Below are 55268 nucleotides of genomic sequence, written 5' to 3' on the forward strand. Positions count from 1 at the left end.
TCTGTGCAATCCGTGGGAGAAATTTTAACCGCAAAAGAGGCAAAAGATATTCATACCGTTGAATAAAGTTAAATATCTGATGCTGACAAAGCGCACAAAAGTTTTTAAAAATCAAAGATGTTTAATCTGATGTGTTCTAAAAATATTTTCAAGCCATTCAAATCTTCTCTGTGGCTTCTGTGTCAAAATAAACGCTGCCATCTGTGAAAATCTGCGCAATCCGTGGGAGGAATTTTAACCACAAAAGGCACAAAAGACACTGATGCTGCTAAAAAAGCTGAATGCGATGCTATAAAAAAGCGCACAGAAGTTTTAAAAATCTTTGATTTTTAATCTGATGTGTTTTAAAAATATTTTCAAGCCATTCAAATCTTCTTTGTGACTTATGTGTTAAAATAAACGTTGCGATCTGTGAAAATCCGTGCAATCTGTGGTAGAAATTTTAACCACAAAAGTCACAAAAGATACTGATGCTGCTAAAAAAGTTGAACGCGATGCTGTAAAAAGCGCACAAAAGTTTTTAAAAATCTTTGATTTTTAATCTGATGTGTTCTAAAATGTTTTCAAGCTATTTAAATCTTCTCTGTGACTAATGTGTTAAGAACTTGGCTCATCATCCATCCGCTTAAAAATATGTTTGAGACTTTTGCGGTTCCATAAAAAAGTTGAAGCAGATCTAAGAAGAAAGCAGTACATTCGTAAACGATTAACAAAATAACAAACAAGTAAATAAAAATAGTATGAAATCCATCCTAAAATCGGCGACCGTGCTTGTGGCGGCCATGACGATCTCTGTAAATGCCTTCGCGCAGGAAACCAAAAAACCGGCCAGCCCACCGATGACGGCCACCGGAAAAATCAAAGATGCCAACATTACCATCGCTTACAGCAGCCCATCCGTAAAAGGGCGTACCATCTGGGGCGGCCTGGAAGCGTATGACAAAGTATGGAGAGCCGGAGCCAACGAAGCCACCACGTTCGAAACGGATAAAGATATTACCGTTCAGGGCAAAAAACTGCCGGCCGGGAAATACAGCTTCTTCCTGATCCCTAAAGCCAGCGGAACCTGGACCGCCATCTTCAACAAAGAAGCCAAGCAATGGGGCGCCTACAAATACGAGCAGTCCAAAGACGCGCTACGGGTAGACGTAAAAACAAAAGCGTTACCAACCACCCAGGAAGCCTTAGTCTACAAAATCAACAAAAACGGTTTCACCATGGATTGGGATAAAATCTCCGTTCCTGTGGAAATTAAGTAAGTTTGAATTTGAAAAGTTAAATCCCGGTTGTAGCCGGGATTTTTTGTGTTTTTATTTAGTTATTGACAAGAATGCTTATCCTGAGAGTTTACATCACGTTCAGTCATTTCATGAAACCGTTACTGAACTAGTATGAGGAAGTTTTGAAGATTTACTGCTGAATCTGATGGCCTAATTTTTATGTAATACAAAAAAAAACTTTAATTTTTAATAATTAAAATTTTATATATGTCTTTAAGATTTATTCTTCAGATAAATGATTAATAAGATGTATGGATTTTCTATTTAAATTTATAAATTTTACTATTTTCATCAATTTTTTTTATAAATTTCATTGCTTTTGATTGAGAAAGTTTATGATCATTAATAAGTGAACAGTACAGGTTTGCAAACTCATTATATATATTTGTTGCGAAGATACCTGTATCATCGGAACCTAGAACAATTGGTGGTATACTGTAGCCTTGCTCATTCCAATTTATCCAATTTAAAAGATGGTATGTTGAATAATTTTTATGAAAACCTATTCTGACATTACTTGTAGGAAGTGTTTCAATAACTATTTCATGTATTGTCATAAATTTTAGAATTTCAAGCTGTAAAATTTCAAGTTGATTATAATCAAACATTTCAAATGGGTCTATTGAAATAACTTTGTCATAGTTCTTACGAATTGACATATTATGATATTTTTGGTATAACTCAATGATTTTATCATTAGTAATACTGTTATAACCTTTTATTATTTTTCTATTCAAGAACCAATTATTTTCTATATCATCAAAAATTCCTTGTGCTTGTAAGTAATTTTTTTCATTAAAACAGTGTAAAGGGCAACATTCACGCATTAACCAAGCTTGTTCAAGAATTAGTATAGGATAATATTCATTATAAATATTAAAGCTTAAATTATTTACTTCGTTTATTATTTGTGGAATTAATCTTTGTAGTTGTACTGCATTTGATTTTACAATCAAATGATAAGCAAAAATTAAATTATCAAGATGTATCCCTTGCTTTATTAAAATACTTTTACCAATTATCTCCGACCATAATTTAATAGAAATCCCAGCAGCCGTAGCATGACCAATACGGTCAGTTTTAGTGAGGTTACAAAAAATAATTGCTTCATAAATAGACCGTAAACCATCTAAAATATGATAAAAATCTTCTCCTGCGTGGTATGTGAAGTGTTTTATACCTTTTCGACGTAGTGCTCTATATGTTGGAGCAAAAACTTCTGGAGGAGCATCGAACTCGCTTGAAGCAGCATCAATTCCAATCAGTTTACTTTTATACTTAGGGTAATTTTTTAATAAAGAAGATATATTTCGTCCTTTCTTTGCAACTTCTAATCTTAATGCTTTGTGTCGTATATAAGGATTAGGTTTTGCATCTATTTTTTTTATAAAATGTGCTATTAGTTTTAACTGAGGTAAATGATTTTCTGATAAACTTAAATTCAATGTTTTTATCATCTTGTTCCAGCCTTTATATATTGCTTCAATTTGCGTGATTAATTCTAATTGTGTAACCTTCGGTGAAAATCTTCCCTCTAAAAAAGATAAAAATTTACTTTCGTTTCCGTGCATTTGCAGATATCTTCTACTATAGCTTTTTTCACTTTGTTCTCTTAAACCATTTAAAGTATTCTTTTGAAATTGCTCAAAACCATTTTGGTGAGTTTGTTGGACTAACAGACGATTTGTTAATCCTAATATTAATAGATAGTAGTGTAATAATTTTGTTATAACTTCATTAGGACTCTTCATTATTTTTTCTAAAATCAAAACATACATATAAGATTCTACTGACATCAAATAAGGTGTATCCCAATCTGATGAAATTTGATCTAGAAATGGATGCCTATATCCTGCAACTTGATTTGATAGTAACTTATTAATATTATTAGTGCGAAAATTTTTATCATTTTTAAGACTATCAGGATTAAATATATATTCGTATAATATGTGTCGAATTTTTTGAGCATCTTTTAACAAATTGATATAAATAAGAGGTTCAAGTAATGATGATTCTTGTTCAATTTGTTCTTTAACTTTACTATTGCTAAAACTTTTTTTCAGATCTCTGTATATTAGAGTTGGATGTGACAAATAATCTTGCCAAATCTGATCTGTTTCTAAAGATCCATTTAAGTGCATGTGTAAATCATGAAAACCTTTATTGTCATTAAGTAAATGCTCCAGTTGTGTGATTTTTGCACTAGGTATAGATGTATATTTTGTGTTTGGGAATATTAAATCTTTGAAAAAAAATAAATCTTTATTTTCTACTTTAATATATTCATTGTACATAATTAAAGACTGAAGAAATAAAGGAGGTATGTATGTTAAAAGTTCCTGCCATGAATTCTGCATTTCTTCTTTTACATATACTCTTTTGTCTTTTACCTCTAAGTGATTTTCTGAAAGCTGTTTAACGCCAATTAGAAAAATGTCACTAAAGTTAAAAACATTTTCAAAAGCTTTTTCTTGATAAAGTCGATAGAGGTGATCTGGTATTAGCCTATTTTGAGATCTAGACAAAAGAAATAATCTTCTCTTAATATCTTCAAATGAAACATCATTACCAACCATGTATTGGGAAAGTGATTCATTATCCATTAGAAGATACTTATATAAATCTACGGCCATAAAGAAGGGTTTAATTCTAAAAATCTTCGGAAATTTCTTATTTTACCGCTATTGTCTTTTTTGCCAAATATAGTATAGAGATACGTGCTTATTTGTTTATTATGTTGCGTATTTGTAGGTTTTCCTTTGTCTTCAAACCATTTTCTTGGATAATCATTTTCCTTTAAAATTTTTATTAAATCTTTTTCTCTACCTCTGTTAGCTAAAGTACTATCTCCTTCCATAAATACTTGGTATATATCTGCAGCATTTTTTACAGCATCTGAATTGCTGATCTGAACTAAGTTTAACTGATTATACACTGAAATTCTCATAGCATTTTCTAAGTTTTGTCCGGTATAATCGACAAGTCTAAAAACTAACTCATTATCACTATAATCTAAGTAGCAGGTTAAGAGGGGACAGCTTAATAGCCATTTAGATAATGAAAGACAATTTTTTTGTTCAGAAGGTAATGAATTCAATTTTTTTAAATTTTGTAGGAACAATTGGCTAGAAAGTTTTGTATTGTCCATACTTAGTTTTGGCGTATTCTGTAATTGTTCTAAAGTATCTTCAACTATAATTGCATTAAAAAATGAAATTATTTGATAATTAAAAATTTCTCCTAATAAGATTGATTTATTAAAGTCTCTATTAATATTTTCTAATGCAAAATAAAATCTAGTATATATTTTTCCAAGAAGATGAGAAGGGATTTCGGCTGGATTTGCAATTTTCTCATAGGAAGAAATCCAAGATAATATATCTTCTGCAAAATTGTCTAATTCTCCTTTATCAGAAAAATCGTCACTTAAAAAATCAAACAGACTAGGATTGTCATTCACTGAATCGTTTTGCAAAATTACAGAATTCCTTCTGTCAAAAATTGGTGCGGGATAGGCTCTCATTTGAGATAAATTAAGAAGGGCAGAAACAACTTCTTTCATTCTTTCATGCTCTATTTTATCAGCTGCAATTAATTGATCTCTTTTTAAGATTTCCCCTATTGTTGCCAATAAAATGTGAATTGAATATGAAACTTGAGTTGCTTGTCTGTGTGAATATGATGAAATAAAACTTGGAATATAAGCTATCGTTTTATCTAATAGCGATTTTGTCTTTACTGGAGAGAAAACTGAATCTAGTCGATCTGTAAATCCTTTTTTTGCAATTTCTTCAAGTCCCATTAATTTGATATAATGATTTGTATTTTGCGTTGCTGGATTATTGATTGCTCCAAAAATATAACTTTGTAGATTGGCCGTGATATCCCTTAATACTCGATCGGTATAAATACCACTTTTATCACAAAGATCTTCTATTGTTGGGCTAACAATATTTGAGGAGCTATTACTTGTGGCGTAAGGAATAATACTTAAAATATTTCTTATATATCCTATTCTTATAAAGTAATCAAAAAGTAGATATTTCCCATTTTTTTTACTATTAATAGAAGATGATAATAATATATTTAAAGAAAATAAGCATGCATTAAGGTTTGAATCAGTTGTAATGGGTTGTAACTGATATACATCTAATAATCTATGATTTGATATCAAAAGGTCAAGTATTATAGTATTGATGAATTTTGAAGAGTGCTTAGATGTGTACGTATCTACATTTTTTTCTTGAAGTTCTCCTAAGAAAATATCTATTATAGAATTATAATCACGATTCTTGTCATCAATATTTTTTATCAAAAATTGTATTTGCGTTCTAAGAGGAAGTGAAAGTAGAAAAGTTCTATAGACTTCTTGTTGTGTAGGATTAACAATTCCAAATTTTTTAAGAATTCTATTATAAACTTTGTCTAGACTTTCTTCTTTTTCCAATGCAGGATGACTGACGTTAATGCTTATATCCCTGCTAATTCTCTTTTTTTCAGAAATTGTAGTAAGGTGAATACGATACTTTGGAGGCATAATTTTCAACATATATTGTGAAGAAAGTTCCACAACCATATCATTAAATCTATTAATCTTTTTGCTGTTATAACCTGTTCCTTGTTCTATACCTTCGTATGTAAGTATTTCTCGACCAAAATTCATCCATTTTTTTTGACGAATAACGGTAGAGTATAAATTCATATCGCCACTCAATAAAATAATCAGTTTTGAGCTGGTAAAATATTTTCTTATACATTCCAAAACAGCCCATCCCTTGGACGAATCCACATCAATATCGTCAAAAATTAGTAGAAAAACATTTTTCTTCAATATTTGTGCTGAGAAATCTAATAAATCATTGAAATTTTGCATAAGATTTCTTGATGCCGATACTGCTGCTAAACCAGTGTCCATAACAAATTCAGGATCCATCCAATTATCTGAATTATTAGAACCTATTCCATCAATAGAGGGAATTCCGTGAGCTAAATTCATTAACTTATTATGCCATTGTCTTTTAATCTGTTGATTATATTCCAAATTAAAGACATCGTCATCAAGCTTTTTGGTTATTGCCTCAGATATCGCTGATAAAACATTCAAAAAAACATGTCCTTTTTCTTCTATTAAAGTTGGATCAATAATTGGAAGTACACTTACCTCATTATTAGTCTCATAATACTTCTTGGCATTTAAAAGAAACGACGTTTTTCCACTACCACGAGATCCTAAGACAGTAATCGCTTTATGTAAGTTTTCTTTTGACTCATCTGTCTTAGCTAAATCAATCAAATCATTAATATGATTTATTACGGTTAAAAATTCAGTTATATGGATTATGTTACCTTCTAAAAAGCTTCTTGCATTTTCACTTTTAAGAAGGTCAATAGTGATTTCTCCAGACATTGAGTATAAGTTTAATGGTTATTATAGTTATCTAAAATATTATTTTTAATAATATTAAACAAATGCATTTAATAATATGTAAATATTTTACAAGATTATAAATTTACATTGTATAATGAATTAACAATGTTCCAAAAATCTTACAATTATCAAAATAATGTAAAACATTTTGGTCACTACAATAAAACAAATGAACAGAATTAGGAGATGATGGAACAATATTGGTAGGAAAATTAGAAAAAATAGTTCTTTTATTACTACTAAGAAGACTCATTTCTCTCCTATATCCCAAGATTTCCCGAATAACACGTTTTTCTATTTTTGTATTTTTACATTCGACCGCCATATAGATCTGTTCAAAACTTGGCCTGTTAGATATATTTGGACAAGTCAGAGCTATATCCAATTCATGGTAGTCTTGTCTTGTTAATATGCTGTTTGACCCATTTATATTGTGGCTCATTGTTGTAAACTCAATATCTGTCCAAAGTTCAGCTACCAAATGACTAGATGAATATACTTCAATGTAGGGATAATACCTGTTCACAGGACCACCTTTTTGTTTTAACATTATATTATTATTGTTAATTAAACGTAGATTAAATCCTTCATCCACATTTAATCTGTGGCAAATCTCAGCTAATACAGAAGCTTCATATAATTTACCTTGTAATGCACTAATAGGTAACAGCATAGAAGATTGTGCAGCTGATATTGCTAAACTATTTTCTAGAATATTAGAAATTCTGCTTTTAATTGTTGTTATTTGGGCTTGTGTCATTGTCCTCTAAAATAATGTTCTGAATCTCTTTCAATTCCTCTATTATAGGTCTGTAAGATGGAAGATTTCTTAAACTGTAAACTCCTTGATTTTCTACCAGTTGAATCTGTATATCTTCAATAGGAACTTCAGACTCTATGGCTTTATTTAGTTTATTAATTATAATTTCAAAATTGTCATTTGAGATTGATTCCAATATTTCAATTGATTTATCAATGTAAAAAATTAAAAGTCTTTTTGGGTTAAATACCAACCTCTCTTTTTGTTCCAATTCTTCACGTAAGGCAATCTCAATCTGTTGAGTAACCTCACTTAAGCCATTGATTCTTAAACTTTGAATTAGGTGCAGCCTAATTTCGGTAGCTTGTTGAAATGTCATGTTTAAAATTTAGAAAAAGTAAAAATTATGAACATTACATCTCTGAAATAATTAATATTTAATTTTTTTATTCAAACAAATGCAATGTAAATTAGCTTTCAACAAAAATACTTAACTATGAAATGCTATTGTTAGGTATTTTCCCTGAATTTTTGAAAATTTTAAATTATATTCTCTCTTAAAAACAAAAAATCCCGACTCACGTCAGGATTCTCAATATTTATTTCTTTTTACAGTCCAGCCATTTCAAAGAATTTGGATAATTTAATATTTTGGGCTTCACATATTCTCATGATCGTAATTAAACTGATCTGATACGTGTCGTCTTCTCTGATTCTCCGTACTGTTTTTTCATCAATATTGTTTTCAGTAGCAAAACGACTGTTATTGTTCATCGGAACAACCCATTTATCCCTTATATACTCAACAATCTTTCTGTTTGCTACTTCCATAGAAACAAATAAAAGCGTAATTCCGTAAAATAATTCGGACTTAAATCCGAATTGTATCTATTTTTTATTACATTTGTAGGGCAGATTATATCAAGCAACCAGAAGAAAAACAAAAACACAAAACCTTCTTTGTATGAAAAAAAACAACATAGACTTTGAATCCCGGTTTTGGTCCGGCCGGAGCAAGCTTTCACCCATAGCTTTAGGGGATGTATTTTTCCAGTTCTATGACCTGGCCACGGCGAAGGCGCGGCTCAACCTGATGATGCAGTACGCGGTACAGGGGAAAACGCGGATCCCGGAAGATCCTTCGGTGGTCTTTCACCTCCACCAGTCGCTGCGGTCGCTGATCCGGGCAGGGTGGTGCCTCCGGAAGAAATCCGGGAAATGGATAGGAGAGCCCGTTTCGGAGACCGGCAATCCATTGCTGTACGGTTCGCTTTCGGCGGAAGAATACCGCGATCCGGTCCGGGTGTTCCGCAAAGCTTTTAAGCAGTACCGCCTTGAGGAATTAGAGGACTTCCTTTCGGATATCGTGTATTTCTCCCTCGGGACGTTCAACCAGGTACCGGAACGTGATATCGTCGGCCCGTACCTCCACCTGATGAAGATTCTGGACGCGGCGTGGCTGATCATGGAACGGAAGAACAGGAGAAAGGATCGTTTTCAATCTACACCACAGGAAATTGAGGTTCAGATCCGCTAGGTACCTCACCCGAATCTTTCCATACGATTCTAATACGATGTTTAAATTCCTACCGGATGACAAACAGCGTGTTGGAATTTGATTCACCACCATTGTAAGGAAAGGCTGCCCGGTGGCTGAGGTTCTCGAAGCCACGTTATCACCTGTGAAAATCCTTATAACCGGTAGAAGGTTTTAACCACAAAAGTCACAAAAGATATTGATGCAGCTAAAAAAAAGTTGAATATGATGCTGGAGAAAGCGCACAAAGTTTTTAAAAACCTCGAAGGGGTTCGCGAATTCCTTCAACAATATAAATAAAAGATGAGTCAAATCTTTGATTTTTCTCTGATGTGTCCTGAAAATGTTTCGACCTATAACAAAATCTCTGTGACTTATGTATTAAATCTTTTGCAGAAATGACCCATTGATTTTTGTGGATAAAGCAGGGCTTCGAGAGCCTCAGCCCCCGGAGTACGGTCCAATGAAAATCTTTGATTTTCTCTGAGGTGTTCTGAAAATATTTTCAAGCTATTCAAATCTTTCTCTGTGACTTATGTGTTAAAAATAAACGCAGTCATCCGTGAAAATCTGCGCAATCCGTGGGAGATTTAATAGCGAAAGAGCGAAGGGCACTTTCAGCATCATTTCGGGCATTTGGTGCGGATGTCATCGGAATTGTAATCCCGGAACAGGATCCTGCCGAAATTTTTATCGGAACATAAGGTGTTCGTCTTTTTGCCGTCATTCCAGACGGTATTTTCCCCGTATTTGGAAAGGACGACCTCTTTTAACGGTTCGCTGAATTTGAAGGTAATGTATTTTTCCGAAGTGTATTCGTCAGGCACTTCATTGAAGAGTTCAACCGTAAAGAACCGGTCTTTCACGACCAGCTTCCGGAAGGAATCCCCAAAGCTGTTCGGATAGATCTTTTCGTTTTTCAGAACGTCGTATTTTTTATTCTGATCATTCAGTAAAATCAATATGGGCGCTATTTGGGTGTCAGGATCCTGGGGATCGGGATCACGGTTAGTGGCCAGAACGACAATTTTGTCGGTAAAATGATCATTGTTCAGGTCACAGTCTTTTTCTTCTACAACAGAATACTGATCCCCGGCAACAGAGGCGATGACCGTCTTGGAATCCAGGGTTCCTGCACTTTTAGCTACCGCATTCCCAAAAAACTTCGAATATTCTTCCCTAACGTTGATCAGATCCACAGTCTCATATTTTCCGTCTTTATAAAATACGGCATACCAGGGGCTTTTATGTTTTGAAATGGCTGCGGTTTTGTTATCTTTCTTATAGACAAACACTTTCGTGTCATCAGCATTTTTATAGGATACTTTCAGCGAGTCAAGATAGGTTGATGCTTCAGAAAAATAGTTGTTGGCATCGTCTGCGATGGTGTAGAAATCTTCACCGTTTTTCTTTTTAAGGGCCGATATCGTTTGATCACCCGGCGAAACGAAAACAATACCCTGGTCTTTCAGAACAAGGGTGTCCGATCTTACAGATGCAGAGGTTGTTTCTTCCCGTGATTTATTACAGGCAACTGAAAAAAAAGCGATTAGTCCGGTTAAAAGAAGGTTTTTCATAATGTACTGGTTTATTTCTAAACGGTAACAGCCGTTTTCGTCTCGTATTCTTTTCTGATAAAGTAAAATTATGATTTCCCTTTTATATTTTTATTGAAACAGCATCATTTTTGGCTATATACTATTTCTAACAATACATCCAAGCCTATTCAATCCGATCATAAACCCGTTGCGGTACTTTCGACAGATTTTTATTCTGGGATTTCATTAATGACAAATATTTTGCGTAATGTATTTTCGCCTGATCGTGGTCCTGAATTTTCCAGAGTACGTCTGCCAGATTAAGATAGGCAACAATCCGGTCCGGAAATTGACGGATGATTTGCTCCAACAGAATTTTGGACTGCTGGTTGGCCCCGGTTTTTTCCAGATGAAAAGCCTGATTGTTCGCTGACTCTACATTACTGATTTTGAGATCACCATTTTTTACATCAGGATAGCTGATAAAGAAATCTTCCGGAGAATTTTGAAAATTCTGTATCGCAAAAAGGATATTTTCAGAATCGTAAACGGACATTGATGGGCTGTCCTGCTCGAAACGATCCGGAAGTTCTGCTCCTATAGACTGTAGATCTTCATACGTTTTATTCAACAGGTTGAAGTTATCAACATATAACCTGTTCATCATCAATCCATCCGGTCCGAATTTTATAATTTCTTTATCCATGAGTAAGATTCCTGTATCCGAACAGGTAAAATCATATTTTTCTTTGATCTTTGTAGAAGAAGCATTCTGGTCATAGAGTAGTGAAAAACCGCGGTCATTATTTTGAATAAGCTCTGTAGAAACAGACATCTCATTGACGATAAGATTTTTATAAATCTCTTTTTTATTTTTATAGACCACTATTAAATCATCACCTTCTGTGGTTACCTTAAGCGTCTCATCATCGTTATAAGAATTCTGAGGTTTGTTTATAGATTTATGATCAATATGGTTACTGACTTTTTCCTGATGCTCTGATGGCTTTGCACAGGAACTTATAAAAAAGCTGAATATTAATGTTAATAAAAAATGTTTTATCATTGTGTTTTATTTAAAATTTTAAAGGCTCATCATTTATTATTCTGTTTTAATCTGCTTATCAATCCGTAAAATTTGTTCATGTAGCTCAATGCTTTAGTAGTACAGATTTCTTTTATCCATTTCAGCGTCCAATGATTCATCTAAAAAATAGAGATGATCCGGTTTGATTTTTCCATTTTCGATTTTACTTACCTCATAAGAAACAGGATCAGCAGACCTGGCTGCAGGAGATGAGAAATATTTCAGCTGCCATATTTTATTGTTCTTAAGATCCAGGTAAGAAACGTGGGTATAATTACTGGGTTCATATCTGAAACCGGCGGTGTGCCTGAAAAATTCAACCGAATCTGTTTTTTTATTATTTAATAAGGTGTAAAGAATGATTCTGTAATTTTTCCCACCGTTTAAAAACTGCTTTTCAAATTTAATGTTGGCTGATCTGTAATTGGACAAGCCTTTAAAATTGGAATAATTTTTTTCATAAAGCGCAGCCTGATTTTTTAAAATGGTATATCCCTCTTTACCCTTTAACGTCTTAAAAAACAGTTTGTCTGAAAGTTTTTGATCCCCAACAAAATAATTTTGCGTGCGGCTGCTGGAAATGATATTCTCTTTTCTAAACGACAGCCCCAGTAGTATCGTGAAGCTGATAATCAAATAAATGAATCCGGATTTCTTCATATCTAATAACAAAAATTAAAATTAATAACTCTCTATTGGTATCTGATTTTTCAGCATCAAATCATATTTGAATTATACAGTCTATATTATAACGAATATTTATCGCATACAGCTTATTCCCTTTAAAGCAAATTCAAAAATGGGTTAATGGATGAATATGATGCGTTTTTTCTTTTAAATATAATTTTACTATTGTATTTTAATAACCGATGATATGGAAGAAGAATCGAAATCTTCAAATCTTACTTGACCAAAATCTTTGGCTGAAAATATCTGAGTTTTGGTAAACATTCCTTTTTTACCGGGAACAGAGGTTTCAACACCATATTTACTGAGAAAAATATGCCTGCTGCTTTTGTCAAACTTAAAAGTGATATACGTTTTCTTTTTATTATTGCCGTTTCCCTCAGTTTGTTCCAATGTGAAAAATTCGTTTTTAGTCACCAGGTTATTGTTTAAAACCGAATTACCCGGAATGTAAGAATACAGGATATTGCCGTTCTTTATCTTCGTATAGTTATTATTTTGACTAAGTAACACGATAACAGGGGTATCAAGCGATTCTATCTCTTTATCTACATTCTTCGGTTTGTATACGAGAATGATATCCTCTTTCTGATCATTATTCAGATCACAGATTTTCTCTTTCTCCAGAAGGTATTCGGCCTGCATTGAGTTTTTGGTGTCCTTCACTAATTTTTTCAAAGGGTCTGTATTTTGACAGGAATAAAGAGTGCTCAAAAACAAGAACAAGACTCCGAAAGGATGAACAGTTAAATTTTTCATTTCTATTTGATATTAAATGACCCTCTACCGATTTTAGTATTTCAGCGATTTAGCAATACTTTTATGGCTGCCGTATTTTAAGTACCTGAAATAATTTAATACTACGTTTTTGAATTTTAAAATTTTGATTTTAAAGCTAATAGCAAAAAGCTAATTGCCATAAGCTACACTTAAAGGCTTCCGGAACCTTCTTCTTCAAATGCTACGCTTTCAATAACCTCTTTCAATGCACTGAGACCATAATAGTTGTTTCTTTCTATAATTTTCAGTATTTCCGGATGAGCAGCCGTCATATTATACAGTGCGGTTCCTGAATTGTGCCATGCCGTGCTGCTGTTCATCGGTTTGAATTTATAAAATGCAGGACTTTCTATATTCGCTACGAAAGCAACAATCTTTGCTTTTTCGTCTATTGTGAATTTTTTTGACGGCGATTCGGTAAAGATATCATCCCTGTCTTCTTTAAACAGGTAGTCCAGATAGTTTCCCAAGGCGTAGATAAACCGGTCGTCATCTTTGGTTGTATGCCGTGAAACGAAATCCAGCAAACCCTGCTGGATTTGTAATTTCCCTTCGCAATTTTTCGTAAAAAACAGTTCACCCATTTTTTCAGTGATATTATGGCTCGGATCAGCATACTTTTTATAGAGATTCACCAAGACCATCTGGTTGATTTTCTCTTCTTTATCATACCCGAAATCGGTAACCAGTCTCTTCAGAAATTCTTTGTCATTGAATAATAACCAGGTTAGATCCGTCTTGCTGTCGTTGAAAAGATATTTATTTCTTGCTACGATAAATTGAGGAAGGTCGATAGCGAATGTGTTACCGTTAATTTTTACAAGATCTTTTACCAAAAAAGTCTGGGTTAAAAATTTCTCATCCGGCACAATAAAAAGATTTTGCGTATCGCCGTAGAGATCATACTGGTTTTGTATTCTTGTATTTTTTGAGCCGTCCATGGCATTACCGAACAAAATGATGTGATGATTTGTAGATGAAACCCTATCACAATTGGAATTCTTGGTAATCTTAAAAATATCAAACAGTTTTTTACTGAATTCTTCTTCCGAAATAAACCGGTATCCTGAATTTTTGAGGCCATTGGCTACAAGATCCCTGGAAATATCAAAATCTTTTTTAGAAAGGCTATACGGTTGCTCAGGCTCGTTTTCTTCGGTCTCAACATTTTTCTGTTTCTCAATGAAACTTTTAATTATTTCTATATCAATGGGTTTTCCTGCCATTTCAGTATTTACAGAATTATTGTTTTCAGGTGTTTGTTTTTTCGGATCACCATTACAACTTGTCATAATTAATAATACGATGAAAATTGCTATTCTCATATTTTAAATCAGTTTGTGTTTGCCTTTTGCTTCCTGAGATCGTTCCATTTCAACAATATTGTTGAATGTTGTAAAAATATTTATTCAATTGTAATTGATCGATAGGTACTTTTAGAGCGTGCTCGATGTATTTTAAATATTTATCTCATTTATCTATTACTACTTGTTAACAGAAACGGTGGACAGATATTTATTAAAAATTATTTCGGATCCTTTTTTTATAGGATAGTCAAAATTCTTATTCCATTCCGGGATAGCTGATTCCGCTATTTTTTGTTTCTTCCCAGACTTTTTTAAAGTCAGCAATTTGATAATAATTATTTTTTTTAAATTCTTCGGCATATCTGGCTCCTCCATCCTTACTTCCGAAAATGCTGAAAAAGTCATAATATTGGCCGCTTTTTTCGCCGGCCTTTGTACTGTAGTAAGCAATTAATCCCAGGATTTTTATTTTTTCAGACTCATTGGTCAATGCTCCGTCATTACGGCCTGCTTCTTTTACCAGATATTCGGAAATCGCTTTTAAATAAGCTGACCGATCCTGTTCAGAGGCTTCTGATATGATGGTAAAGATTTCTTTATTGACCACAATATCACCATTGCATTTCTTTGCCCAAAGTATCTTTTGAAGTTCATCAAGATTTTTATAATTCTTTTTCAGGACGAATGTCAATAAGTCTTTGTCTTTCGTATAGCCAAAAGTTTTTACCAATGCGTTCAAAAATGACAGATCATGAATCCGTAACCAGGCAAAACTCCCTTTGTTGTCATTGAACAGAAATTTATTTCTATTAATAATTTTCAATATATTATTAGATCTTATTTCCGGTAATTTTTCTACATCGCGCCATTTTTGAATCTTAATCGGATCTCCGTCGTTATCTTTAAAAGTTTCCGGTAAACTTGCTTCGTAATCGTAAATACCGGGATTTGTCTGTTTGTAATCTATGATCTCCGGTAAATAATAGAAATCAGTGATCATTTTTTGCTTTTTAAAAATATAGGTGCCCAAATATTCAGTACCATTATTCGGGTACTGAATGATTTCTCTGTTACAAATATCAAGAAAATTTAAGTAAAGTATTTTCGTATCAGAATTCATTTCTAAAGTCCGGTCGAATATATCTTTTACTTTATTTTTAAAATTCTCATCAGAAATCTCTGTAAATCCGTTTTTTTTCAAAATATCACTGGCAATCGCTGCAACTTCGTTCAATTCATCATCGGAAAACTCAGGCTTTGGCATTTCAACGCCGGCCTCCTGAAAAAAACGTGAAGAGCCATATTCAATTTGCTTTTTTAAAATGTTATCATCCATTACAGGAGCATTATTTGTAGGTTCGTTAATTTTATGTTCTGTTTCTTTTTTTTGACAAGAGTAGCTTATCATTATAAAAAAGGTAAAAATCAGATGGGTAATTTGTTTCATTTTATCCATAGTTTGTTTATCTTGAACTTCCTGCAGAATTTTCTGCTTCGACATTGTATTTTGGTAATATTTTTTCTTCATCATCGACAATATAAGTTTTAGGCTTCATCATCATAAATATTTTAGGACTTTCTTTTGAAATCGAACCCAAACATATTTTTTGATAACCTGATCTGCTGTCACCGTTACCTTGATTTCCACCTAAATATACATATTTATCACCTTTTAAATTTTCTCCCACTAAAATAGCTGTATGAGAAAAATTAAAAGTCATAATAGCTCCTACAAACGGTTCGCATTTCTCTCCGTTTTTCCAGCCATCAACATATTTATTATTTATAACTTTACTGTTACCATATGCTGCCCAATCAAATGCCGCTGCAGTTCCTTTAGAATTAATATTTTTATATTCATCAGTGTGGTCAAAACACCACTTGATGAATGCTGCACACCAAGGGTTTGTATAATCTAAGTCAGAATTGCCTGTACCTTCAAAATACTTTGAAATTTTTTCTTTTAAGGGACTTTCCTTTTCCACAAAACCTTTGTATTTTTCAAATTCTTCAAATCCTACACCTACCCATGGTGCTCTTTTTCCTTTTGGTTTATCTTTCTTTCTGGGTTTATTTTCGCATTCTCCGGTAAAAATTTCTAACTTACCTAAATCGTAATGTTCTTTGGTCAATACATCTGTAACTTCTGAAACATATGTTTTACCATTTGTAAAACCTCTTCGCTCTACTGTTCCCTTTGAATAGGATTTAAACATTCTCCTATTCTGCCATTCTCCTTTTTCTCTCATGAATGTTGGATTGCTGGAATATCCGTACTTAGTCACCCAGGGCTCTTTGGTTAAATTACTTTTGTCGTAAGGTACATCTGGTACAGATACACCTTCGTCAAACAATACATAATCAGGATTTCCGCCTTGACCTACTGCGTTTTGTTTTAAAACCAAAAGATATAAATCTGTCATTGTTTTTAAAACATCTTTTTTCTTTTCAAAATATTTTTTAATATAGTCCATTTGTTGTACAAATGTCATTTTTTTTAGTTCTGCTCGTGTAGTGTTAACAGACCTTGCAGCAGCGTCACTAAACTGGATTAAACCAGTATATCCGGCGCCGTTGTCAGCAGATGGTTTAAATGATTTATTAGTTTCCAAATGTATCACTGACATTAATTCGCTTGCTTTTTGAGTTTTATTTTCTTCCCCCCATAATGCAGCACATACCTGTAAAACCTTTTTCCTCTCTTCACAGGTTAATTTCGTTCCCCATCTAAACTGATTTTCTTTACAAAAACATTTACCATCATCTTTCCCGGCATCACTTTTATCAATAGTTGTCGGAGTTTTTTTATGATCTACGGGTTTAGGTTCTTCTTTTAATCCAACATCTATTGTTGAAGATTTTGAGGAGGTATACAGAAAAACAACTTCTGCAAATATCTCCTGGTGACTGCTCCATTCGGCAGTATATTCTCCACTATCAGGATTTTTAGGATTATTTCCTATTCTTCCTTTCTGCTCCATTTCTTTTGTAAGCGTTGTAAATAAGATCTGTTTATCTGCTTTGAAAGTATGGACCTGGTTATACAACAAATCATTTTCACCAATTAAATCATGCTCCCAGATACGGAGAATATATTTTTTACCCACCAGATTTTCTCCTTCAATAACAACCTGTATGGTTTCTCCAAATTTTGGGGTTTCCGTGAATGCTTTTCCCTTAGCATCCGCCAGTTTTATACTGATAATATTTCCTTTCTTATCGGCTTGATTATTTGGCGAATCGGGTCTAGTTGAGACTTTCGGCGTATCTTTTTTCGGTTGTATTTTCGGTTTTGGGACAGATGTACTGCCGGGCGTGTCTTTTGGCAGAGCAGGTTTAGAAGCAGGCGGTGTATATTCAGGGTTGTTTACATTTACATTCCCGGAGGCATCGATCTTTCCATTATATTCTGTGGTTACATAATATTCATGTTGTTTCCTGTCATCCTCTTTCTTATTGGCCAGAGAAATAAAAGTAGAGCTCAAAGGGAAGACCCATATTGCTTTTCCATATTTACTTACTTCTACAGGAGGCGATTTTGTGATATATTGATTATTTTTATGATGTCCGGCTTTTTCGGCATCATCTTCCCATAAAGTGAACACTACCGTTTCACCCTCCATACCTTCGCATTTGGCAGTAGCTTTCAACCGGTCTTTGTAACTTAAAGTTTTTTTAATTTCAGAACCATCCTCATATGTGAGGTTAACGCCCAAAATTTCTTTATCTTTTTGCTTAGGCGGATCATCATTTTTTTGAGGCTGTACAATAATAGACATCGGCGATTTTCCTTCCGGCCTATATAAATACCCTTCAATTTTATAGGTAAACTGATGTGCTTTTGATCCAAAAGTAAAATGATTGATACCTTTTTTCTTAATGTTTGTGCTTTCAAATTTATCATCAACTTTCACAAATAATTCCCATGTCACCTTCGCCGGATTTCGATCAGAAAGAGACGTTTCAGGGTACCATTCTTCAACAGTATAAAATGTTTTTTCTCCAACTTTAGGATTTGTATTTCCTGATATTTTATAAACACCTTTTTTTGCCATGATCTTAATATTTTCACCTACCAGGCATGTGGTTCGTCAGACTCATTAACTTCTTCCTTAAACTCTTCAAAATCCATCACGGGATTATACGTCTGCTGTTCCCGGGAATCTGCGTTGTTCACATGCCTTTTTCCGGCTTCACTCTGCTGGCCGTGTTTCATCACCCTAATCTTCCCGCCTGTTGTGCACATCAGCTCGGAGCGTTCGGTCACGGCGCTTTTACCCATCACCTTTACTTTTTCATACGTTTTTGTCCATTTTCCGGCAGGGGAGTAAGCGCATGGATTCCCGTTTTTTATACTGCAGGTTCCGAATGGCATTGCTGTTGGATTAAAGGTGAGATCGTCTTCTGTTACAGCGAGATAATCAGCTTCGCCTTTCTCATCATTCCAATAGTGTTTTTGATGACTGGTCACTTTAAAGTTCGGAAACTTGCTGCCTTTGTCGCAACAGGCCGTTCCTTTCTGGACAACAAAATATTTCCCGTCGTGTTCGCCGGAGCTGCTTTCAGTCTTTTTATTTTCTTCTTTTGGGTCATCATTGTTGTCAGTCGGTTCCGTGTTTTTTACATCGCCAGCATTGAGTTCTACATTGACCTCTTCATCAAAACCATTCACATTACCGTCAACGAGATCAAGATCATTCAGGAATGTTGAAAAACCGGATTGAAAAACAGCCGGGTCTTTTCCGGATTTATTATTTTCGTCAGGATATTTTTTCATTGGAGATCAGTTTTATTGTTTGTTTCCGGTAAAGTTCGTCTTCACTGTTTAAAATAACGGAAGCCTCTGCCTGAAGCATTTTTTTTGTTTTCTTATCGGTGCGGTAACGGAATTCTATCTCGCCGTCTGCCGGTTTCTCAGGTTCTTCGGTAAACCGTACCCCGCGCAATATTTCCTGTATACTGAGAGGTTCTTCAATATAACCTCTGAGCACAGTTTCTGCTGTTTCGGGTTCCGTATGATGGTATTCTGCATTCATTCTGCATTTTACCGGAAAAGAATGCTGAACAAAACAGAAATCTTCCTGCCAGTTACCGGTCTTATGAAACCATTCCATCTTCGGAAACATCAGCTGATAGAGGAGGGTAGAGGAAAACTGTTTCAGGATATACTCCCGATTTCCCAGATTTGCCTGGAATTTGTCAAGATAAGCCTGATAAACCTCGCCGATAAAGAAGTTTTCCAAGTCGGGTCGTTTTTCCTGAAATCTTTGTTTCAGCTTTTCAAATTCAAAAATCCCGGAGATTTTTCCCGGAGAAGGAATAGTGAAAGGAACAGGAGAGATGCTTTCCATGCAGGCTAAGGAGATCTCGCTTATTTTATCATCCGGCGTTGTTCCGTTCTTTTTAAAATCATAACATTTTACATCAACAATTTCACCGGGACCATCCAGGTCCTGCTTTTTCTTAAAGGAAACATCGATTTTGTATTCTATTTCCAGAGACGTACCGGACCCATCTGAAAACGATTCTTTTACGGTATATCCGGTAGCATAAAATTCCCTTGTAATACTGGAAGGCGGAAGTGCTGTTTCTTTTTCTTTCCTGATCTGTTCGGGGCTTTTGTATTCTTTCGGAATGATAATTTGCTTTATACCCACCAGATTGTTGAACCACAACCTTTCCATCTTTCCGCAATGGACATTGTGGAAATCCTTCAGCTGATTCCCCGTCATTCCGATCGTACCTCCGATTTTGTCGAGGGTATCTCCGGGCTTTACCTGGTAGAGCAAAATATTTTCATCCATGATTGCATTTTTTTCAAACTGATTTCAGCAGGATAAATTTAGTAAATAAAATGTCACCCTTCAAAGAATAATTACTGTTTTGAATTTTTTTATAGGCTATTTTCGGGTAAGCAGATAAATATCAGCATTACCATAACTTTTTATTATTTAAATAAATGTGGTTACCGGGATAAGAAAATATAAAAGCTGAAATGTCAGCTTCTATAGGATTAAGAACCTGTAGACGCTCACTTTCCTTCAGACATATAAAGATAAATATTAAAATAAAAATCCCGGATCAAATACGGCTTAATCTTATTATTTTTTATTGAAAACAGTCAGCCGTTATTTTAACCGGAAAGCTTCCGGCTTCCAACCCTTTAATCTTTCTATTAATTGCATACCGTTCAGGATAAAAGATTAAGGGTATCTGAATATTTGTACGATAATTGTATATCCTATACCATCACCAATCTAAAATAAAAATAATATGAAAAATTTAATTGTAGCAGCATTTATCGTCGGCGGTTTTGTCACGGTGTCTGCACAGACGACAACCACCACCACAACGAGAACCAATACCGGAACCATGAACAGCGGTACGGGAATTATGAATAACGGGACCAACAACACGCTGAACGGCAACGGACTGCTGAATAACGGAACTACCGGAACACTTAAAACAAACGGTTCCCTGAATACCGGCACCGGGACCAATGGGACTTTAAACACCAACGGTACCCTCAATAACGGAACAACAGGAACCATGAACAACAGCGGTATGCTGAATAACGGCACCAACGGTACATTGAATACGGGTAACGGAGTCTTAAAAACCGGAACCAACAATACGGTAAAATACGGCACCACCGGTACCTTAAATACCAGTGGAACCATGAATACCCCTACACCGAAATAAAATACCGGAAAAATAACCAAGATAAACACCCTGAAAGTCGAGACTTTCAGGGTGTTTATGCTTTATTTTAAGTGGATAGTTATAAAATTGTTCCGGTTAAAACCATTATTTAAAAAGTCCCGTGAAGCTGTCTTTTTCCAGCGTATCCAGAGAAAAATCAAAATCGGCTTCCTCTTTTTGGTTAACAATTTCCGCTCCCAGTTCCTTAACCAGGTGATTAAAGGAAACCGGCTCATACCATTGCTGATACAAAGCATTGGTGGCCATGGCCGAAACTTCGGTGTTTCCGGAAACGTGGGAATGCCCCGCTCCGAAGTTCAGCAGTACAAAGCACTGCTTCCCGTCTTTCGGCATAAACAATCCTAAAACCGTCTGTTTCTGCACCGACTGGCATCGTACTTCCGCAAACAGGTTGTCGGGATTCATCATATAGTCGAAGGAAATATTATCTCCTTTTCCGATTACGATTTTATACCCGCAATCCGTATTCCCGCTGAATATATTGTTCAGGACGAGCGTCGGCGCGGCCAATCCTCGGTTGGCGTAAAGGTATTCCACGGCTCCGTCAGGCGCATTGGTGATATCCCCGGAATACATCAGCTGGCCTTCATTCTGGTTATAGGCGGCATTCCAGCCGATCTTCCCGGCGATGTTCAGTCCGGAAAGGTCGAGGTCACGGGCACCCCAGGCATTTTCCCAGTAGATACCGACCGCCATCCGCTCACCATAAAATCTCGTTCCGGTCGGGATATTTCCGACGAACATTTTTTCGGAGGTCGGTAAGGCGAATTCCACGTCTTCCGGGAAATAGAACTTCTTTCCTGAAAAATCATATTTCGATTTTAAATAAGTCAGGATAAAATCATAGAGCCTGTTTAAAATTTTAATTCATCAAACTTTCCGTCATTTCTCTTAATTTTCTGAATTAAATAAACTTTGTTTATTCTTCACTTTAATACGATGATTTCAATTGACTTAATTGAATATTGCCGGGCAACCGACATATTGATTTTTTAAGCTAAAATGCCTTAAATTCTTAATGTTAAAATATAAAAGGTAAATTTAAACAGGCTCATAATTCAGCTCGTTGGCGACGCTTGATATTGATTTTTTAGTCCATGATTTTCCGTTCCTTATTCTGTACACAAACGTGTCCTGGCCATACATCCTGGAATAGCAGGCCGACAGGGCTTTGAACAACGCAAACGGCGTGGCATTTTCCAGCCAGTGCAGGTCACTGTTTTCCAGCAGCATATTCGTAGCATTATTCAGCGGGTTGGAAACCAACGGCTGATGATGGGTTTTAGACCGCTTTGAAATTTTATTGACCACTTTTGGTGCCCTGTTTTTATAAGCCAGAAATAACGGTTTGAAACGGTTGAAGATCTGAGCCAGCTTTTCCGGCCCGAAGTTTTCAAACAGGGAAGGCGGGTTGAATGTGCTCTGTCTGATTTTATCGATCAAATCGTCGTTTTTAATTAAAAGCGTTTCTCCTGTGGTTTTATAAATCACATACCGGAAAAACTCAACAGGATGTTCAGGATAAACCCCGTAACGGTCGGCGATTTTTATGACCGCTTCCTTGTTCCGGATATTTTCCCTGCCGGTGAAATCATAATGCAGTTCGTCATATAATACAGACAGGAGGTCATCGATGGTTTCTTCCTTCAGTGCAATTCCTGAGCTTAGGAGGGAAAGACATTTTTCAGTCATTTCCTCTTCCGTATAGGCTTTGATCACTTTGAAATTCAGTTTCAGATCCGGCAGATCCAGAACTTCATACGGAATATACACTGCGCTTCCGAAATGGCTTCCGTAAGTAGAAAGATAATGATACACCTGTTCCAGCAGCAATTGTGATCTTGAGCTGTCTTTGATCTTCTGCCAGGATTTATGAAAGGTTTTGTTGAGATCGTTTCCGTTCAGCTTTTCCCCGGCATAGTAGGAGAGGATTTCTTTTTTCGCCCATAAAGCATGGGGTTCAATGATAAAACCGTCATCCGAAATAAAAGCTTCCACGTCGAAATCTTTTGACAGCACAGCATTGAATAATTTTAACGTTTTCATTGTATTGTTTTTTAAAATAAGTGAGGAGTAGGTTCATTAAAGTTGATATAATAGGAACTCCTTTTACCTATCGTTTATAAAAAAGTGGGGAGTAATTTTTTCAAAAATGATATAGGAACTCCCTTTGCCCTGGATTTATTAAAAGAAAAGGCGGAAAGTAAATGTGGGGAAATCAATAACAGGAACTTTCTTTGCCTTCTATTTTGAGGGGCAGGCAGGACTCGAACCTGCGACCTACAAATCCGGTGATTGATAGGAACTTTCTTTGCCGGTAGCGGAAAGTAATTTTTCGTTGCTCTAACCATCTGAGCTACTGCCCCTGCCTTATGAAAGGTTTTCATGGGCCCTGCAGACTCTCACATCTGCAAAGCCGGGTTATTAGTTAATATTTTTAGTTAAATAAAAAGAGGTGTCTCATATTTAAGTTTCAAACGCAAGAATTTTATGATGAATTTTTCATTAATTTTGGTTCTTGTAACTCATTCGACTTCGGAAAATGGAGCGTTTAAAAAATTAAAATTTCATCCGTTAAGAAATTCCCACTGTTCGAAGCGCGACTATGATTTTGAACTGAAGAATGCTTCTTGAACTCGCGCAAGTTTTGGGAATTTTAGAATGAAATTTTAATTTTTAGCGGAAGTTTCCAAGTCTTGAATTTTTGTTTCTTTTGTTTGACGATGTCGAATCTTCGATTTCAGGACAAAAGAAAAAATCAACCTTTTCTGAATTTCTTCTTCCTCTTCCACGGCGCATTCTTCTGCACATCACCTGCCATGATGCATCCGTACGGCATCACTTCGTCCAGGACTTCACATAATCCGTATTCCTCGATCTGTGCCCTTACGTTCTTCGCGCTTTTATAGGCGGTCGGCAGCTCGGAAATATCGATTTCATTGGTAAAGAAACGGACATCCAGTCCCTGGGTTTCCTCGGCGAAGACTTCCTCAATGGTCTTATGGGCCAATGATTTTTTATGCTGGGTCCTGCTGAAGTTCCTTCCGGCTCCATGTGGTGCAAAACCTAGGTTTCTTTCGTTGGTCGTTCCTTTCACGATCAGCACCGGTTCGGCCATATTTAAAGGGATCAGTCTCGGTCCGGTAATATCCGGCAGGAACTTATCGTCCAGCGGAGTCGCTCCTTTCGCGTGGTAGAACAGGTCTCCGTCTTTAAAGACGAAATTATGCTCGTTCCAGTACCGGTCTTCTTTCTCAACCTCCATTTTATTTAAAACGGCGTCGTGGATTGAAGTATGGTTCTCTTTGGTCCATGCCCGGATCAGCTGCAGGGCTTCCCAGTACGATTTCCCTTCTTCGGTATCGTAGGGGATCCATGCATTTTCCCTTAAGGTTTCGGGGGAAATTTCCATCCTGAACCGGTTGGCCACCTTCATTCCTTTATCGTACAGCGCCGCGCCCGGTGCCCTTGATCCGTGATGGGTCACCAGCATCGTGTTTCCGGTATTCCTGGAAGTTCCGACAAACAGGAAATGGTTTCCGTCGCCCTGGGTTCCCATATGCGAACGGGCAATGCTGATGAGCTTTTCGTCATTCAGGAAGTCGTTTTCCCTGAAGGCATCCATCAGTTCCTGCGACATCGGCATCTGTTCCCCTCTCGGTCTTCCTCCGTACCCGAAGTGCGTTACGGAATGGGCGGCATCCAAAACTTCTTTCGGATCTGCTTTCCCGAAATCCGTCAGCATGACCGAACAGCAGATGTCTGCACTATGGAATCCCGGGTGGATGGCATTTTTTGCAACTACCACACCACCTACCGGGATATTTCCCGCAGGGCCTGTCGGGCAGGCATCCGGCATTACCGCTCCTTCGATCAGGGTCGGAGTTTTCATCAGTATGTTCATGGTGTTGATTACCTTCTCTACATTGTCGTTCTCGCTTTCGTGTTCTGCCCGGATGTTGATGACGAAATTCTTTGCCGTTTCGTGGAGCGGAACCAGTTCGGGCTGTCTGAATGGCTCCAGGTATGTTTTGATCTGGTCCTGATCCAGATTATTTTCGTTGATGAATTCAATTGCTTCCTTAAACCATTTCGCAGGACGGTATCCCATTTCGATCAGGTTATTTCCGTTAAATTCCATAAGTTCTCTCATTTTGTTGATGCAAAGTAACGGTGCAGGTATGCAGTCTTTTTGCGCAGTCCCGATTATTTTAATTATTTTTGAAAAAATTATCAACGATGTTATTTGAACACTTAGAAAAACCGGCAGGAGAAATTTCTTTTCAGGAGATAATTGCCTTTATCGATGCCCATTACGATTTTACGCCGACCCGATTTACCAACGGAGATGCCGTCAACGAAGCCAACCAGAACAACGGATCGTGCAAGGTTTTCAGCTTTGCGCAGCTGAACGGCCTTTCAAAAGAAGAAACCCTCAGCCTGTTCGGGGAATTCTACCGGGAAGACGTGCTTAAAAATCCTGAAGGTGCCGATCATCAGAACATCCGGAACTTTATGCAGACCGGCTGGAACGGGATTTCTTTTGAAGGAAAGGCCTTGCAGCGAAAATAAGTATTTAACGTAAACCCGAAGTAGAATTCGGATGAAAAGGCTGGAAGAGGGATGCCGGATGCCGGAAGTTTTTTCTGTCAAAAAAAGGATCAAAGTTCCTGATGATCAAACTACATCTTTTATCATTCTGCCAGAAGTCATTCTATCTAAAATCCTGACAGAACGGCTTATTACAGGATAGGACAAAATCCTACCGGAAGTATGATTCATTGATTTATCCTATGAAGCATCTTTTGAATTGATTAATATTTGACTGTAAGTTGAATATGGTCGGATTCACATTATCTAACCTTAATGAGTGGTGTTTAAACCTCATCGGTTTTGAAAACCGATGAGGTTTGGAGGAACATCGCCTGTTATTACACCCCGCGTGAGGGATGTGCAGGGCCCGACCGGAGGGAGGGGTCTCAGGCGCGGCGCTTGCGCCGCGCCTGAGACCGGAACGAAGTGGAGCCTGAAGCAGCCCGGCCCGGAAAGCGCTGGTATTGGTCAGGCTCCGGGACACGCCCGAATCTTAAAAAGTAAAAACATGTCATCGAATAAAAATGCCCTGATCCGCTATAAGACCCTGGACAAGTGCCTGAAAAACAAATACCGGAAATATACCCTGGAAGACCTGATCGACGAGTGTTCCGAAGCCCTTTTTGAATTCGAGGGCAAAGAATCTTTCGTGAGCAGACGGACCGTACAGCTCGACCTGCAGAATATGCGGAGCGAAAAGTTCGGTTACGAAGCCCCGATTGAAGTCTATGACCGGAAATACTACCGGTACAGCGATCCCGACTACAGTATCCATAACATTTCGGTAAATGAAAGCGACCTGAAAGCCATGAACAATGCCGTACAGATCCTGAAGCAGTTCAAGGATTTTTCGATGTTCAAAGAAATGAACGGGGTGATCCAGAAACTGGAAGATTCCATCCACTCAACCAGCCAGAAATCGATCATTCACCTGGATAAGAATGAAAAACTGAAAGGGCTGGAGTACATCGATGTCTTATATGAAGCCATTTTAAATAAAAAAGCCCTGAATGTTATTTATAAAAGCTTTAAAGCAAAAGAGCCGGACTCTTATATTGTTCATCCTCAGCTGTTAAAAGAATATAATAACCGGTGGTTCCTCATCTGCTGGTGCAAAAATAAAATGTATAACCTGGCTCTTGACAGGATTGAAGAAATAGCTGTTGAAGAAAAAACAGCTTATATTGATAAGGATTTTGATTCCGACAGATATTTCGGTGAAGTGATAGGCGTTACGGTCTCTGAAACCCAACGCCCGCAAAATGTGATTTTCAAAATTACGGCTAAGCATGCTCCTTATGTAAAGACCAAACCCTTTCACCATTCTCAGGAAATCTTAAAGGAAGACGAAACCGGAACCACTTTTAAGATCTGCGTGCAACTGAATTTCGAGCTGGAGAGGATGATTCTGGGGATGGGTGAATTAATTACCGTTATAAAACCTGAAAAATTAAAAAACAGAATTCAAAGAAGCCTGAAAGAAGCCTATGAAAATTATTCGGAAACATCCGGGCAGGATGGCTCAGAAATTGTATTGCATGATCCAATAAAATAAACATTATGAGATCAAGAATATTAAAAGCAGTCGTTGCGATGGTGGCCCCTTTGGTTATTGAATATGTCGTTAAAAAGATATCGGAAAAAATCGACCAGAAGAGTCAGCCGAAACAGCCGAAAAAACTGCCTGCCTCCATACATTAAACTGAATCTGTATACCGCAGGAAGCAGTTTGATTTGAAATTATAAAAAAGAGACTTTCATGGTGAAGGCCTCTTTTTTTTGTTTTCTGAATAAATGGATGCTCCGGAAAGCTCAGTGGTAATTAATTTATACAAAATCATACACGCCGTTTTTCCAGCCCAGCACTTTGGACGAATCCGCCTGCAGCCAGTTTTTAAGAATGGTGGCATACACTTTCCTGAAATCTTCGGAATAGATCAGATCGCCTTCATTCAGGTGCTGCAGGTCGGGGAGGGTGTTCAGGAGCCCTTTTCTTTTCAGGCCGCCGCTGATGAAAAACATCTGGTTGGCGGTTCCGTGATCGGTTCCGTTGCTAGCATTCTGGGCCACCCGCCGGCCGAATTCCGAAAACGTCATCAGCAGGATATCCTCAAAAAGGCCATTGCTTTTCATATCGGCGACGAAAGACTTTACCGCTTCATCAATATCCGTAAAAAGCTTCTGCTGCCTCTCGTTCTGATTGACATGGGTGTCAAAACTTCCGACCGAGAGATAATAAACCCGGGTATTGATGTCGGATTTTATTAAGGAAGCAACAGTTTTAAAATCTTTTCCCAGCTGGGAATTCGGATAAGCAGCTTCGGTTTTTCTGGCTTTGCTTTCCTCGAAAATATAGCCGGCATTGTTGATGGTGGAGCCCAGGGTCTGATACAGATAGGAAACCGTTTCATCATCGTGGTGATGGTCATACAGCGATTTGAAATATTTCTCCTGGCTGGTCTGATACAGCCTTATCGGATCCTTGAAAGCGAATGCCTTATTGTTTTCGCCTTTCAGAGCCAGACTGAGCATATCGTCTACTTCCAACGCCTGGGTTGGATGTTCGCAGCGGTAGCATTCTTCATCGAGGTACCTTCCGAGCCAGCCGGTTTCAAGGTATTCGCTGCTTTTGCTGGCCGATTGCCAGATGTCCATGCTGCGGAAATGGGATTTGTCGGGATCCGGATACCCGACGTTACTCATCACGGACAGTTCGCCGTTATCATACAGCTCCTTAAAATAAGAAAGGGCAGGATTGATTCCGGCTTCATCGGTCAGGGACAAAGCATTCCGGATGGCAATTTTGTTCCGTTCCCGGAAGTAAATATCGTTCCGTGTCGGGATAATGGTATTCAGTCCATCGTTTCCACCGGTAAACTGAAGGACAATCAGGATTTTCTGGTTGGGCACCAGTGCATCGTCAAACGTCATGGCTTTCAGGAAATTCGGCATCATGAATGACGCGGCAGCCAGCGAACTTATTTTGAGGAATTCTCTTCTTTTGATCAACATAAAATCAGATTTAAAGTGAAGTGATAAATTGGATAATAATACGTGCTGCTATTACATCAGCTGATATTCCGGGGTAGACATCAGATTGATGACATTCATTTTCACTGAATTGTCCGAAAAATTCTTTACGGAAGCCAGATCGAGCGACCTGCTGTTCTGGATGAGGTAATCTTCCGGGTTTTTCCCGCTGAAAACCTTTTCCACATAAGCCCAGTCGATGGTAATATTCGGGTTTTTAAAACTTTTGGCTAACGCATTGGGGCTGTTTTTCAGTCCCATATCCAGATCGTCATCTTCTTTCGGACGGTAATCCAGCGGCCTCAGTCCTGACCAGATCTGCGGAATCTGAAGCCTCAGCATCAGGGTAGAACTGTCGATCCAGGATTTCCCGTTCGGCCATCCGGAAACATTCGGCGGATACAGCAGCATCTGTCCTAACAGTTTCTGATAAACGATCAGGTTTTCCGGATTCCGGATGTTCATGGGAAGGGCCCTCATCATGCCGGCCATCAGCTCGATGGGCGATTTGATCCGGCTACCGATATTTTTCCGGTCGTAGAACCAGGAGCCTGAGAAAATCGTTTCCATCAGCTCTTTAATATCGTAGCCGGACTGATGGAAGCTTTCACTTAAGACATCTATGATGGCTGCGTCTTCCTTTTCATTTACAAAAAACCGGTAAATTTTGGCTGTGATGAATCTCGCCGTCGCTTTCTGTTCAAGGATGATATTCAAAACGTCCGAGCCGTTAAAATTCCCAGTTTTTCCCAGGAATGTTTTGGAGCCTTCATCATGGACCTTTTCTTTTTCTAAGAAATTTCCTTCCTTATCATAGCTCCAGCCGGTAAACGCCCGGGCGGCTTCCCGGATGTCTTTTTCGGTATAATTTCCGCGGCCCATGGTAAAAAGTTCCAGGACTTCGCGGGAGAAGTTTTCATTGGGATGGTCTTTTTTATTCTGCTGGTTGTTCAGAAAGTTCAGCATAGCCGGCGCCTGGCTGACTTCAAACAGTAGATCTTTAAAATTTCCCAGTGCATTTTTCCGGATCACATTCAGAATCTGCCGGTTGAATTTCGGGTTCTGGATTCTGGATGCGAAATGCCCATGCCAGAAAAAGGCCATCTTTTCCCTCATCTGCTCCCTGCTGCTCACCATTTTGCTGAGGAAATTCAGGTTCAGTTCCTCATTCTGCATGCGGTAGATTTTCTGCATTTCTTTTTTCTTATCGGCAGGCGAAGCGGCACTCATCATGTTCATCGAATCTGCGTTGCCAGTCATTGTGCCTGCGTTTTCCGTAAAGTCCGGCGTTTCATAATTAATATACTGAAAAGTTTCTTCGTGAAAAAGATCATCCGTCAGGGTTTTGATATCTTTTTTTTCAAGATCCCCAAGCTGTGCGATTCCCGGTCCGAAGCCGGCACGCCACAGCAGGTGCTTATTGTTCGTTAGTGAAGGAGAGGCCATGTACATCGTTTACTTTTTGATTTATTCCGCAGGGTGATGTTAAATTAATAAGGGTTAAGATTCGTTAATATTGAAATGAGGCATGAAAAGAATGTAAAAGGCAACTGAATTTCTCCGGATTTTAAACAGGTATTTAATTTTTGTTTAAAATAATTGATTGACTATCATTGTTTTGCATTTGTATGAAATCTTAAAATGCTCAAGAAACCTCTGCTTGGCACGATTTTTACATCCTCCACTTTAGTAAAATTTAAAATGATCAAGAGTATGAAAATGTTTAAACAAGCAATTTTATTTGCCGGAATATTGACCGCAGGAGCATTGAGCGCACAGAGTGCACAGATGAGAAACATGCTTAAAGTAGGAGCAAATGTTGGTTTGGCAGTTCCTTCCGATAATACCTCGATGGCCGTAGGTGTAGACGTAGCTTACCAGAACCTTATTACTCCGGGATTCGGGTTGGGTATTGCTACAGGATATACTCACTATTTTGGAAAGGACAACAACGGATACACCAATAATGATGTAGGTGTTGTTCCCGTAGCCGCTCTGATCAGAATTTATCCGAAACAGACCGGATTTTATTTCGGGACCGATTTAGGGTACGGAGTTTTAGTGGGAGATGAAAAAGTGGCTTCCAATGCAGGTATGGACAGACCGAAAGGTGGTTTTTATCTGAAGCCCGAAATCGGATACCACAACCAGGACTGGAATTTCTTCGTACAGTATCAGAAAGTATTTGTAGGAAATAACGGCGATATGCCGAATCAGGACTACAATGTGGGAAATATCGGTGTAGGATTTTCTTACAACATCCCTTTAGGAAAATAGTTAGATTTTTATATAAGCAATTATTAACCAAACCTTTTCGAAATTTTGAGAAGGTTTTTTATTTCTAACGAAAATTTACGAAAGTTATTATTATATTTGATAAAATTTGAGGTTATGATTTTGAATCCGAAATTTCCACTTTATTTACCGGGAGTAAAAAACGGTAGCAATGACAATGTTTCTATCATTGGCGCAAACCTTCGCGAAGACATTACCACTTTAGGCTATTTTGTTTCCGGCAACGGAGGTCTTGAGATTAAAATCCAACATAATTATCCTACCAAAGAATTTGCTTCTTTTGCCGATATTCTGAAAAAGTTTATGCAGGACAACGGGCTGGAGAATGTAAAAAGACTTGGAATGGCTGTTCCTGGACCCGTATTGTATGGAAAGAGCTCACCGGAAAGGCTGGGATGGAACCTGGATGTTGAAGATTTCAAAAGAGATTTCAATTTCGAAAGGGTAGACATGCTGAACGATCAGGAGTCTTCCGCTTACGGGATGGGACTTCTGGAAGACAGCGACCTTGATCCTATCTATACCAGCGGGCATCTGGAAAAAGGTAATGTGGCCATCCTGGCTCCGGGGAACGGACTGGGTGAAGCCGGATACTTTTTCGACGGCAAATATATCCGGCCTTTTGCAACGGAAGGCGGACATTCTGAATTTTCACCGAGAACCACTGTAGAGGTGGAATTCTACCAGTTCCTGAATAACCTGTACGGCATTGTAAGCTGGGAAAATGTTCTTTCGAAAGGCGGGCTGTTTAATATTTATCGTTTCCTGAGGGATGTTAAAAGACACCCTGAACCGGAATGGCTGGCAGAACGTCTTTCCGGCGGCGACTTTTTTGAAGAATTATACAAAGCTGCTGTGGAAGAAGATGTACTGATCTGTAAAATTGCTTTGGATACATTCATTGAATTCCTGGCAAGAGAAGCCAATAACCTGACATTGAAATTAAAAGCAACGGGAGGCCTGTTGATTTCGGGAGATATCCCGCAGGCCATTGCTGCTTACATCGACAAAGATAAGTTCTATGAAAAATTCAAGATCAGCGATAAGATGGAAGAGATGCTGAAGAACATCCCGATCTATCTTAATAAAAATGAAAATACGGCACTGAACGGTGCTGCCCTGTATACCGCTTATTATCAGGAATAAAATAAATAAGGCTCCGGATTTTCCGGAGCTTTTTTTTGGAATAATCGTATTTATGAAAAAATTTGTATTTATTGATGTACATCAATGAAATCTATCATTTCGGTTAACTACATTTGCATCCGTAAATAAAGAACAAGTAAATAACTTTTATTCAAATGAAAAAAATATTTTTATTAGCCGTATTGGCCAGCGGACTTGCATTCGGACAGGCAAAAAAAGTAGTAAGCTCCGACGTGCAATGGTGGGGATACAAAATCGCTAAATCCGAAGCCAGCTCTCACAACGGTACCGTGAAAGTAAAATCCGGAGACCTGGTAATGAAAGGGAACCAGCTGGTAGGCGGGACTTTCGTATTGGATATGACTTCCATCAACGCAACAGATCTTTCCGGGGAATATCAGCAGAAGCTGAACGGTCACCTGAAAAACGGAGATTTCTTCGAGGTTGAAAAATACCCTACCGCGACTTTCAAAATTACAGGGGTAAAGAAAAACAACGATAAAGTTTATAATTCTTTAGTAACCGGTAACCTGACGGTAAAAGGAAAAACCAACGCCATTTCTTTCCCTGCAAAGATTACCTATGCAAACGGAACTGTAAGTTTAATGTCTAATAAATTCTCTATCGACAGACAGAAATTCGATGTGGCTTATAAATCTACCATGCAGGATGTTCTTGTGAAAGATGATATGGATTTGCTCGTAAAGGTAACGGCTAAATAATTTAATCAAAAAAAGATTGTTAAAAGTGTAGAAGTTCTACACTTTTTTTTATTTTTGTTGAATTGTAATATAAAAAAGAATGAAAAGATTACTATTGTTTGCGATGATGTGCATAGGGATGTCATTTGTTTTCGGGCAGAAGAAAGGAGATAAAGTGGTAAAAGTAACCTCATCGGAGATCAGATGGTGGGGATATAAAGTGGTAAAAACAGTTCCTACGACCCATTCCGGAACGATAAAGCTGAAAAGCGGAAAGTTCACCTTCGATAAAACGGTTCTGGTAGACGGAGAGTTTGTGATCGATATGAAATCGATTATGGCCGGAGACGTTTCAAGCCAGGATGAGGATATGGTAAAACTGACGAATGATCTTAAAAGCTCCAACTTTTTCGACGTTAAGAAGTTCCCGCTTGCCAAATTTCATTTAACCAAAATCATTCCTTTGGCCAACAGCGATTATAATTCTACGGTGTACGGAGATGTAACGATCAAAGGCGTAAGAAAGACCATTACTTTTCCTGCCAATGTATATATCACGCAGTTTACGGTAGTTATCGAATCTGCTAAATTCTCATTGAACAGAAGGGATTTCAAGGTATTCTATCAGTCTTCACTGAAGGATTATTTCATTAAAAACGAAATGGATATCCAGTTCAAGCTTTCAACCGCCGTGTTGGATAATGAGAACAGGACCCCTGTAAAAAAGAAAAAATAGGGCAGCAGTATTATAAACGATAAGAATGAGCGGTTTTTCATAAAGCCGCTCATTTTTTTGTCCGAATTTTTTAATTTAGTATCATGAAAATATATGTCGTTAGCGGATTGGGCGCAGATTTCAAAGTATTGGAAAAGATTCAGTTTCCAAAGCGCCATGAGGTAGTTTTTATAGACTGGCTGATTCCTCTTCCCAATGAGGAATTTCCGGATTATGTAAAAAGGATGGCTGAAAAAGTGGACGATTCGGAACCGTTTTATCTGGTAGGGTACTCCTTTGGAGGATTAATGGTTCAGGAAATCAATAAACTTAAGCCGGCACTGAAGGTCGTGATTCTCGGAAGCATCAAATCCGACAAAGAAAAATCACGTCTGATAAAGACCGGCCAGCTCACCAGGATCCCGAGACTTCTTCCGGTTACCTTTTTTAACGAAAAAACAACCAATATGTATTCCGTCATCCGTAAGTTCTTTGATCCGCGGAATCCGAAGGTCCTGCAGTATTTCCGGGTACGGGATCCGTATTACCTGAAATGGTCTGTTGAAAAGATCTCCGACTGGAAATTCGACGAAAATCCGGAAGTAATTCAGATCATGGGTGATAAGGACATCGTCTTCCCGATCAGGAATTCCAGACCTGATTATGTTATCGAAGGAGGAAGCCATTTATTCCCTGTTACCAAATATAAAGAAGTAAGCACCATTTTGGATGGGGTACTGCAATGAATTTTTCATTTAATTTTAAATTTATATTAAAATTAAGGGGGTTGAATTTAAATTAATTCTGTTTTTTAAAATTTATTCTTACTTTTGAAGGGGTAAAACATAAATATTTATGACAGTAGGTTTAAAATGGATCGTTTCATTCTGCCTGATCGCTTTAGTAGCGGTAGGCGGATTGTTTTGGAGCCCCATTACAGATTTTCCGAACACGGGAGAATTTCTGAGCGAAGATAAAATTGTCGGTGCGGATGTGGCCTGGATTCTGGCGGCTGCCGGCCTGGTTCTTCTGATGACGCCCGGGCTTTCTTTTTTCTACGGCGGAATGGTCGGGAAGAAAAATGTAATCTCTACGATGCTGCAGAGCTTTATTGCCCTGGGTGTGATCTCCATGCTATGGGTGGTGGTCGGATTTTCCCTTTCCTTTGGTGATTCCATCGGCTTTACCATCAACGGCGAACACTACGGAATCATCGGGAATCCTTTGAGCTATCCGTTTTTCAGCAGGGTAGGCGTTCTGCCGCATAAAGCGATGGCCTCTACCATTCCTTTTATCCTCTTTGCCCTTTTCCAGATGAAATTTGCGGTGATCACACCGGCACTGATTACCGGTTCTTTTGCAGAACGGGTACGCTTTATCTCTTATCTTCTGTTCATGGTGCTTTTCAGCATCTTTATCTATACGCCGCTCTGCCACATGGTCTGGCATCCGGACGGCCTTCTGAATAAATATTTCGGCGTGAAAGATTTTGCCGGAGGAACCGTTGTGCACATGAGTGCCGGTTTTGCAGCTCTGGCGGGAGCGATGGTGGTAGGCAACAGAAAAAGGCCTCACCATGAACCGTCCAATATTTCGTATGTGATGCTGGGTACCGGAATGCTCTGGTTTGGCTGGTTCGGATTCAATGCAGGCTCCGCTTTGAGTGCGAATGCCACAGCAGCTACGGCTTTCGGGACAACCACCATCGCTTCAGCATCCGCCATGATGACCTGGATCTTTTTCGACCGGATCAACAAAAGAAAAGTTTCTGCCATGGGTGCCTGTATCGGTGCCGTAGTGGGATTGGTTGCGATCACGCCGGCCTGTGGCTTTGTATCGGTTTCGGAAAGCCTTTTCATCGGTTTCGTTGCGGCTATTGTTTCCAACCTGATGGTGAACTGGAAAGCACTGAAAAAAATCGATGACACCCTGGACGTCTTTGCCTGTCACGGGGTAGGCGGAATTATGGGGATGATCTTAACGGCTATCTTTGCCCACGGTGAAAATGCCAGTCTGCTCCATGGAGGCATCGTTGTTTTTGCCCATCACCTGATAGCACTGCTCCTTGTTTCCCTTTTTGCCTTTTTCGGTTCTTTGCTCCTGTATAAAATTACCGACAGCATCATTACCCTGAGGGTCTCCGAAGAATCGGAAGACCTGGGGCTGGACATTTCGCAGCATGAGGAGAAGCTTTGCTAGAAGTGAATGGTCAAGGGTGGATTTTTGAAAAGTGAATGGTCAATTTTGCTTTGCAAGTGAATGGTGAATCGTATATGGCAGATGCGGTTGGAAAAACGCAAAGTCGCAAGAGGTTTTTGAATGCTTATGTTTAAGCCGCAAGGATTTATCATTGATAAAATTGAGGACCGCTGATTCCTAAAGCATAAAATTTCAGAGATTAATTATTTGTGGTATAAAAATTTGACAGTGTCAAATTCTTTGCGCCTTAAAGCGTTATCACTTAAAAAAAATGAGTCTTTGCGCATTCCAACAAGATAATGATCTTAAAAGGTCTGAAGAAAAATTTTTCGCCGCAATTCCCCTCCGAAAGTCGGAGGATGGTGAAAACATAAAATTTTTGACTGGATTGCTTTTTGGAATGAATGGTGAATGGTGAATTTTGTTTTGCAAGTGAATGTCCGGCAATTTACAATTGATTATTTAACTGAAGAAATTAACCGCGCAGCGAATTGACCATCCATCATTGACCATTTTTTCACTGCCTGCTTTTGCATCTCAATTTATCGTGTATCTTTGTGTTCAGGAAAAATGATGAATTTTCTATATGGAATCAATATCGGTTTTTGAGATTATAAAAGTAGGAATAGGACCTTCCAGTTCGCACACCATGGGTCCATGGAACGCCGCTTCGGCATTTATCAGGATTATTAAAAGAGAGCGGTCGATTGCTGAAGTGAAGGAAGTTTTCCTCGAATTCTTCGGGTCACTGGCCAAAACGGGAATCGGACACGGAACCGATATCGCAGGAATGCTTGGACTGAACGGTGAAGATTTCCGGACTATTGATACGACAAAGATCGACGAGAAGATCGAAACCATTAAAAACACGCAAACCATCAATCTGGGGGGCGAAAAAGAGATTCATTTTGTCTACGGGCATCACCTGGTGCTGAACATGCAGAAATCGCTGGAGTATCATCCGAACGGAATGATTTTCAGAGCTGTTTTTGAAGACGGAACCGAGCTTGAACAGGATTTTTATTCAGTGGGCGGTGGTTTTATCATGAGCCAGGAGAAAAAATCCATCGATAAGCATTGTGTCCGTACCTTATATCCCTGCCACAAATCCTCAGATATCGTCAGGTACTGTGAAAAACTGGGCCTCAGCAGGATTTCCGACCTGATCTTTATGAACGAAGAAAGCTGGAGATCCCGGGAGGAAACGAGAGCTGAAGCGCTTTATATCTGGCAGCAGATCAAAGAATGCATTTACAAGGGGGTTAATAAAGAAGGGGTCCTTCCGGGCGGCCTGAATGTTTCGCGAAGAGCAGCCGGGATCAACCGGAAATTGCTGGGCGATAAAATTTACAGAAATAAAGAAGAATGGTTCCGCCAGGTGGTGGAAGCCGAAGAAAACTTCACCAATATCAACAAATGGATTTCCTGCTTTGCATTGGCCGTTAATGAGGAAAATGCGAGCTTCGGAAGAATTATCACCGCTCCCACAAACGGGGCGAGCGGCGTTATTCCCGCCGTTCTGATGTATGCCCAGGCATTTACCGATTGTACCAATGAGGAGGATATCGTACGGTTCCTGCTCGTAGCAGGAGAAATCGGGACGCTGTTCAAGAAAAACGCGACCATTTCTGCGGCGATGGGCGGCTGTCAGGCAGAAGTAGGGGTGTCATCAGCCATGGCGGCAGCAGGCCTTACCGAAATTCTCGGCGGAAGTGTAGGCCAGGTTCTGATGGCAGCAGAAATCGCCATGGAACATCATCTGGGATTAACCTGCGATCCGATCAGAGGCCTGGTGCAGATCCCATGCATCGAAAGAAATACAATGGGAGCCATTAAAGCCATTACCGCAGCCAATATTGCTCTGGAAAGCGATCCTGCGAAAGCAAAAGTAACCCTGGATGAGGTCATCCAGACGATGTGGGAAACCGCTTTATCAATGAACGACCGGTTCAAAGAAACATCTGAAGGCGGACTGGCCATTGCAGTGAATGTCCCGGAATGTTAATTTAACGTGAATTCGATTGTATTCAGTTCACAGTCAGATATTTAATTAAAATAAAATTAAGGCGGTTTTATTCACGATTTTAAATAGAATGATTTCTGGCAGAATGATAAAAGATGAGGTTTGATCATCAGGAACTTTGATCCTTTTTTTGACAGAAAAACTCCCGGCATCCGGCATCCGATTCTGTTCTAAGCCGTTCTTCGTGACCTTTTGAGCTATTTGTTATTTTGTGGTTTTAAATAAAACAGATATTTTTGCCGGAAATTTTATTGAAACCATGAAAAAGATTTTACGCTTTTACTTACCGTAGCTTCGTTGGCTGCTTATTCGCAAATTGCTATTCCTGCAAATTCGTCCAGAGGAACAATCGTTACCAAAAACAATACAACCATTGAATAAAGGGACCTGAAATATGAACAAGGGAAGGTTACCTATAAAAATGCAAAAACCGGAATTGAAGAGTTTTTGTATGATAATTCCGTAAAGAATTTCATGGAAAATACAAACCCTGGAAATACGGGATCTGCTGAAAACACCTTAGCACCCCCTGTTTTGAGCACTGAAAGGAAAGAGGAAAAGCTGACTTCCGTATCAGAAATCAGAGGCTATCTCAGACAGAATAACAGCAGTTATAAATCAGGGAGAACCGTTAGTAATATCGGGAGCGGACTGATTATCGGCGGTGGGGCTGCCTTTCTGATCGTAGGGCTTTCCAATGTTTCAAAAGCGGAGAAATCTACCCTGTCCTCAGGCCCGGCAAAAAAAAGTTCCTCAACGCCTCTTATCTGCGGAATCATCGCCATGGCAGGAGGGGGCGTCATGAAAATTGCCGGTGGCGCCCAGATGCGGAATGCAGTGAAAGAATATCAGAATGCGGATGCCCGGAAATTTTCACCTGGCTATTATGTACTTAATGATGGCAATGGCATAGGAATGCTGATGAAATTTTAGAATAACGTGAATTCGACTGTATCCACATCATATTCAGCCGATTATTTAATTCAAAAATAAAAATGAGAGTGATTTAGTCGGGATTTTAAATAATACTCATTTTGCCGGAACAAATACACGGTTTATGCTTCTGATAGTATTTTATCCTATTCTGTACCAAGCCCTCCTTTCAGGACTTTAAAAACAAGAGAAATCCGTCCATGATTGAAAAAAAAGGCCGGTTATTCAGGATTGAATAAGAACTCCTCTGATAAAGCGATAACCTATTCAGTTTGATGATCAGGACCTTTGATCCTATGCCTGACAAGAGAAACTTCCGGCATCCAGCTTCCATCTTCCAGCCTTTATTTACGGTTTGTACCTCGAATTCACGTTAAAATACTTACCATAATAGAAATCTCTCACGGCTCTGGTCAGGAGAGATTTTTTATGAATCTGTATGGTTGTTCGCTCAGAAAACCTGCCGGTAGGGCAGGATAAAGTAAAAAAATAAATTCCGGATCAATAAACTACTTATCCAGAATTCCCCGGATTTTATTCGCATTGGCAATTAGTTCACCCAGATACTCGAAATTTTCCTTTTCCAATGCAGATTTAAATTTTCTCAGCTGGGAAATATGCTCATTCAGGACATCCAGTACGTTTTCTTTGTTCTGCCGGAAGATCGGTACCCACATCTCCGGATGTGATTTTGCAAGACGGACGGTGCTGGAAAATCCCGAACTGGCCAGCTGGAAGATGGTTTCTTCTTCCCGTTCCTTTTCCAGCACGGTGTTGGCTAATGCATAGGAGGTAATATGGGAGATATGGGAGATATAGGCGGTATGTACATCATGGCTTTCTGCGTTCATATAGATCAGGTGCATATCCAGGCTTTCTGCAATCCGTTCTACCAAACGGAGAGCATCCGGTGCAGATTCTTCCCTGTTGCAGATCACGCCGGCCTTTCCTGAGAAACTCTCTGAAACAGCCGATTTCGGACCGTTGTCTTCGGTTCCCCACATCGGGTGGAAGGCAACAAACCTGGCCCGGTTAGGATGATCTTTCACGGCATTTACAATTCCTGATTTTGTAGAACCGGCATCCATCACGGTCTGGTGTTCCGAGACCAGATCCAGCACTTTGGGCAATAGTTTTTTAGCCGCATCTACCGGAACGGCCAGGATAATAAGGTCCGAGCTTTTAATTCCTGATTCCAGATCAGCCTTTTCGTCGATGATATTTAAATCCAGCGCTTCGGTTAGATGCTTTTCACTCTGATCTATTCCGTAAATAAAATCCGCTATTCCTTTAGTCCTTAATTTTAAAGCCATCGATCCGCCGATCAGTCCGACCCCTATAATACTTATCTTCATCGTTTAAATCTTAAATAAAAAGCCCCGTCCGGAGACGAGGCTGATGGTATTGATATACAAAATCCTTATCCCAGAGCTGAGGTAAAAATTCCGTAATAATATGTTCCGTTGTTTGTAATCACAAGGCGAAGATAGATATTTTTTTTTAATTGAAAATTAAAAAAGCGAATGGTGAATGGTAAATTTTGCTTCGCAGGTGAATTTTTTGAGCAATTTAAAATTTAACCATTCACAGCGCAGCGAATTTCCAGCAAAGCGAATTGACTTTTCACCATTCACATTCTAAGGATTAGAGATAATCAACGTCGAAGGAATATCCGACAGCCATAAACTCTTGGTGTCGATCAGGTTTTTCCAGCTTTTGCTGCTGATCAGCATGAGATCCTGGGCATCCAGAAATTCTTTCTCGATCTGTTTCTCGTTATAAAGGGTGATGTGGTTCGGGGCTACCTGTTCGATGCTGCGGATAAGTTCTTTTACTTCGATATTGCTGCGGATCTGCCCGGCGACGTCCAGGATGATAATCTGCGAATTGTTGTTGTTGATCAGCCGTTTGGCATATTCCAGCAGGTAAAAATCGCTTAAATTGAAGATCGGAATAAAAACACGGTCGGCGGAGGTGAAATTCTTTTCCACCAGGATGCCTACGGGAATATTGGTTTTATCTAAAATCTGCAGCGTAAAATCGTCAAAAGGAGAATTGTTGAAGATATTGCCTTTGCCTTTTACGGTGTTCAGCAGTTTTTCGGGGTTGATGATCTTGGTGGTGAAACCGAGCAGCCGTCCCAGGAGGCTGCCTTCATACATCGATTTCCCAAGCATGATCAGGAGAAGATCGTAATTTCCCCGGTTGGTAATATGGGTCAGGTCGTTTTCGACGTCGGTGGAGGCTTTGAAGAGGGTAGTGACTTCAAGGTCCAGCTCGTCTGAGGTTTCGATGACCTGTTTAAACTGTTCCTTTTCAAAATGATTGATATCAAAGGCATGAAGGTCATCCACCGGGGCAATATTCATGGCGGTGACGCTTTTGTTGCCATTCATCTTACGGGTGAAATTATCGGCCAGCTTCAGCAGGGTGCTTCCGGATCCCGGCGTTTCAAAAGAAAGGAGGATCCTGTATCTGGCACCGTCTTCATAATCCTCATCCTCTTCATCCAGAGAAGACTTTTTTCCTTTGAAGAGATAATTGATGAGATCAAGGGAGGGCCCGGTCATAAAAGTGGTGAACAAGGCCATAATCACAAGCATCGCAAAAAGTTCCGGTCCCAGAACGCCTAGGTCATAACCGATATTCAGTACGATAAGTTCGGTCAGGCCGCGGGTGTTCATCAGCGCCCCGATGGTAAGGCTGTCTTTCCAGCTCAGTTTCAGGAATTTTGCCGTCAGCGCACTGCCAACAAATTTCCCGACTACCGCGGTGAGGATAATGAATCCCCCGATTTTCCAGAGATGCGGATCATTCAGCAGCCCGATCTGGGTCCGGAGTCCTGTAAAGACAAAGAAAAGCGGAAGCAGGAGAACCAGAGCCACATCTTCCACCTTTTCCACGAACAGGCTCCTGAATTTCACATTCTCCGGCATAATCGCTCCGGCCATAAACGCTCCGAAAAGCGCATGTATACCGATTACCTCAGTAGCGTATGCCGAAATAATCAGGATCAGGAAAAATACCGCCACCATGGCTTTGCTGATGAAGCCCTTTCCTTTCTGGGCTTCGGCAATCCGGGCGAGAAACGGACGTACCGCTTTAATCATGATGAAAACATAAAGAACAGCCATCAGAATAACGAATACCGATCCGGAGAAAGATCCGGCCTTTACAATCGCAATAACGGCTGCCAGGATACACCAGGCAGTAATATCATCTGCCGCCGCACAGGTAATGACCACCGTTCCGATTTTTGTTTTGTGAAGGTTTCTTTCCTGGACAATTCTGGCCAGTACCGGAAAGGCCGTGATGCTCATGGCAATGGCAATAAAAAGGGCAAACGAGCTGAACCGGATGCCTTCCGGCGCAAACTCCTTGTAAATAAAATACGAAAGCCCGACGCCAAGGGCAAAAGGAAAAATAATACTGGCATGGCTGATCACCACTGCATCATGTGCTTTTTTTCTCAGGACGCTCAGGTCCAGCTCCATTCCGACGATGTACATAAAAAGGATCAGCCCGATCTGGCTCAGGAACTGCAGGTTGGGCAATGATTCCTTAGGAAAGATAAGTGCAGAGATTTCCGGGAAATACATTCCGAAGAGCGAAGGCCCCAAAACGATCCCGGCAATCATCTCACCGATTACGGAAGGCTGTTTCAGCTTTACGCAGATCCATCCGAAAAGTTTCGCCACCATAATAATGGTAACGATCTGGGCCAGCAACAGAGCCAGCGGATGATGAAGGTTGACAAGAAATGAATCGGCAAAATTCTGCCACATCGTGCCGCCCGCAGATCTGGCCGGAACAGGATTTTCCCCGATCTCCAGCGTTTTTCCCTCTGCAAAGAACCAGTACATCAGGCATGAAAAAAAAGCGATGGTACTGAAATAGAAAATAATGTTCTTGTATTTCCCGAGATTCATAGTTCGTTTCAATTTTATGTGGGTAAATTTCTTAAGAATATGCGGTTGATGAGCATGAATTTTTTTTAAATGTAACAAACGCTCCGAATAATGTAATAAAAGTCCGGCGAAAGAGATTTTAAGTTTGCACAGGGCCCGTGATCTGCAGGCCAGGTCTTCAGTAAACCACCATTGTACCGGCTTTTGTAATCAATCTGAAAGTCTGTGAATAAAGTGAAATACACTATACTGAACTTACCAATATCTTGATTGTAATGTTGGGTGGAACTGCCGGCATCCGGCTTCCAGTCTATGACCTGATTATGCTTTAAAGGCACCCGTCAATCTTAAGAATCTATTTTCCGAACATTTCCATTAATGAAGTCCTGTAGGCTTCACCGATCTGAAGTTTCATAAAATGATCGTTTTCCAACGCAATAGTGGTAATGATTTCATTGGTCGAAAATGCTTTAACGGAAGACCGGGCGATGATCTCTTTTTTATTTACCTGGGCAAAGTCTTTGGCAGGGAGCATATCGAGAAGGTTTTTAAAATTCAGGTTTTTCAGAACAATGGAAATACCGTCTTTCAGAAGGAGGTCCTTATCTCGGCTGTCAATTTCAGAAGTTCTGATGTAAGCGATCTGGCCGGTGAAAATTACCGTTTTACCGATGTTGGTATTCCATTCAATAAAGTCTTTTTGATAGGTTTTCTGAATCAGGTCCGCCGCCTTTTCAAAAGCCTGGGTCAGCCTTTCGATTTTAATGGGTTTGCGTACATAATCCACAACATTCAGGTCGAATGCTTCCGCAGCATATTCTTTATAAGCGGTGGTAAAGATGATTTTTTTCGAACCGGAAATCCGTTCGGCTACCTGAAGCCCGTTCATTCCGGGCATTTCGATATCCAGGATACAGACGTTGCAGTTGATGCGATCAATCTCACTTAAGAAAATTTCAGGATCGTTGAATGCTTTGACCACTTCCACTTCTTCAATCTGTTCGCACAACAACTTCAAATAGCTGATGGCCAGCAATTCATCATCAAGAATAACGCATTTTATCATAGAATACTCCTAAATTAATTATCAGTTCCGCTGTGAACATCCCGTTTTTTGAAGTTTTGGTAAGGGTATAAAAATCACCATAGATCATTTTCAGCCGCTGGCTCAGCGACTGGCTTCCGAAACCGCTCTTTTCTTTTTCCAGGACATTTTTCAGGGAGGCTTTGTTGCTCACCTTCATGGTAAAGATACGGTTTTCAAGCCCGAGGTGAATGGAGATAAAAGAATCCTGTGCCAGAAAGTCCGTGTGTTTGAATGCATTTTCGATCAGGTCTACCGAAAGGAGAGGGGCAAAAATACGCTCTTCATACACTTCATCGGAAGTATTGATTCTGGATTTGATCCTGAAGTCGAAAAGCGGGTTGATTTTGATTTTGTTGATCTCGATCAGGCTCAACGCGAAATCCAGTTCTTCTTTCGGGCTTACGAATTTGCGGTTGCTTTCATAAAGGATGTAATCGAGTACATTGGCAAGCTTATCCAGCGACCGGTAGGTGTGATAGGCATGCGACTGGACTGAATTCAGGATGTTCTTGAATAAATGCGGATTCAGCTTGGTGCCGATCTGTTCCAGCTGCACTTCATCCAAACGCTGCTGGATCATCTTATTGATTCCCGAAAGCTTGGTATTCCTGCGCCGGATTTTCCGGTTTTCAATAAATAACCAGATGCTGAGCGCCAGGAACAGGAAAATGGCAAATACCCCGAAAAAAATCAGGTAATCATAAATCATGTAGTAATTGCCGTCCATTTTTCAGAATCCGTTATTTAGCCTTTTTTCGTTTAAGCGGTTTTATGTAAACGATGCCTTATCAGTTATAAACATCAGAGGTTTAAGACAAAGTATTTTCCCAGTTAATTGGTTATTTCAGCTTCCTTAAAGAACTCATCGTGGCCTGCTCCTCACATTTTTCAAACGTGATTTCGTATTCAGGTTTGTCCTCAGGGTAGGTCAGGAAATAATCCGGACAGGGTTTTTTCTGCGCATGGCTTTTATCGAAATCGATCTTTCCTTTGGTAATGATGCTGTCCCTTAAAAATTTTTCATCGATTTTCCGGGCGGTCATTTCTGCTTTAAAAGCATCGGAATATTTAAAATCTTTCGACAGCGTTTCTGCAATAACCCGGCTGTTCGGAAGGTATCCGCTGCAGCTTGCGCCTTTTTTGTTCAGTATAAAAAATACGATCACCAGCCCCGGAACAAGGCCGATCGTATAAAACTTGAGTTTCTTCATTAGAAAATTAAAAGATTGATGTCGTGATAGGTAAGCCCGAAACGGTCGCAGATGATTTTTTTCGTGTGCCGGCCTTTGTACATATACAGGCTTTGTTTCATCTCATTTTTGCGTACCAGCATATTTTCGAAGCCGCCTTCTTCATCGTAGTTTAAGATGTAGGAAAGGAAGAAGTTGGAAATGGCTTTGGTGGTAGTCCGCGGCATCCTTGAAGTCAGGTTCGGAAGCCCGCAGTGGATCACACCGTGCTTGATAATGTACGGATCTTCCATGGTGGTAAGTTCCGAAGTTTCGATTACCTTACCGTTATCAATGGTAATATCGATGATGACGCTGCCTTTCTTCATTTTCATCACCATGTCTTCCGTTACGATCGGCGTCATATTCAGTCTTGGAAGGGCTCCGATGACCACATCGGCTCTTCTCAGGGCTTTTTTAAGTTCTTTAGGATCGATAATTGAGGTGGGGACCCTGCTGTCGACCAGTGTGTGAAGCCTTCTCAGCTTGGAAAGGGAATTGTCGAACACCCTTACGCTGGCTCCTAAACCGATGGCTGCTTTAGTGGCAAATTCACCTACAATCCCGGCTCCGATAATCACCACCTCCGCAGGTCTTACCCCGGTGATTCCACCCAGCATCAGTCCGTTGGACAGGGCCAGCAGCTCGGAAGCGTACAGCACGGAGACCGTTCCTGCGATTTCCCCGACCAGCCTTACCAGGGCCAGCTGCCGGTATTCATCCACAATAAATTCAAAGGCAATGGCATTCACCTTTTTTTCCGCCAGCTTCAGGAAGTATGCTTTATCCCGCAGGTTAATCTGCAGAGCCGAAACCAGATAGGTATTCGGGCGCATATAATCGATTTCGTCTTCGGTTGGCGGATTGATTTTGAGGATCAGGTCCTGGGAAAAGGCTTCTTTCGGATCATTGGTAATCCTGGCACCTGATTCCGAATATTGTAAATCTGTAAAAAACGAACCTTCCCCGGCTCCTGCCTCAATGATGAGTTCATGACCACTTTCTACTAAAACCTGCACGGCATCGGGGGTTATACAGGTTCTCCTTTCATTCAGCGAAGTCTCTTTGGGAATTCCTATGCTGAATTGTTTTCCTTTTTTAATGACCTCCAGCTTTTCTTCTTTCGGCATCAGTTCCTCTTCGGTAAAAGGAGTAAAAATGTTTGTAGTACTCATCCTTTAAAATAATTAGGTTCTTACAGATCGTTATTTTACATTCAAATTCAGCAGCAAAGATACATAATATTTAAACGATTTACCCGAATGTGATTTCTCTGTTTTTATCCGTATTGATGATACTCATTTCGTGATACTTAAGTCCATACAGGTCTTCTTCATACACTTCCGGCCACTCGATGATGCAGAGAAAAGCGTTGTCCAGGTATTCTTCAATACCGATGTCGTAGGCTTCTTCAATGTTTTTCAGGCGGTAGAGATCGAAGTGGTATACCTTTCCTTTCGGGGTACTGTATTCGTTGACGATGGAGTAGGTCGGGGAATTCACTTCGTCGGTGCTCCCGAGATTTTTAAGCAGGAACTGGGTAAAAGTGGTTTTTCCTGCACCGAGGTTTCCCTTCAGCAGTAAAATATTGTGCTGTAATTCTGAAATGACCGTTTCCGCAACCGACTGCCAGTCCTCCATATGATGAATCGTAAATTGCATATTTTTAAACAAAGATAATTATTTAGCGGGAATTTGAAGGAGTGATCCGTTTGAGAGGCTGGAAGAGGGAAGGTAGAGGCCGGAAGTTTTTACTGTTGATTTTAAATCTTGGCTATTAATTATCAGTATTTTTTTCTTAAAAAGGAATAATTATATAGTGCCGAAGAAACGAAAATTAACGTGAATCCGGACGTAATCAGCTTATATTCAATAGTCTGTTTGGTAAAAAATAAAAATTATGCGAATTGAATCAGGACTTAAACAGAATAACTTTTGAAAGAACGAATAGCGGTTTGATTGACTTATCAATTCCTTTAATTGTATTTCTGAAAAGAGAAACCTTCAGCATGCTTATCCCAACCTGGCAATCCGGCTTTTTCTTTTGATTTACGTTACATTAATGTTAAAATTAATATATAGCTGTACTTATTTTCAAATTATTTATGTAATATTGGGGTAGGAAGAGATTCAGACAAAAATTTCTTTTTTAATCATTCTTATTGTTTTAACCTGCACCAAATGAAAAAAATAATACCATGAATAAACACTTTCTGAAAAGAATTGTCTTGCTGGGCAATTTCTTTTTCTCATTTACGGTTTTTTCCCAACTTAAAATGTCACCTCCTGAACTATGGGAAAAAATAGATTCTGACACAAGAAAAGCGGCAAAAGGTCCGGACGAAAATCTGCTTAATTTCCACTGCAGCATAAAAGATAAGGTCTTAAAAAAATATATCAGATACAGCCAGCATAAAAGCCATACGTTAACCTTAGTGCATTCATCTAAAGAAGATGGCCTGATATAGAAAGAAGAGGATAAAAATATTTCTTTAAACAATTATAAGTACAGCAAGGGAAATAAAGCAACTGATTTGAGGAAAAGACCCAGCCTATTTTCTTATACAAAGTTTGCTGATACACAGAATCAAAATCAAGACAGCCTTAAAATCCGGTTTGAAGATCAAAATCTCTACGAGTTAATCTTTTATCCTAAAAAAGTAACGGCAAAAGATCTTAATAAAATCCATTCTTACCTTTCCATAAAGTATGGAATCTCTCTGGAAAAAGGCATTTACCATTCAAGCGAAGGAACCGAATTATGGGATCCTGAAAAGCATAAAGAGTACCGGTACAGACCTACAGGATTAGGTAGGGATGATGGAAATGAACTGGACCAGAAACAATCCTGCAATCAGGCCGATCTTTTTTTAACGATCGGATTTAATACCATTTTAAGAACCAACTCAGAAAACCCTGCCATAATTGAAAATAATCATTTTGTCATGTGGTCTGATGACAATAAGGAAATGACATTAAAAAGGGAAAAGGACATGGATGTGCTGGAGCGCAACTGGGAAATTAACTTTTTAGGGAAGAATATACCGAAGACAAATTACAGCGTAAGAATAAAAAAAGAAACTGTTAATCCGGGGTCGCATCCATTATCCTACTGGATGCTTTTAAAAAAGGACAATGGTGAATTTAAAAAGATTCAGGGAAGAGAGAGTGAGCACGATGTGACCTTTGATAAGGTAGAATTTATGGATGCGTTTGATTCGGGTGAGGCAACCCATTTTACTTTTGCTGTAAGTCCGGTTAAAAATGCAGAATCACAAAACAATTCAACCGTAGGATCAGCATCACAATATGGTTTGGAAGATATTTCAATAGATTCCGATAAGATTCTTTTATATCCCAATCCGGTAAAAAAGGAGCAGAACTTTACCATTACTTTCCCTTTGATGGAAGATCTGGCCATTTCCATATATGATGGTGGCGGAAGACTGTTGAAATTAGAGAAAATAAGCTATACGGCTAAATCTTTTACAACCCATCTGTCAATACAGAGTTCTTATCTTATTAGTCTCACACGTAATGGGAAAATTATAAAAACTTTCAAACTAATCGTCGATTAATCCACAACCATGAAAAAGTACAATCATCAAAAGTCTTTTCGTAAAAGGCCGGCTATTCTTTTATGCTTATTCGCCAGTATGTTCATATTGGCAAGCTTTTCAAAAGAAGACCGCCAGAAAGTAAGATCATTCAAATTAAAGATGGTGGAAAAATACATCCATCATTCCCTTGCGGATAATACTGATGAAGTATTGGTTGCTAAACCCCATTTAAAAAATCATAGTATAACAGTTAAAGCAGTAATATCCCAACAAAAAGGGATGATCTCTAATGAGGATTATAATTATGAACCTGAGTTTTTGAAAGAAAATAATGGCATAGCAGCTTCAAATGCTGTATCTTATCCGGCAAAGGAAAAGGAAGGTAGTATCGGCGTATTGTCTGATAAAGAAGAAGACCGCCTGTCCGATAATTTTTTCACTGTGGATGTGTCTCAGAAAGAAGAGGGCGATCGGACTGCTTATCTGGAGTATGACCTGTTCGGGCTGGCTTCACACCAGTCTGTTTCGAGATCGGTAAATCATAATATTGCGATCGGTGGTGAAATTATTGTTCCCAATTCCCAGTGGACCCACCAGAAAGAGCATATAAGTAATGTTCTTTACGGAAAAACCAATACCATTCTCTTTACTGTGCCGGGGCAGGGTATAAAATATAAGGTAAAAAACCTGAAGATTGTTTTTGAGAAAGAGAAAAATCCGGTTTTACCTATATACTCATTGTTATCCGGGGATAAATTATATGTAAAAGGAAGTTATCCCCGTTCGATGAGCCTGCAGATTGATAATGAGGAAATACCTTTGCAGAAAGGAGAATTTGAAAAGATGCTTACCCTTACTGCCGATGAAAAATCAAAAGGTTTATTTTCAATTACCGAAAATGGAAATAAGACCACTTATAAATTGCCGCAGGATACCAGATCTTACAAGACAATTGAAAGTCATTATTTTAATACAAAATGCATTCTTATTACAAACGATCAGGAATTAAGTATTGATTATGAAAAGGCCAACGTCGCCATTCCAAAAGGTTCTTCTGCTGCAGCTTATATTGAATTGCTGAAACTTAGAAGCAAGGATTTTCCCCATACTTCCCAGGGACTGAAAAATGTAACTTTGGAAAATACAGGCTACCGGCTTTCATTAATTTCGGGAAAGCTCAGTAAAAAAGTAAAAATAACAATTCCTTACGACGAAAAGCGTTTAGGACAGCTACACGCAACCGATATTAAAATTTTCAGGTTCGATTATGAGAAAAAACAGTGGATTGCCGAAGCGTCAGCCGTCGTAGATACCAGGACAAAAACAGTAAGTGCTGAAGCGGATGGCAACGGAGATTATATAAGTGGAATTATCTCAGTCCCGGAATCACCTCAGATCAATGCGCTTGTACCCACCGCCATAAGCGGGTTAAAAACAGCTGATCCAGCTGCAGGATTACAGTTTATGGCGCCTCCTGCCGCTAATTCTTCCGGTTCTGCTTCCACATCATATCCTATTGAAATTCCTGCCGGGGTACAAGGGATGGCTCCAAAGATTTCGGTTGCTTACAATAGTGCTTCAGGAAACGGATGGATGGGAGAAGGATGGAATGTTTCCGGTGTTTCGGAGATCACCCTGGACACCCGATGGGGAACCCCTCCGTTTGACCCTTCCTACGAATCCGAAATTTATTTGCTGGATGGGGAAATGCTGATGTACGAAGGGGATTATCTGCCACATAGACATACCAATGGAAATGGAGCAATGGATGTGGCGCGCCAGGCCAGGAATACATCCGGCAAAAAGAATTTTTATCTGAGAAAAAATAATGGTTTTGTAAGAATAGAAAGATACGGAACAGACCCGAAAACTTATACCTGGGTAGTAACCGGTACAGACGGCACAAAAAAAATACTACGGAGGTAACGAAAGCAACGTTAATACAAATGCTGTTGTAATAACCGATCAGAGCAACATTGTACAATGGGGAATTACAAAAGAACTTGATATTCACAATAACAATATAAAATATTACTATGACAATAAGGTATTTCAAGCCGGAGCAGCACCGGCTACGGGTGATAACCTGAATCTGGCGAACGGCAGGCAGTTCCACATTCAAAGGATTGCCTATACGGGAAGAGATGATGATGACGGTCCGTATGAAATTATTTTCAGTTCCGATAACGGGCAAAGGCCGGATTTATCCATTAATGCAAAAGAGGGTGTAAAAAGAGTTGAAGCGGCACGGTTGTCGAGTATTGATGTATCCTATAAATCACCGGGAAGTAATAATGGAATAAGAAAATACTTCTTCGAATATTATACCGGGCCCTTTTACAAAACTTTACTTTCAAAAATTACAGCTCCTGGAGTTACCTATCAGCTGGATTATCATGATGATACCAGTGGTACGATATTCGGTCCGGATAAAACGGTGAATACGCCGGCTCCTGATGCATTCTCAGGAGCAGTAAATTCAGTGCTAAGTCCATCCAAAATCAGTGCAGATAATAGCCTCGAATGGGGTTGGTCGGTCAGGGCAGGCGGCGGATTCGCACTGTTCAAACCACACCGTTCCGGAGATAAAAACTTTATGATTTCCGGATTTTTCGGAGAATCCTATCTGGATAGTAAGAGGGCCATTGAACTCATCGACTTTAACGGAGACGGTGTTGCTGATATCCTGTACCGTAAAAGAAATGGGGATAACGGTATAAAACTGATTCCCGGAAATCTTGATCCGAATGGGAATTTGCAGTTCAGTTCTCCACAGCAGAATGTTCTCAATTTAAAAAGTAATTTCAGCCATACCACCGGCAGTACATGGACCAATGGGGCAACCGTACTGTTTAACTGGTGGAAAATGGGATTTGATTTTACGAAATCATGGTCAAGAACCAGAACCAATACCCCGGTCTACCTCATTGATGCCAATTCAGACGGACTTCCTGATGTGGTAAAAGATGATAAAGTTTGGTTCAACAGGATTAGTACAAATGGTCAGCCGGAAATGGTAACGACCAGTGATCTGACTGAAAATATGGTGATCAAAGGAAATATACCGGCACCTTATACCGAGCCTGAAGAGGAAGATGATGCTGAAGATGAAGCTGCAAGGGGAAAAAATGATGTGGTAAAAGTATGGATCGCACCGAAGACCGGTTACATTAAAATTTCCGATGTCATTTCCATGGCAGATCCTGTAAAGGAAGCGGTGGCTGTATACTCAATCGAAATACTGAATCCTACCGATCTTCCGAAGAACGGACGGCTCTATTTAAAGAAACTGATAGGTACCAACCCTCCTGTTTCGGTAAATATAGAGCATTACAACGACTATAATGGTATCCCTTTGGGAATAAACACGTCTGACAGGATTTTAGTTAAATCCGGCGAAAAGGTATATTTCAGGCTGCATAAAAAGAAAGGGCTTAATTATGTAGTCAACACAAGTCCTACGGTAACCTATACGGATGATAACGGTAGTGCAATTGCGGATACCCCTGAAGAAGAGCAGGACGGATTTCAGCCCAATGCCCTGAAATACGAAGAAAAATTCTTCCTGAACAATCTTACCAAAACCCTTGCTTTTCAAAGTTACGGGAGTGGACAAATAGACATTCCGGGATTTACGGTCCCTCATTTAAATGATGAAGTAACGTATAAAATTACCTTGTCTAAAAATGATATTGCAGATCCGGCAACCGATATCCAGGTATTGTATTCCAAAACCTACGGCCAGAGTACCGGACCTGTAGCTATTGATCCTGTGAATCTTAATTTTTCGGCATTCCCTCTGGTAGAATCACAACTGAAATTTATTGTAGAAACGGACTCGTATGTTAATAAAAACCTGGAATGGAAAGACATTCATGTAACTAACAACGGTACAGGCACCGTTGAAACGCATGATATAGCCATTTATCCTTCCTATTTCGTATCCGATATGAAAAGTAAGTTTCATGTCGCCGATTTAAGCAATGTACCGCAGGGAACAAATTTTTATGCCATTTCAATTAATAAAACAGGTTCTTTTACTCCTTCCGTAACGGGCAGCTTCATGTATGCCATTAAGAAAAACGGACTAGTTGTCGAAAAAAGAAAAGTAGAGATTAAACCCTCCGGAATTTTCGAATACACTCTATTCGGAGCGGCCATTCCAAGCCTGAGTCCCATTGCGTTTTATAACGGAGATCCTTCGCAGCCCGTCCAATTGTCTGACAAGATTAATATCCTTGTTTTCTGTGCCACTCCACAGGATCGTGCCGCCTATGAATCGTTGAGATCACAGCTTCAGGGCAAAGCTTTCAATATATATTATGGAAGCAGTAACCAGTTTGCGGGTTCGACTACTGAAACATCTGTTAATACATCAGAGTTTAATGCCATCAGCGCGGTTTATCACAATTGGGGGCAGTTTATTTATAATGAGGCGAGAGATATTAAAAAAGGAGATAACCCTCTTGATCCACCTTACAACGATCCAAAGGATGGCCCGACAGGACCTACACCATCCAATGGGCCGGACTATGTTCCAAACCCAAATACGCCGAAAGATCAATATGGGGCACTTATTAACAGTGAGTTTCTGGATTCCCCGTTTGGTAATTTCAATCATAATTTCAATTCGTGCGCAGGGATTACCAATGCAGATGATTATGCAAATTGTGTAGGCGATATCCTTCAGGCGGATTTCCAGAATATGGCCAATACCAACATATTGGCTGGCATGAGCCCGGTAATTCCACTTATTGTTTATAATCTGAAAAAAGATAATAAGTTTATACAGAAATGGGTCAACGGAATGTTTACAGAACAGTATTCAATGGCATCGAGCTTCCGTGATGAAGAAAGTATGACGCCATTCTTTGTAAGCGATGATCCGGACGAGCCGGACACCGAGGTACAGGGGAATGATAATACGGCCATGTATGCGATAGAAAAAAGACAAAAAAGCAAGTCGAAAACAACGAACTTCGGTATAGGAATTCCGGTCATTTCAACCTCTGCTTCTCAACTCAGAGACTATGGCAACATCAATACCCAGGACTTTTTTGATGTAAATGGCGATGGCTATCCGGATATGCTTTACCGGACGCAGGCACAGCTTACGAATTCACTGGGCGGACTTCTTGGAGTGCAGCCCAACCTCGAAAACAACGGGGATTCCCCGATCTCTTCCGCCGACAGCTTCCAGAGGACCAATACCATTGCCTTTACCAATACAGCGGTGAAAACGGTAGCGAGAATGATAAGCAATAAAAATGCTGATGCAAAAGGTGATGAATCGAGCCCGTGGTCCGGTGGTTTAGGTTTCTCGAACTATCCGAATTCCTACGACAAAGGCCTGAAATTCTGGGCCGACATTAACGGAGATGGACTGGTAGACCGCGTTGATAAAATTGGAAATGAATTTAAATACAGGCTCAATTACGGGACGGGACTTACTTCCTATGAAAATTTTACAGGACTGGATACGTATAACTCCAAACCCGTGGGAGCTGCTTCGGTTAGTATCGGAGGAGGACTTTCAGGATTAATCTCTCAGACATCAACCTTCAGTTCGGGATTCGGTATATCAGGTAACTTGACGGCCTCTTCGTCTACAGGAACCTCCAAAAAAACTTTCCAGGATGTAAATGGTGACGGGCTGGCCGATATCGTAAGCGTGGAAGATAACGGCAATGCCAATGTAAGCTATAATATGGGAAATAAGTTTGCTGCTCCCGAAGCTTTATCAAAGCAGGGCGCCATCGTAAATTACGCCAATGAAAGCAGAAATTACAATGGAGCTTTTTCATTGAATGTCGGCTATTATCTTAACATACCAACCATTACATTATTTGGTATCACCATTTTGTATTTAAGAGCAGGAATAGATGCTAATGCGAACTTAGGCCTGACCATATCTGAAGTCAATAAAGCTTTGCGGGACATCAATGGCGATGGGTTCCCGGATCTGGTAGTTAATACCGGAAGCGGACTTCAGGTAAATTACTCCAGAATAGGACGAACCAATAAGCTTTCCAAAGTTACTGAACTGAAGAGCAGAGGTTCCTTTACCATCGATTATGAATTTTCCAGGCCGTCGTATGAAGATCCGCACGCAAAACTGGTAATGCGTGAAGTTAAAATTCTAAATCCTGATGTAAACTCGGACACCTATACCCAATCTACTGCCGGTAAAGATCAGGTCATTCGTTTTAAATACGATAAATCCAGATACGACCGGAGAGAAAGGACCTCCTATGGATTCGCTACCGTAACTTCGGAAGAAATGAACGGCACATCGGTATATCGTCAGACGGTACAGACTTTCTACAACAGCACTTATTTTAATAACGGACTGGAACAAAAGACTGAAGTATTTGCCAACGGTACCTTAAGCAGCAGTACGGTTAAAAATTTCAAGTTATATAATTACAACAGCAACCACACCCAGATTTCAGAAATCCCGGCTGCGCAGTTTGAAACGTATGATGTCGGAGGAACACAGGGAAACAGGACTGCCTTGGTAAAATTGACAGGTACAGGCACAACCCGTATTGAAGGAGGTGTTGCGCTGACAACCAGTGACGTAATGTCCTATAACGACAAGGGCCAGCTTATCAATTACCAGTATAACAGCAATGTGGCCAGCGGAAACTATTCTTCCGAAATTTCCTATCATAACTATCCTTCACTTACCGCCGCCAATATTCTGGATATCCCCGCAGATA

The 55268-nt window shown here is 39.4% G+C and carries 43 protein-coding genes and 1 pseudogene; 17 read left to right on the plus strand and 27 right to left on the minus strand.

The genetic code is table 11. The features are described 5' to 3' along the window. The first annotated feature begins 740 nt into the window (after positions 1-740). The gene (locus CHA01nite_RS16480) at positions 741-1259 is read left to right on the plus strand and encodes a DUF2911 domain-containing protein (RefSeq protein WP_146943360.1); all 519 of its coding nucleotides are present in this window, start codon (positions 741-743) and stop codon (positions 1257-1259) included. Positions 1260-1540: 281 nt separating this feature from the next. Here the strand turns inward: CHA01nite_RS16480 and CHA01nite_RS16485 are convergent, their stop codons facing one another. The 5 genes from CHA01nite_RS16485 to CHA01nite_RS16505 form a co-directional block, all read right to left on the minus strand. Continuing rightward, positions 1541-3913 carry an amidohydrolase family protein gene (locus CHA01nite_RS16485; protein WP_146943362.1) on the minus strand — a complete coding sequence of 791 codons (2373 nt, stop codon included), beginning with the start codon at positions 3911-3913 and terminating at the stop codon, positions 1541-1543. Beyond that, positions 3904-6687 (minus strand): P-loop NTPase fold protein, encoded by a 2784-nt coding sequence (locus CHA01nite_RS16490; RefSeq protein ID WP_146943364.1) that lies wholly within the window; start codon positions 6685-6687, stop codon positions 3904-3906. The genes CHA01nite_RS16485 and CHA01nite_RS16490 overlap by 10 nt, the downstream gene beginning before the upstream one ends. A gap of 103 nt (positions 6688-6790) precedes the next feature. Then, on the minus strand, positions 6791-7468 hold the full coding sequence (locus CHA01nite_RS16495; protein ID WP_146943366.1) for a PDDEXK family nuclease: 678 nt from the start codon (positions 7466-7468) through the stop codon (positions 6791-6793). Further along, entirely contained in the window at positions 7440-7847 is a 408-nt protein-coding gene (locus CHA01nite_RS16500) for a hypothetical protein (RefSeq protein WP_146943368.1), read from the minus strand. The genes CHA01nite_RS16495 and CHA01nite_RS16500 overlap by 29 nt, the downstream gene beginning before the upstream one ends. A gap of 230 nt (positions 7848-8077) precedes the next feature. Further along, the gene (locus CHA01nite_RS16505; RefSeq protein WP_146943370.1) at positions 8078-8299 is read right to left on the minus strand and encodes a helix-turn-helix domain-containing protein; all 222 of its coding nucleotides are present in this window, start codon (positions 8297-8299) and stop codon (positions 8078-8080) included. Positions 8300-8432: 133 nt separating this feature from the next. Between CHA01nite_RS16505 and CHA01nite_RS16510 the strand changes: the two genes are divergently transcribed. Beyond that, entirely contained in the window at positions 8433-9005 is a 573-nt protein-coding gene (locus CHA01nite_RS16510) for a hypothetical protein (RefSeq protein WP_146943372.1), read from the plus strand. A 623-nt stretch (positions 9006-9628) separates the two neighbouring features. On the opposite strand, the gene CHA01nite_RS16515 is transcribed toward CHA01nite_RS16510, so the two are convergent. From CHA01nite_RS16515 to CHA01nite_RS16555, 9 genes are all read right to left on the minus strand, one after another. After that, a complete protein-coding gene (locus CHA01nite_RS16515) occupies positions 9629-10582 on the minus strand; it encodes a hypothetical protein (protein ID WP_146943374.1) in 954 nt (317 codons plus the stop codon). 145 nt (positions 10583-10727) lie between these two features. Continuing rightward, entirely contained in the window at positions 10728-11609 is an 882-nt protein-coding gene (locus CHA01nite_RS16520) for a tetratricopeptide repeat protein (RefSeq protein ID WP_146943376.1), read from the minus strand. A gap of 93 nt (positions 11610-11702) precedes the next feature. Then, positions 11703-12290 (minus strand): hypothetical protein, encoded by a 588-nt coding sequence (locus tag CHA01nite_RS16525; protein ID WP_146943378.1) that lies wholly within the window; start codon positions 12288-12290, stop codon positions 11703-11705. 189 nt (positions 12291-12479) lie between these two features. Then, positions 12480-12995 (minus strand): hypothetical protein, encoded by a 516-nt coding sequence (locus tag CHA01nite_RS16530; protein WP_146943380.1) that lies wholly within the window; start codon positions 12993-12995, stop codon positions 12480-12482. A gap of 251 nt (positions 12996-13246) precedes the next feature. Beyond that, positions 13247-14422: a hypothetical protein gene (locus tag CHA01nite_RS16535; protein WP_170234753.1), complete on the minus strand. Its 1176-nt coding sequence runs from the start codon at positions 14420-14422 to the stop codon at positions 13247-13249. Positions 14423-14660: 238 nt separating this feature from the next. Beyond that, entirely contained in the window at positions 14661-15905 is a 1245-nt protein-coding gene (locus CHA01nite_RS16540) for a hypothetical protein (protein WP_170234754.1), read from the minus strand. Beyond that, positions 15868-18459: a hypothetical protein gene (locus CHA01nite_RS16545; protein WP_146943386.1), complete on the minus strand. Its 2592-nt coding sequence runs from the start codon at positions 18457-18459 to the stop codon at positions 15868-15870. The genes CHA01nite_RS16540 and CHA01nite_RS16545 overlap by 38 nt, the downstream gene beginning before the upstream one ends. Positions 18460-18476: 17 nt before the next feature. Then, the gene (locus tag CHA01nite_RS16550; protein WP_146943388.1) at positions 18477-19181 is read right to left on the minus strand and encodes a DUF4280 domain-containing protein; all 705 of its coding nucleotides are present in this window, start codon (positions 19179-19181) and stop codon (positions 18477-18479) included. Beyond that, positions 19165-20208 carry a hypothetical protein gene (locus CHA01nite_RS16555; RefSeq protein ID WP_146943390.1) on the minus strand — a complete coding sequence of 348 codons (1044 nt, stop codon included), beginning with the start codon at positions 20206-20208 and terminating at the stop codon, positions 19165-19167. The genes CHA01nite_RS16550 and CHA01nite_RS16555 overlap by 17 nt, the downstream gene beginning before the upstream one ends. A gap of 469 nt (positions 20209-20677) precedes the next feature. Here CHA01nite_RS16555 and CHA01nite_RS16560 point away from each other — a divergent pair, with 469 nt between their 5' ends. Further along, on the plus strand, positions 20678-21106 hold the full coding sequence (locus tag CHA01nite_RS16560) for a hypothetical protein (protein WP_146943392.1): 429 nt from the start codon (positions 20678-20680) through the stop codon (positions 21104-21106). A 105-nt stretch (positions 21107-21211) separates the two neighbouring features. Here CHA01nite_RS16560 and CHA01nite_RS16565 read toward each other — a convergent pair whose 3' ends face one another. From CHA01nite_RS16565 to CHA01nite_RS16575, 4 genes and pseudogenes are all read right to left on the minus strand, one after another. After that, positions 21212-21901 carry a hypothetical protein gene (locus CHA01nite_RS16565; RefSeq protein WP_170234755.1) on the minus strand — a complete coding sequence of 230 codons (690 nt, stop codon included), beginning with the start codon at positions 21899-21901 and terminating at the stop codon, positions 21212-21214. Between the two features lie 267 nt (positions 21902-22168). After that, positions 22169-23173 carry a hypothetical protein gene (locus tag CHA01nite_RS16570; protein ID WP_146943396.1) on the minus strand — a complete coding sequence of 335 codons (1005 nt, stop codon included), beginning with the start codon at positions 23171-23173 and terminating at the stop codon, positions 22169-22171. Positions 23174-23379: 206 nt separating this feature from the next. Further along, positions 23380-23493, minus strand: a pseudogene (locus tag CHA01nite_RS20545). 392 nt (positions 23494-23885) lie between these two features. Then, positions 23886-25268, minus strand: coding sequence for an RtcB family protein (locus CHA01nite_RS16575; protein WP_146943398.1), 1383 nt, complete (start codon positions 25266-25268; stop codon positions 23886-23888). Between the two features lie 98 nt (positions 25269-25366). Here CHA01nite_RS16575 and CHA01nite_RS16580 point away from each other — a divergent pair, with 98 nt between their 5' ends. From CHA01nite_RS16580 to CHA01nite_RS20550, 3 genes are all read left to right on the plus strand, one after another. Then, positions 25367-25699, plus strand: a complete 333-nt coding sequence (locus CHA01nite_RS16580) for a HopJ type III effector protein (RefSeq protein ID WP_146943400.1) — start codon at positions 25367-25369, stop codon at positions 25697-25699. A 529-nt stretch (positions 25700-26228) separates the two neighbouring features. After that, positions 26229-27275, plus strand: a complete 1047-nt coding sequence (locus tag CHA01nite_RS16585) for a helix-turn-helix transcriptional regulator (RefSeq protein WP_146943438.1) — start codon at positions 26229-26231, stop codon at positions 27273-27275. A gap of 5 nt (positions 27276-27280) precedes the next feature. Then, positions 27281-27421 carry a hypothetical protein gene (locus CHA01nite_RS20550; RefSeq protein WP_170234756.1) on the plus strand — a complete coding sequence of 47 codons (141 nt, stop codon included), beginning with the start codon at positions 27281-27283 and terminating at the stop codon, positions 27419-27421. A 126-nt stretch (positions 27422-27547) separates the two neighbouring features. Here CHA01nite_RS20550 and CHA01nite_RS16590 read toward each other — a convergent pair whose 3' ends face one another. After that, on the minus strand, positions 27548-28732 hold the full coding sequence (locus tag CHA01nite_RS16590) for a DUF1501 domain-containing protein (RefSeq protein ID WP_146943402.1): 1185 nt from the start codon (positions 28730-28732) through the stop codon (positions 27548-27550). A 51-nt stretch (positions 28733-28783) separates the two neighbouring features. Then, positions 28784-30196, minus strand: a complete 1413-nt coding sequence (locus CHA01nite_RS16595) for a DUF1800 domain-containing protein (protein WP_146943403.1) — start codon at positions 30194-30196, stop codon at positions 28784-28786. Between the two features lie 267 nt (positions 30197-30463). Here CHA01nite_RS16595 and CHA01nite_RS16600 point away from each other — a divergent pair, with 267 nt between their 5' ends. From CHA01nite_RS16600 to CHA01nite_RS16635, 8 genes are all read left to right on the plus strand, one after another. Then, the gene (locus CHA01nite_RS16600; protein WP_146943404.1) at positions 30464-31027 is read left to right on the plus strand and encodes a hypothetical protein; all 564 of its coding nucleotides are present in this window, start codon (positions 30464-30466) and stop codon (positions 31025-31027) included. 114 nt (positions 31028-31141) lie between these two features. Next, the gene (locus CHA01nite_RS16605) at positions 31142-32191 is read left to right on the plus strand and encodes a glucokinase (protein WP_146943406.1); all 1050 of its coding nucleotides are present in this window, start codon (positions 31142-31144) and stop codon (positions 32189-32191) included. 155 nt (positions 32192-32346) lie between these two features. After that, positions 32347-32913, plus strand: a complete 567-nt coding sequence (locus CHA01nite_RS16610; RefSeq protein WP_146943407.1) for a YceI family protein — start codon at positions 32347-32349, stop codon at positions 32911-32913. Positions 32914-32992: 79 nt separating this feature from the next. After that, positions 32993-33628: a YceI family protein gene (locus CHA01nite_RS16615; protein WP_146943409.1), complete on the plus strand. Its 636-nt coding sequence runs from the start codon at positions 32993-32995 to the stop codon at positions 33626-33628. Between the two features lie 83 nt (positions 33629-33711). Beyond that, on the plus strand, positions 33712-34353 hold the full coding sequence (locus tag CHA01nite_RS16620; RefSeq protein WP_146943411.1) for an alpha/beta hydrolase: 642 nt from the start codon (positions 33712-33714) through the stop codon (positions 34351-34353). A 109-nt stretch (positions 34354-34462) separates the two neighbouring features. Then, positions 34463-35806: an ammonium transporter gene (locus CHA01nite_RS16625; protein ID WP_146943413.1), complete on the plus strand. Its 1344-nt coding sequence runs from the start codon at positions 34463-34465 to the stop codon at positions 35804-35806. A gap of 586 nt (positions 35807-36392) precedes the next feature. Continuing rightward, positions 36393-37811, plus strand: a complete 1419-nt coding sequence (locus CHA01nite_RS16630; RefSeq protein WP_146943415.1) for an L-serine ammonia-lyase — start codon at positions 36393-36395, stop codon at positions 37809-37811. 492 nt (positions 37812-38303) lie between these two features. Then, the gene (locus tag CHA01nite_RS16635; RefSeq protein WP_146943417.1) at positions 38304-38762 is read left to right on the plus strand and encodes a hypothetical protein; all 459 of its coding nucleotides are present in this window, start codon (positions 38304-38306) and stop codon (positions 38760-38762) included. Between the two features lie 509 nt (positions 38763-39271). Here CHA01nite_RS16635 and CHA01nite_RS16640 read toward each other — a convergent pair. The 7 genes from CHA01nite_RS16640 to tsaE all read right to left on the minus strand — a co-directional run bounded on the left by CHA01nite_RS16640 (position 39272) and on the right by tsaE (position 46648). Next, entirely contained in the window at positions 39272-40117 is an 846-nt protein-coding gene (locus tag CHA01nite_RS16640; RefSeq protein WP_146943419.1) for a prephenate dehydrogenase, read from the minus strand. A gap of 282 nt (positions 40118-40399) precedes the next feature. Then, positions 40400-42691 (minus strand): cation:proton antiporter, encoded by a 2292-nt coding sequence (locus tag CHA01nite_RS16645; protein WP_146943421.1) that lies wholly within the window; start codon positions 42689-42691, stop codon positions 40400-40402. A 334-nt stretch (positions 42692-43025) separates the two neighbouring features. Beyond that, on the minus strand, positions 43026-43736 hold the full coding sequence (locus CHA01nite_RS16650) for a LytR/AlgR family response regulator transcription factor (protein ID WP_146943423.1): 711 nt from the start codon (positions 43734-43736) through the stop codon (positions 43026-43028). Then, positions 43714-44484 carry a histidine kinase gene (locus tag CHA01nite_RS16655; RefSeq protein WP_146943424.1) on the minus strand — a complete coding sequence of 257 codons (771 nt, stop codon included), beginning with the start codon at positions 44482-44484 and terminating at the stop codon, positions 43714-43716. Before CHA01nite_RS16655 ends, CHA01nite_RS16650 begins: the two co-directional genes overlap by 23 nt. Before the next feature lie 112 nt (positions 44485-44596). Continuing rightward, positions 44597-44968 carry a hypothetical protein gene (locus CHA01nite_RS16660; protein WP_146943426.1) on the minus strand — a complete coding sequence of 124 codons (372 nt, stop codon included), beginning with the start codon at positions 44966-44968 and terminating at the stop codon, positions 44597-44599. Further along, positions 44968-46161 carry an alanine dehydrogenase gene (locus CHA01nite_RS16665; protein ID WP_146943428.1) on the minus strand — a complete coding sequence of 398 codons (1194 nt, stop codon included), beginning with the start codon at positions 46159-46161 and terminating at the stop codon, positions 44968-44970. The genes CHA01nite_RS16660 and CHA01nite_RS16665 overlap by 1 nt, the downstream gene beginning before the upstream one ends. Positions 46162-46240: 79 nt before the next feature. Continuing rightward, a complete protein-coding gene (gene tsaE, locus CHA01nite_RS16670; protein ID WP_146943430.1) occupies positions 46241-46648 on the minus strand; it encodes a tRNA (adenosine(37)-N6)-threonylcarbamoyltransferase complex ATPase subunit type 1 TsaE in 408 nt (135 codons plus the stop codon). 872 nt (positions 46649-47520) lie between these two features. Here tsaE and CHA01nite_RS16675 point away from each other — a divergent pair. From CHA01nite_RS16675 to CHA01nite_RS16685, 3 genes are all read left to right on the plus strand, one after another. Beyond that, entirely contained in the window at positions 47521-48564 is a 1044-nt protein-coding gene (locus CHA01nite_RS16675; protein WP_146943432.1) for a T9SS type A sorting domain-containing protein, read from the plus strand. Between the two features lie 78 nt (positions 48565-48642). Continuing rightward, positions 48643-50472: a SpvB/TcaC N-terminal domain-containing protein gene (locus tag CHA01nite_RS16680; protein ID WP_170234757.1), complete on the plus strand. Its 1830-nt coding sequence runs from the start codon at positions 48643-48645 to the stop codon at positions 50470-50472. Between the two features lie 325 nt (positions 50473-50797). Beyond that, positions 50798-55268 (plus strand): toxin TcdB middle/N-terminal domain-containing protein (locus CHA01nite_RS16685; protein WP_146943436.1); only part of this gene is annotated, 4471 nt, incomplete at its 3' end.

It is taken from the genome of Chryseobacterium hagamense (assembly GCF_007991455.1).
Taxonomy (GTDB): domain Bacteria; phylum Bacteroidota; class Bacteroidia; order Flavobacteriales; family Weeksellaceae; genus Chryseobacterium; species Chryseobacterium hagamense.

Bases quoted from the DNA above. Each gene is read 5' to 3' on its own strand.
- CHA01nite_RS16480 (WP_146943360.1), top strand. From the start codon at position 741: ATGAAATCCATCCTAAAATCGGCGACCGTGCTTGTGGCGGCCATGACG.
- CHA01nite_RS16485 (WP_146943362.1), bottom strand. From the start codon at position 3,913: ATGGCCGTAGATTTATATAAGTATCTTCTAATGGATAATGAATCACTT.
- CHA01nite_RS16490 (WP_146943364.1), bottom strand. From the start codon at position 6,687: ATGTCTGGAGAAATCACTATTGACCTTCTTAAAAGTGAAAATGCAAGA.
- CHA01nite_RS16495 (WP_146943366.1), bottom strand. From the start codon at position 7,468: ATGACACAAGCCCAAATAACAACAATTAAAAGCAGAATTTCTAATATT.
- CHA01nite_RS16500 (WP_146943368.1), bottom strand. From the start codon at position 7,847: ATGACATTTCAACAAGCTACCGAAATTAGGCTGCACCTAATTCAAAGT.
- CHA01nite_RS16505 (WP_146943370.1), bottom strand. From the start codon at position 8,299: ATGGAAGTAGCAAACAGAAAGATTGTTGAGTATATAAGGGATAAATGG.
- CHA01nite_RS16510 (WP_146943372.1), top strand. From the start codon at position 8,433: ATGAAAAAAAACAACATAGACTTTGAATCCCGGTTTTGGTCCGGCCGG.
- CHA01nite_RS16515 (WP_146943374.1), bottom strand. From the start codon at position 10,582: ATGAAAAACCTTCTTTTAACCGGACTAATCGCTTTTTTTTCAGTTGCC.
- CHA01nite_RS16520 (WP_146943376.1), bottom strand. From the start codon at position 11,609: ATGATAAAACATTTTTTATTAACATTAATATTCAGCTTTTTTATAAGT.
- CHA01nite_RS16525 (WP_146943378.1), bottom strand. From the start codon at position 12,290: ATGAAGAAATCCGGATTCATTTATTTGATTATCAGCTTCACGATACTA.
- CHA01nite_RS16535 (WP_170234753.1), bottom strand. From the start codon at position 14,422: ATGAGAATAGCAATTTTCATCGTATTATTAATTATGACAAGTTGTAAT.
- CHA01nite_RS16540 (WP_170234754.1), bottom strand. From the start codon at position 15,905: ATGTCGAAGCAGAAAATTCTGCAGGAAGTTCAAGATAAACAAACTATG.
- CHA01nite_RS16545 (WP_146943386.1), bottom strand. From the start codon at position 18,459: ATGGCAAAAAAAGGTGTTTATAAAATATCAGGAAATACAAATCCTAAA.
- CHA01nite_RS16550 (WP_146943388.1), bottom strand. From the start codon at position 19,181: ATGAAAAAATATCCTGACGAAAATAATAAATCCGGAAAAGACCCGGCT.
- CHA01nite_RS16555 (WP_146943390.1), bottom strand. From the start codon at position 20,208: ATGGATGAAAATATTTTGCTCTACCAGGTAAAGCCCGGAGATACCCTC.
- CHA01nite_RS16560 (WP_146943392.1), top strand. From the start codon at position 20,678: ATGAAAAATTTAATTGTAGCAGCATTTATCGTCGGCGGTTTTGTCACG.
- CHA01nite_RS16570 (WP_146943396.1), bottom strand. From the start codon at position 23,173: ATGAAAACGTTAAAATTATTCAATGCTGTGCTGTCAAAAGATTTCGAC.
- CHA01nite_RS16575 (WP_146943398.1), bottom strand. From the start codon at position 25,268: ATGGAATTTAACGGAAATAACCTGATCGAAATGGGATACCGTCCTGCG.
- CHA01nite_RS16580 (WP_146943400.1), top strand. From the start codon at position 25,367: ATGTTATTTGAACACTTAGAAAAACCGGCAGGAGAAATTTCTTTTCAG.
- CHA01nite_RS16585 (WP_146943438.1), top strand. From the start codon at position 26,229: ATGTCATCGAATAAAAATGCCCTGATCCGCTATAAGACCCTGGACAAG.
- CHA01nite_RS20550 (WP_170234756.1), top strand. From the start codon at position 27,281: ATGAGATCAAGAATATTAAAAGCAGTCGTTGCGATGGTGGCCCCTTTG.
- CHA01nite_RS16590 (WP_146943402.1), bottom strand. From the start codon at position 28,732: ATGTTGATCAAAAGAAGAGAATTCCTCAAAATAAGTTCGCTGGCTGCC.
- CHA01nite_RS16595 (WP_146943403.1), bottom strand. From the start codon at position 30,196: ATGGCCTCTCCTTCACTAACGAACAATAAGCACCTGCTGTGGCGTGCC.
- CHA01nite_RS16600 (WP_146943404.1), top strand. From the start codon at position 30,464: ATGAAAATGTTTAAACAAGCAATTTTATTTGCCGGAATATTGACCGCA.
- CHA01nite_RS16605 (WP_146943406.1), top strand. From the start codon at position 31,142: ATGATTTTGAATCCGAAATTTCCACTTTATTTACCGGGAGTAAAAAAC.
- CHA01nite_RS16610 (WP_146943407.1), top strand. From the start codon at position 32,347: ATGAAAAAAATATTTTTATTAGCCGTATTGGCCAGCGGACTTGCATTC.
- CHA01nite_RS16615 (WP_146943409.1), top strand. From the start codon at position 32,993: ATGAAAAGATTACTATTGTTTGCGATGATGTGCATAGGGATGTCATTT.
- CHA01nite_RS16620 (WP_146943411.1), top strand. From the start codon at position 33,712: ATGAAAATATATGTCGTTAGCGGATTGGGCGCAGATTTCAAAGTATTG.
- CHA01nite_RS16625 (WP_146943413.1), top strand. From the start codon at position 34,463: ATGACAGTAGGTTTAAAATGGATCGTTTCATTCTGCCTGATCGCTTTA.
- CHA01nite_RS16630 (WP_146943415.1), top strand. From the start codon at position 36,393: ATGGAATCAATATCGGTTTTTGAGATTATAAAAGTAGGAATAGGACCT.
- CHA01nite_RS16635 (WP_146943417.1), top strand. From the start codon at position 38,304: ATGGAAAATACAAACCCTGGAAATACGGGATCTGCTGAAAACACCTTA.
- CHA01nite_RS16640 (WP_146943419.1), bottom strand. From the start codon at position 40,117: ATGAAGATAAGTATTATAGGGGTCGGACTGATCGGCGGATCGATGGCT.
- CHA01nite_RS16645 (WP_146943421.1), bottom strand. From the start codon at position 42,691: ATGAATCTCGGGAAATACAAGAACATTATTTTCTATTTCAGTACCATC.
- CHA01nite_RS16650 (WP_146943423.1), bottom strand. From the start codon at position 43,736: ATGATAAAATGCGTTATTCTTGATGATGAATTGCTGGCCATCAGCTAT.
- CHA01nite_RS16655 (WP_146943424.1), bottom strand. From the start codon at position 44,484: ATGGACGGCAATTACTACATGATTTATGATTACCTGATTTTTTTCGGG.
- CHA01nite_RS16660 (WP_146943426.1), bottom strand. From the start codon at position 44,968: ATGAAGAAACTCAAGTTTTATACGATCGGCCTTGTTCCGGGGCTGGTG.
- CHA01nite_RS16665 (WP_146943428.1), bottom strand. From the start codon at position 46,161: ATGAGTACTACAAACATTTTTACTCCTTTTACCGAAGAGGAACTGATG.
- tsaE (WP_146943430.1), bottom strand. From the start codon at position 46,648: ATGCAATTTACGATTCATCATATGGAGGACTGGCAGTCGGTTGCGGAA.
- CHA01nite_RS16680 (WP_170234757.1), top strand. From the start codon at position 48,643: ATGTTCATATTGGCAAGCTTTTCAAAAGAAGACCGCCAGAAAGTAAGA.